Consider the following 55248-nt stretch of genomic DNA (forward strand, 5'->3'; position numbering starts at 1 on the left):
CGGGTTGCGAGGCTCCCCCAGCTACCGCTGGGAGGTGCCCCCTGCACCAGACGCCGCTCGCTGATCCGGCCTGATCCACACGACACCCCCTAGCGCCCGCGGGCCTGGAGCGACGCCAGATAGGCGTTGTACGCCGCGAGTTCCTGATCGCCGTCGCGGTCCGCCGTGCGGTCGTCGCGCCGCGCCTGGCGCTGGTCGGACCGGTACCACTGGTACACCAGCGCCACCAGCACGATCACCGACGGGACCTCGCTGAACGCCCAGGCGATGCCGCCCGCCGCGTTCTGGTCGGCCAGCGCGTCGATCCCCAGCGAGCCGGGCGGATGCTCGAACGTGCCGACCATGGGCGCGCTCGCCATCATCAGCGCGATCCCGAAGAACGCGTGGAACGGCATCCCCGCGAACAGCTCCAGCATCCGCATCACATAGCCCGGCCGGTGCGGACCCGGGTCCACGCCCATGATCGGCCAGAAGAAGACCAGGCCCACCGCGAGGAAGTGGACCATCATCGCGATGTGCCCGGCCTTGGACCCCATCAGGAAGTCGAACAGCGGGGTGAAGTACAGCCCGTACAGGCTCGCGATGAACAGCGGGATCGTGAACACCGGGTGGGTGATGAACCGCATGTAGCGGCTGTGCAGCAGCGCCACCAGCAGCTCCCGCGGCCCCTTGCGGCCCCGCCCGGCCGCCGGCAGGGCGCGCAGGGCCAGCGTCACCGGCGCGCCCAGCAGCAGGAGGATGGGGGAGACCATACTGATGATCATGTGCTGGACCATGTGCACGCTGAACATGACCATGCCGTAGTCGTTCAGCCCGGTGCACATCGCGACCATGATGGTCAGCACACCCGCCACGAACGCCGCCGGCCGACCGAGCGGCCAGCGGTCACCGCGCCGCCACAGCCGCGCGGCGCCCCAGCCGTACAGGGCGAGGGCGAGCACACAGCCGACGAGGAAGAAGGGATCACCGCCGAACTGCAGCCCGCGCGACAGCGTGAACGGCGGCAGATCCATCATCATGCCGTGCCCGCCGTGATCCATTCCCTATCCCCGGCCTTCCCCTTTTCGCGCTCTCAACCGGCGCCGCTCTCGCGGACCTGGTTGCTCGCCGTAGGGGTTGCGCAATTGATGGTCGCGGTACTGGGCTGTAGCCGGTTTGTGTCGTCCCTACAGTACGCACTCGGCCTCGGTGTACCGCTCGGTGGGCACCGTCTTCAGGCGCTCCACGGCGTCCGCGAGGGGCACCAGCACGATGTCCGTGCCGCGCAGCGCCGTGATCTTGCCGAACTCGCCGCGGTGCGCAGCCTCCACGGCGTGCCAGCCGAAGCGGGTGGCCAGGACCCGGTCGTACGCCGTCGGCGTGCCGCCGCGCTGCACATGGCCCAGGATCACCGGCCGGGCCTCCTTCCCCAGCCGCCCCTCCAGCTCGACGGAGAGCAGGCGGGCGATACCGGCGAACCGCTCGTGGCCGTAGACGTCCCGCTCCCCGGCCGTGTACTCCATCGTGCCCTCGCGCGGCTTGGCGCCCTCGGCGGCCACCACGATGGCGAACTTCTTGCCCGCCTCGAACCGTGCCCCGACGGTCGCGGCCAGCTCCTCGATGTCGAAGGGGCGCTCCGGTACGACGATCGCGTGGGCGCCCGCGGCCATGCCCGAGTGGAGCGCGATCCAGCCGGTGTGGCGCCCCATGACCTCGACGATCAGCACCCGCTGGTGGGACTCCGCCGTGGTCTTGAGCCGGTCCAGGGCCTCGGTCGCCACCCCGACCGCGGTGTCGAAGCCGAAGGTCACATCGGTGGAGGCGATGTCGTTGTCGATCGTCTTCGGCACCCCGACGATCGGCAGCCCGGCGTCCGACAGCATCCGGGCCGCCTTCAGCGTGCCCTCCCCGCCGATCGGGATGACCGCGTCCAGGCCCAGCTCCTCGACATGGCCCTTCGCACGCTCCACCCCGTCGCGCAGGTGCGCGGGCTGCACCCGGGTCGAGCCGAGGATGGTGCCGCCGAGGGCCAGGATGCCGCCCACGGCGTCCAGGTCGAGCTTGCGGTAGTCACACTCCAACAGGCCCTTCCAGCCGTCCTGGAAGCCGATCACCTCATCCCCGTGGTCGACGACGGCACGGTGGACGATGGACCTGATGACCGCGTTCAGCCCGGGGCAGTCGCCGCCGGACGTGAGCACACCGATGCGCATGGCGCGTGATTCCTCTGTCTGCGAGAGGCCGACGGCCGGACCGCGCTGTCCGGCGGGACGACCGCCACCCTACAAGCGACCGGGCGGGCCCGCCGGGGACCCGCCCGGAACGGGTCAGGCGGGCTGGGCGGTGGCCGCCGCGATCCGCTCGTTGCGCAGCGCCTCGTACCACTGGTCGTCGACCGGCGGCAGCCCGTTCACATCGAGCGCCAGCTTCAGCAGATGGTCCGCGATGTGCGGGTTGCGGGCCATCACCGGACCGTGCATGTACGTCCCGAAGACGGTGTCCTTGTACGCGCCCTCGTAGCCGTCGCCCGTGCCGTTGCCGTTGCCGAACCGGACGCGCGCGAAGGGGCGCGCGGTCGGGCCCAGGTGGGTGACGCCCTGGTGGTTCTCGAACCCGGTCAGCGGCGGCAGGCCCAGCGGGTCGTCGATGTCGGCCAGCACGTCGCCGACGCAGCGGGCCCCCTCGCCGCGGGTGCTGATCACGTCCAGCAGGCCCAGACCCTGCTGGCGCTGCCCGAGGTCGTTGATGAACTCGTGGCCGAGGATCTGGTACCCGGCGCACACCGAGAAGACGATCGCCCCGTTGGCGACCGCGCGGTTCAGCCCGCCGTCCCGCATCAGCCGCTCGGCGGCCAGCCGCTGCGGGCGGTCCTCACCGCCGCCGATCAGGTAGATGTCCCCGGAGGTGGGGATCTGCTGGTCGGAGCGGACGTCCAGGCGGGAGACGTCCAGCCCGCGCTGGCGCGCCCGGCGCTCCACCACCAGGACGTTGCCCTGGTCGCCGTACGTGCTCAGCAGGTCGGGGTAGACCCAGACCAGACGCAGGCCGTTCTGGCTCGTGCTACGCATCGTCGTGTCTCCTCGTACGGGGGTCAGTTGCCGACCCGGCGGCGCAGGTCCTGGAACGCGGTGTAGTTGGCGATCACCTCGATGCGGCCGGGCGGGGAGATCCGCACCGCCTCGTCCGCGTCGGCGCAGACCCGGAAGTCGAGCCCGGCGACCTCCAGGCGCACCGCGAGGTCCAGCTTGCGGTCGCCGATCACGCAGATCGGGTGCCCGGCGAGCCGGGTGTAGTCCACGTCCCACAGCCAGGAGGTGTCGGTGCCGTCCGCGCCGCGCGCGTTCACCGAGAGGATCACCGGGGTGGGCGGCGGGTCGATCAGCGAGAACGTCTCCAGCCAGCCGGCCGGGTTCTTCGCCAGCAGCAGCCGCAGCTGCCGCTCCTGGAAGGTGACCACGTCATAGCGGCCGGCGACGGCCTGCACCTGGTACATCCGCTCCAGCGCGACCTGCGGGGGCACGCCGAAGGTGGCGGCCACGGCCGCCGAGGTGGCCGCGTTCGCCTTGTTCGCGCGGCCGGGCAGCTGGAGGTGGATCGGCCAGGCCGCGCCGTGCGGGTCCAGCACGTAGTCGCCGTTCAGCGCCCAGCTGGGCACCGGGCGGCGGAAGCCGCACTCGCCGCACACCCAGTCGTCGCCGGGGCGCTGGAGCACCCCGCCGCACGACGGGCAGGACCAGGCGTCGTCCTTCCACTCCTGGCCCGCGGCCACCCACACCACATTGGGGCTGGAGGAGGCGGCCCAGACGATGAGCGGGTCGTCCGCGTTCGCGATCACCGTGGCCTTCGTACCGGCCAGGCCCTCGCGCCACTTCTCGGCGAGCATCCGGGTCTCGGCGGCCCGGTCGAGCTGGTCGCGCGAGAGGTTGAGCAGCGCGATGGCCTTGGGCTCGGTGTCGCGGGCGACCCCGGCGAGGTACTTCTCGTCGACCTCGATCACGCCGTAGCGGGCGTCGGAGCCGCCCGCCAGGGCCGAGGTGATGCCCGCGGGCATATTGGCCCCGAGCGCGTTGGAGACCACCGGGCCCGCGGCCCGCAGCGCCTCGGCGATCAGCCGGGTGGTCGTGGTCTTGCCGTTGGTCGCCGACACCAGGATCACGTCCAGGTGGTTCGCCAGCCTGCTGAGCAGATCGGGGTCGAGGCGCAGGGCCACCTTGCCGCCGATCACCGATCCGCTGCCGCGGCCCGCGGCCTTCGACACCGCCGCCGCGGCCTTGCCCGCCGTCACGGCCAGCTTGGCACGTGGCGACAGCGGCTCTGAGTTGCCTGCCATCGTCTCTCGATCCTCCTCGCATACCGGCGCCGCACCTGCCCCCCGAGGCACCGGTGGTACGCCCCCTCCGCGCCGCATCGCCAGCCGGGAGGCCACGGTCGGGGATCAGCCTATCGAGATCCTGCCGGTGTCCCGAATTCCGTCGGCCCTTCCGGGGGACCGTACGCTTGGCTCCCATGCGAAACGGCGCGATCCCGGGGAGCCGGGGGAGGGTGCGGCCCCTGCGGCTGCTCGGCGATCAGGCGCTGCGCGCGCCCTGCGAGGAGGTCACCGCGTTCGACGGCGCGCTCGCCGGGCTGGTCGAGGACCTGTTCGCCACGATGTACGCGGCGGGCGGGGTGGGCCTCGCCGCGAACCAGATCGGCGTGGGGCTGCGGGTCTTCGTGTACGACTGCCCGGACGACGAGGAGCGGCGTCATCTGGGGCATGTGGTGAACCCCCGCACGGTCACGGCCGACGGGGTGACCGTACGGGGCGCGGAGGGCTGTCTGTCCCTGCCGGGCATCGAGGCGGGCACCCCGCGCTTGGACCGGGCGGTGGTGGAGGGCGTGACGGTGACCGGGGAGCCGGTGCGGGTCGCGGGCAGCGGCTTCTTCGCCCGCTGTCTGCAGCACGAATGCGACCACCTGGACGGCGGGCTGTTCCTGGACCGGCTGGACGGCTTGCGGCGGCGCCGGGTGCTGTGGGCGGCCCGCCGCGCGCCGTGGGCGCGCGAGCGGGCGTAGCTCCGTAGTGCTCAGAACCCCGGGGCGCCGATCCGGTCGTCCACCAGGGCCAGCCTGCCCCACAGCAGATCGGTGAGGTGACGCACCAGCCGCTCGCGCGAACAGGGCCGCTCCCGCAGCCACCAGTCGCCCGCGGCGTGCATCATGCCGACGATCCCGTGGCCCCAGATCCGGGCCACCTCCTCGCCGCCGGGGCCGAGTTCGACCCGGTCGGCGATCACCTTGGCCAGCTCGTCGCCCATGCGGCGCAGCAGCGGGGCGGAGTGGTGGCCCACGTCGAAGCCCTGTTCCTGCTCCTGCTGCTGGCCCTGGTCGGCCGGGTGCATCAGGAAGCGGTAGACCTGGGGCCTGGCCTCTATGGCCGCCAGATAGGTGTCCAGCGTGGCCGCCACCCGTCCGCGGCGGTCGGGCGCGGGGGCGTCCAGGGCGTTGCGCAGCGAGGCGAGCAGGCCGTCGGTGTGGCGTACCGCGAGGGCGCGGTAGAGCCCTCCCTTGTCGCCGAAATGGCGGTACAGAATGGGCTTGGTGATGCCCGCTTCCGCGGCGATCGCGTTCATCGAGGCCTCGGGGCCGTCGCGCAGCACCACCCGGTCGGCGGCCTCCAGCAGCTCCTTGCGGCGCCGCGCGGCGGCCTGCTGCTGGTGGTCCTCGCGCTGGCTGGTCCCGGTCTCCATGACGTGGCCTCCCCGCCCCCTGACGTTTCACGCGTTACACGTATGGGCTCCGCGTATCTGCGCAACGTAACACTCGCCCGGGGCAAGGGGTTCGCGCGGCCGTGGAGTTGACATCTCCTACTGGCCGGTAACAGACTGCTGTTACCGTAGGTAACAGCAGACGTAGCAGGTGGAGGGGCCATGGCGGAGTTCTCGTTCGAACTCAACGAAGATCAGAAGGCAGTGCGCGAGTGGATCCACGGCTTCGCCGCGGACGTCATGCGCCCCGCCGCCGCGGAATGGGACGAGCGCGAGGAAACCCCCTGGCCGATTATCCAGGAGGCCGCCAAGATCGGACTGTATTCCCTGGACTTCTACGCCCAGCAGTACTTCGACCCCACCGGCCTCGGCATCCCCATGGCCATGGAGGAGCTGTTCTGGGGCGACGCGGGCATCGCCCTGTCCATCGTCGGCACCGGCCTGGCCGCCGTCGGGGTGCTCGCCAACGGCACCGAGGAGCAGATCGGCACCTGGATCCCGCAGATGTACGGCGACGCCAATGACGTGAAGGTCGCCGCCTTCTGCTCCTCCGAGCCCGACGCGGGCTCCGACGTCTCCGCCATGCGCACCCGGGCCGTCTACGACGAGGCCAAGGACGAATGGGTCATCAACGGCACCAAGACCTGGGCCACCAACGGCGGCATCGCGGGCGTCCACGTCGTGGTCGCGGCCGTCGACCCGGAGCTCGGCTCCAAGGGCCACGCGTCCTTCATCATCCCGCCCGGCACCCCCGGCCTGTCCCAGGGCCAGAAGTTCAAGAAGCACGGCATCCGCGCCTCCCACACCGCCGAGGTGGTCCTCGACGGCGTACGGGTGCCCGGCAGCTGCCTGCTCGGCGGCAAGGAGAAGCTGGACGAACGCCTCGCCCGCGCCCGCGAGCGGGCCACGGCGGGCGGGGAGCGGCTGAAGAACGCCGCGATGGCCACCTTCGAGGCCTCCCGCCCGGCCGTCGGCGCCATGGCCGTCGGCACCGCCCGCGCCGCGTACGAGGTCGCCCTCGACTACGCCAGGACCCGGCAGCAGTTCGGCCGCCCCGTCATCGACAACCAGGGCGTCGCCTTCCAGCTCGCCGACATGCGCACCCGGATCGACGCCTCCCGCCTGCTGGTGTGGCGCGCCTCGTGGATGGCCGTGAACGGCAAGCCCTTCGACTCGGCCGAGGGCTCCATGTCCAAGCTGTTCGCCAGCGAGACCGCCAAGAAGGTCACCGCCCAGGCGGTCCAGATCCTCGGCGGCAACGGCTTCACCCGCGAGTACCCGGTCGAGCGGATGCACCGCGACGCAGCGATCTACACCATCTTCGAGGGCACCAGCGAGATCCAGCGCCTGGTCATCGCCCGCACCCTCTCCGGCGTCCCCATCCGCTGACCCCCGTGCGTCACCTCGCGCCGAAGCGGCGTTTGCGCCCCGCGAACGCCGCCAGCAGGCCGCGCAGTTCCTCCGCCGTGAAGTCCGGCCACAGCGTGTCCACGAAGAACAGCTCCGCGTAGGCCGCGCGCCACAGCATGAAGTTCGAGATCCGCTGCTCCCCGGACGTCCGCACCAGCATGTCGATGTCCGGGAGGTCGCCGTGCGGCAGGTGCCGGGTGAACAGCGCCTCGTCGATCAGGCCCGGGTCCAGCACCCCGTCGGCCGACGCCCGCGCCAGCGACGTCGCCGCGCGGGCGATCTCCTCCCGCCCGCCGTGGTTGAAGCAGAACGCCAGCGTCATCGCGCGGTTGCCGGCCGTCTCGGCCTCGGCCCGGCGCAGGGCGGCCAGGGTGGCGCGGGGGAGGCGGGCCTCGGAGCCGAGCCAGCGCAGCCGTACGCCGCGCTCGCCGTACGCGCGGAAGACGTCGGCCAGCTGGGCGGTGAGCCGCATGAGGGCGGCCACCTCGCCGCGCGGCCGGTTCCAGTTCTCGGTGGAGAAGAAGAACAGCGACAGATGCTCGACGCCCTCTTCCAGCGCCGTGTCCACCACGCGCGGCAGCGCCAGCACCCCCGCCTCATGGCCCCGGGTGCGGGAGAGGCCGCGTGAGGACGCCCAGCGGCCGTTGCCGTCCATGATGATGGCCAGGTGCCGCGGCCGCGCGGAGCGCTCCTCCCGGGGGCCGCGCTGCCGTACGACGGCGGCCTCGCCGGCGACGGACGCCCGCAAGCGCCGTTTGACCGAGGGCACTCTCCAGGCTCCGACCTCGAACACCCGCGCGTCCCTCCGCCTCGGCTTCCCCGGTGCCGTGTCTGACGACGGGGCGGGGCCGCGGGTTACCTGCCCGGTGGCCGAACCATTCGTTTGGTCGGCACGGCCGGCCGGCTCGGCGACGGCCCTCGTCATGGTTTCCGCGCGACGCCCCCGTGCACATCCGTCGTCTCGACGGGCGTTTCGGACGGTCCGGGCCGCCACAGCGGACACGAGACGATACCGGGTTCGACCAGCTCCAAGCCGTCGTAGAAGCGGCTGATCTCCTCGAGGCCGCGCAGCACGTACGGCACGGCGCCGGTGTCGTCGTAGCCCTGCTGGGCCTCCTTGAGCGCCTGGTCGGTGTCGGTGCTGTCGTAGTGCACGAAGTAGCTGCCGGAGGGCAGGGCCTGCTGTAGCCGGCGGACGATCGACACCGCCGCGTCGTAGTCCTGGATGTGGCCGAGGATGCCCATCAGCATCAGGGCGACGGGCTGGTCGAAGTCCAGCGTCTTCGCCGCCATCTCCAGGATCCGCTCCGGCTCGTGCAGATCGGCGTCGATGTAGTCGGTCACGCCCTCGGGGGTGCTGGTGAGCAGCGCCTGCGCGTGCCGGAGCACCAGCGGGTCGTTGTCGACGTAGACGATCCGGGCCTCGGGCGCCACCCGCTGGGCGACCTGGTGGGTGTTGTCGTAGGTGGGCAGCCCGGTGCCGATGTCCAGGAACTGGCGGATCCCGCACTCGCCCGCCACATGGGTGACGGTGCGGATGAGGTACGCGCGCGAGGCGCGGGCCATGACCTCGATGTTCGGGGCGACCTCCCGGTACTGGTCACCGGCGATCCGGTCGACCTCGTAGTTGTCCTTGCCGCCCATCCAGTAGTTCCAGATCCGGGCCGAGTGCGGGACGGACGTGTCGATCTTCGACCACGCCCGCTGGTCGGGGCCGGGGGCGGACGAACCGTTGGTCATCGGGACTTCTCCTGCCGTGCGTCATGCCTGTGAGAGGCTCCAACTTACCGACTCTGCCCGGGAGTTCAGCGGTTCCCGGCATAGCGGCGGACGGGTGAGCGAATCCGTGGCAGGCGGCGGGCGAAGGAGGCCGTCTGGAGCGTCACCGGAGTCTCGCCCGGGCCCGGCTCCGCGCCCGGACCGGAACCGGGCTCCATCGGCGGTTCCTCGTCGACCGTGACCACCGGGGCGTGCTGGGCGAGGGTGCGGAAGGCGTGGTCGAAGCCGGTCAGCGCGGCGTCGATCTCCGCGAGGTCCGCCGCGCCCGCACCGCGCGCGGCCAGCCGGTCCTCCAGCACCGCCGCGGGCGCGGTCACATGGACGAACGCCCCGTCGCGCTCGGCCACCGCCTCCGCGAAGTCGAACGCCTGGATCCAGGTGACCCGGGAGTGCCCGCGCCGCAGCGGCCCGTAGACCAGCTCGCCGACCAGCCCCGCGTCCACCGCGAGCGCCCCGTCGCGCTGGAGCAGCTCGCGGTAGGGGCGGACCGGGTCCAGGTGCGGGAGGTCGGGGGAGGGGCGGGTGACGGCGAAGCCGTGCCGCTCCGCGAGCCCGGCCAGCAGCCCGTCCCGGCGGACGCCGTCACACCCCTCGACGATCAGTGTGCGCCGCTGTGGATACGCGTGCTGGAGCTTCATCCCGTCTTCCCGTCGTTCCGGAGCGATCCGGACTGGATGGAGGGACGACACCGCCGCCCGCCACGGCGCCTTCAGTGTGCGTGGCGGGGCGGCGGGGGCGGGAGTGCGCTACAGGGTTGTGCGGTTGTGCGCCCGTAGTGGTTTTCGCGTCATGGCCCGTCAGGGGGTACGCCCGGCGCGCCTTGGGGGCGGCCGCCGGGGGCCTGCGCGAGTCCTGCGCCATGCTGACGCGGGGGCCTACGCGATGAGGAAGTCGGCCTCGCCCGCCTTGGCGGCCTCCAGGAAGGAGGCGACCTCGGAGCGGGTGTAGATCAGGGCGGGGCCGCCCGGGTCGGTGGACTGGCGGAGGGCCACCCGGCCGTCCGCCAGCCGCTTGGCCTCGATGCAGGTGCCTCCGTTGGACCCGCTCCAGGGCTTTTCCCAGCCCTCCGTACCCAGGTCCGTGGCCGGCATCCCGGTGTAGACGGGGTCTGTCATCACAGCTCCTTACGCAGTTCGGCCAGGATGGTGCTGGTATCGCCGATCGGGTCCGCCTGGACCGCCATCCGGTCCAGGACCTCCAGATAGGCCCCGACCTCCTTCGGCCGGTCCACGTAGACCGCGCCGGTGAGGTTCTCGGTGTAGACGACGTCGGGCAGTTCGGAGAACCCGAAGCGGAAGTAGTGGAAGGGGCCGAAGGCCCCGGGGTGCGGCCCGGACGCGAAGCGCATGATCTGCAGCCGGACCTTGGGCATCGACAGCGTCTCGATGATGTGGTCGATCTGGCGCCGCATCACCTCGCTGGGGCCGACGGGGCGGCGCAGCACGGTTTCGTCGAGGATGGCCCACATGATCGGCGCGTCCGGCTTGGTGAGCAGGCTCTGCCGCTGGAGCCGCAGGGCGATCCGGCGCTCCAGCTCTTCCTCGGTGTCGTTGGGGAAGCCGATGCGGAGCACCGCCCGGGCGTAGTCCTCGGTCTGCAGCAGCCCGGGGACGTAGTGCGGCTCATACGCACGGATGACGGTGGCCTCGCTCTCCAGGCTGACATACGCACTGAACCAGTCGGGCAGTACGTCCCGGAACTGATGCCACCAGCCGGGCTGGTTGGCCTCCCGGGCGAGGGCGAGGAAGCTCTCGACCTCCGGCCCCCGGACGCCGTAATTCCGCAGCAGTTCCTTGACGTACGGGATCTTGAGGCCGACTTCCGCCTTCTCCATCCGGCGCACCGTCAGCGGGGTCACCTCGATGGCCTGAGCTGCCTCTTCGAAGGAAACCCGGGCCTTCTCCCGCAAGTGCCGCAACCGCTTGCCGAGGACCTTGCGTAAGACGGTGGGGGCGGCGCCGCTCGGCCGTGCCTCGCTCACGTCCCGCCTCCCGGAGTGGCTGTCATATGCCTGCACAGTGTGCCTGGACAGTGTGCCACGAGCCCGACGACACAGACAGAGCTATGCGGATCGTTCTGAAATTATCAGAACGAAGGTTGCGGGGTGAGCGACCCACCACGCATAGTGAGCGGGTGACCCATCTCACCCTCCACGGCGGGGGCTCCCAACCTCCTTTGTCCACAACGTCGTTGACACAGCCGTCGCGTACGGCGCCGTGCGGCGGGGATCCCGAAACCTTCCGTGGCGCGTGCCGGGGAGGGTTACGGTGATGCCGGGCGCACAGCCGGGAAGCGGGCGCCAGAGCGCCCCCGCCAACGCCGCGTTGGCCGCGGCCCTCAAGGAATCCGGTTGCTCCTACGCCTCGTTGGCGCACCGGGTCAACGAACTGGGCCGCAGGCAAGGACACGAGTCGAACTACGACAAGGCGTCCGTCACCCGCTGGCTGCAGGGCGGCCAGCCGCGCGGCAACACGCCCGAACTGATCGCCGCCGTGCTCTCCAACCGGCTCGGCCGGCCGCTGGCGCCCGCCGAGCTCGGCTTCATCGCCGACCGTCAGCGCCCCGTCGTCGCCAGAGCGCTGGCCTACCGGGAGGACGTAGCAGAGACCTTGCACACGCTCGCCGAACTCGGCTCCACCGATATCTCCCGCCGCAGCCTGCTGGGCGCGGTGCCCTTCGTCGCCGGAGCCCTGGTGACCCCGCAGCGCGAATGGCTGCTGTGGCTGGTCGAGAACCAGGACACCCCCCGGCTCTCCTCCGCGGCCGATGGCGGCCGTGTCGAGCAGGTCCACGCGGCCATCAGCATGTTCGACGAGATGGACAACCGCTTCGGCGGCGGCCAGGTCCGCGCCAGCATCGTGCTCTATCTGTCGACCGAGGTCGTGCCGATGCTCCAGCAGCGCGGTGCGCCGCCGCACGAGCGGCGCCAGTTGTTCACCGCGGCCGCCAAGCTGGCCGCGATGGCCGGCTGGAGTTCCTACGACAACGCCGAATACGGCCTGGCCCAGCGCTATATGACCCAGGCGCTGCGGCTGTGCGCCGAGGGCGGTGACCGGGTGCTCGGCGGCCAGATCCTGGCCGGCCTGTCCCATCTGGCCACCAACCTCGGCCAGGCGGAGTCGGGCGTCGAACTGGCCCGGGTCGGCGTCGCCACCGCGAAGAACGCGGGCAGTCCGCTCGGCCTGATGCGGCTGCACGCCATGGCCGCCCGCGGCCATGCGGCGCTCGACCAGCCCCGGGAGGCCTCCAAGGCGCTGCGCGCCGCCGAGGCCCAGCTGGAGGCGAGCCGGGGCGCCCAGCAGGAGTCGCCCTGGGTGCGCTTCCTGGACCACCACTATCTGGCGGCCGAGGCGGCCCTGTGCTTCCGGGACCTGGGCAACGCGACGGAGGCCGAGAACGCGGCCACCGAGTCGGTGCGCGCCAACGCCGACCGGCGCCGCCGCCAGGCCATCAGCCGCTCCGTCCTCGCCACGGCCTACCTCCAGCAGAACCGGCTGGACGAGGCCATCGGCACCGCGGGCGAGGCGCTGGACACCCTCAGCGGGGTGCACAGCGAGCGCTCGATCCAGGCGCTGCGCGACTTCCGCAGCCGGCTGCGGCCCCGGCGGGGCGAGCCCATGGTGCGCGAGTTCGAGCATCGCTCCCGGGCGGTGCTCGGGTCCGCGGCCTGACCGCGGTGCGCGGCGGGCTCCCGGAGCGGGGGACCGGGGGGCTGCCGCGCGGATGGACGTACGGGAGTGCGGGTCTACGGGCGCGGAGGGTGCCACCCGATCGGGTGGCACCCCACCCCTCGTCGCCGATGGGTGTCAGTAGCCGTTCGGGGTGGGGGCGTTCTGGGCCCGGTCCACGGGCACGTGCGCGCCCGAGACCCCGCTGGAGGCGTCGGAGAGCAGAAACGCCACGACCCGGGCGACCTCCAGCGGTGTGACCAGCCGGCCGGCCGGAACCTCGGCCGTGAACCGGGCGTAGCTCGCCGGCTCCTCGGTGCGCATCCGGTCCCAGCGCTTGCCGGGGATGAGCATCGAGCCGGGCGAGACGGCGTTCACCCGGATGTGGTCCGGGCCCAGTTCGCGGGCGAGTGAGGCCGCCAGATGGATCTGGGCGGCCTTGGCCGCCCCGTACTGCGCCTGTGGTCCCGGTTTCCAGCCGGAGATGGAGGCGACCACCACCACCGAGCCGCCGCCGCTGTGCCGCAGATGCGGTACAGCGGCCTTGACCAGCCGCGCCGTATGGCCGACGTTCAGCTCCCAGGTCGCCGACCAGTCCCGGGCGTCCGCCTCCTCCAGCCCGCGTCCCCGTGCGCCACCCGCGCACGCCACGACGCCGTCCAACCCGCCGAAACGTTCCGACGATGCCTGGACGAATGCCTCCAGCCGGTCCGGCGCGGTGAGATCGAGGGCCTCGGTGAACAGCGCCCCCGACGGGCTCGTATCCGACTCAGCGGGCAGCGACGCCTCGAGGGCCCGCAAGTCCTCGGCCGTCCGCGCACAGGTGGCCACCCGCGCGCCGGTGGCGGCCAGCAGCCGCACGATCTGTTCGCCGAGCCCCCGGGTGCCCCCGGTGACCAGCACGCGCTTGCCGTCCAGGCGGAACACACCGGGCAGGCCGGGCGCCGCGACCGGGGCGGATTCCCCGCCGCGGTCCCCGCTCACGCCTGCCCCGCCAGGGCCGTGCGGCCCGAACCACTACGCCCGTACAACCGGACAACCCCCATGCCCTCTCGCCCACCGGTCGGTTCAACCGTTTTTCTACATGACGGTGACCGATGACGCTCCGAGCTGCCGTCGAAGGAGGAACCATGCCGGTATCCGGCATCCATCGCGACCGCGTCGACTCCGTCCGTGGCAGCCGGTCCAGGCGGGTCGGACGGGGGGCGCGCACCAACCGCCACCGGCTCAGACGCAGCGCTGTCAGTCGCCAGCAAGCGCCTACCCGCGTAACCGAATGTCAACCACCCCATGTGCCTGTATGTCATGAGAGCCCACAGACCGACGAGGACGGACACCGTGAGCCGATCCCTCCCAGGACTGCCGCAGCGGCCGGCACCGGCCGATGACGAGGACCTGGGGCGCGATCGCCCGGCCCTCGCGGTGTCCGTCAACCGCCACTGCATCCGGATCACCGGGCCCGAGCCGCGCGGGGAGGGGCCGATGAGCGCCCTGGCCACCCGCCGCCTCTTCCGGGCCGAATTCCCCGCCCTTCCCGACCGTGCCGCCGCGGTGCGGCGCATGGTCACAGGCCATCTGAACGACTGGCGGCTCGGCGCGCTCGTCGACGGTGCCGTCCTCGCCACCAACGAACTGTTCGCCAACGCGGTCGAGCACGGCAGCTCCGGCCCCGCCGACACCGTGACCATCACCGTCTCCCTGGAGGCCGCCGGATGCTTCGGTCATCAGCTGCGGGTCGAGGTGGCCGACGGCTCGCCCGTCATTCCCGTCTTCCGCCGCGCCTCGCCGACCGAGGAGTGCGGCCGCGGTCTCGCCATCGTCGACTGCCTCGCCAGCGACTGGGGCACCGAGCCGCCGGACCCCGGGGGTGAGGGGAAGAAGGTGTGGTTCACCCTGCCGCTCGAGCGCGCCTCATGAGCCCTGTGGGCGGCACCGTGGAGACCGACGCGGCCGACTGGCTGCTCTCCGCCAGCGACGACCCCGGGCGGGTGCGGCTCCAGTGGGCCAGCGGCGACGGCCTCGCCGATCTGCCGGTGGGCACCGTCTTCGACCTGGTCCGGATGGCCGACGACATCGGCACGGCGGTGATCCAGGCCCTCCAGCGGCGCGACGCCGCGACGGGGCCCGTGATGCTGGCGACCACCAGCCATGTGCTGACCTTCCTCGTCCCGCCCGGCTCCGCGGCCGAGTGGAAGCGCTGGCTGGCCGGGACCCCGTACGCCCGCCGCCGCACGGTCGCGGCGGCCGGGGCGGGCCGGGTGCTGCGATGCCCCCGCCCGGGCTGCGTGCGGCGCGGTCACGTCTGGCTGACCCGGCCCGGCGACGGCCTCACCGACAGCCGTACGCTGCGGGCGGCCCTGGAGGAGGCGGCGGGCCATTAGCGGGCTCGGCGCCACCCCGCCGTGTCCGCGCAGGTGGGGACGTAGCATCGTGTCGTGGCATGAACACCATCGCCCTCTGGGAACTGGCCGCGCTCGCCGGTGCGGCCCTGCTCGTCGGCTTCTCGAAGACCGCCGTCAGCGGGGCCAACACGGTCAGCCTCGCCATCTTCGCGGCCGTACTGCCCGCCCGTGAGTCGACGGGGGTGCTGCTGCCGCTGCTCATCGTCGGCGATGTGCTCGCCGTGGTCACCTACCGGCGGCACGCCCACTGGGCCACCCTGTGGCGGCTGCTCCCCGCGGTCGCGGTCGGGGTGGTGGCGGGCTGGGCGTTCATGCTGTGGGCCGACGACGCGGCGGTGCGCGTGTCGATCGGCGCGATCCTGCTGTTCATGGCCGCCGTCACGGTGTGGCGACGGCGTACGGGGGCGGACGGGGCGGCGGCCGGCCCGGCCCCCGGCGGCGCCGGGGGCCGGGTCAAGGCCGGTTCGTACGGCGCCCTCGGCGGGTTCACCACCATGGTCGCCAACGCGGGCGGCCCGGTGATGTCCCTCTACCTGATCTCCTCCGGCTTCCGGAAGCTCGGCTTCCTGGGCACCTCGGCCTGGTTCTTCTTCATCGTGAACGTGTGCAAGGTGCCCTTCAGCGTCGGTCTCGGCCTGATCGACGGCGACTCCCTGAAGCTGGACGCGGGCCTCGCCCTTTTCGTGATACCCGGCGCCATCCTCGGAAAGCTGTGCGTCGACCGCATCGACCAGCTGCTCTTCGAGCGGCTGGTGATCGCGGCGACCGTGGTGGGCGGACTGCAACTCCTGCTGCGCTGACCGGCCCGCGCGCTGACGGTGGCGCACTGCCGCGGGGCCAAAGAGAGCGATAGCGTACGGAACGAGGTGGATTACACCACCGAAGCGTTAACCGAATAAGGGGGTTGTTCCGGTATGAAAGCGCCCAGACTCAGTGGCTTACGTGGAACCTTCGCCGTGCTCATCGCCGCGTTCACCGTCGTCCTCGGCCTGGCCGCGCAGGCCGGGACGGCCCGGGCGGACGACGGACCGGGGCTGACCGGGCTGAGCTTCACGTCGGTCAACAGCGGCCGCAACCTGGACGTGCAGAACGGCAACACCGGGGACGGCGTCTTCATCGTCACCAACTCCGCGCCGGGCCACCACCAGAAGTGGCACGCCAACACGCAGGCCGACGGGGCGTTCACCCTCGTCAACGACGACACCGGCAAATGCGTCGAAGCCGGCTACCCGCTCAGGCAGCAGTCCTGTTCCGCGTCCTCCGGGCAGCGCTGGTACTTCCAGCCCGTGAGCGGCGCCGGCGACACGTTCATGATCCGCAACGCCGGTGACAACAAGTGCATCGACGTCGTCCTGGCCGCCCAGTACGACGACGCGTGGACCCAGACCTACGGCTGCAACGGCAGCAAGGCGCAGCAGTGGAGGATCCCCTCGTCGGCGACCGGCGCCGCGCTCCGGGCCGCGGTGGACCACGCGTCCAAGCGCTGCCAGAAGGACGCGGCGACCTGCTCGTGGACGAAGGGTTCCCAGGCCCCGGCCGAGCCGTTGCCGAAGCAATGCGTCTCTCCCGTCTGGTACAACGGCACCGAGGCGCCGGTCCCGTGGACGTTCTCGCTGAAGACCAGCACCGGCTGGGCGAGCAAGCTCGGGGTGTCCTTCACCGGGCAGATCGGCGCGGGAAGCGCGAGCCCCGTACAGACCAGCGTCAGCCTCACCATCTCCGGCGAGGTCAGCTACAGCCTGAGTGAGGAGCTGGGCAACAGCCTGACGATCAGCGTGCCGTCTCATCAGTACGGATGGGTGGCGCTGTCGGAGCTGGCGACGAAGGTGACCGGCGAGTGGACCTTCGACGCGAACGGTTTCCCGTGGAAGGCGCAGGACACCGTCACGGTCCCGCTGCGCAGCGACGACCAGGGCCGGTCCAGCATCTATCTGGCGCAGACCAGCCCGGACTTCACGTCCTGCAACAGCTGAGCCGGAAGGTGGGTCCGCGCGGCCGTGCGGACCACCCCCTACTCCCAAGCTGCCCGGTGGGCGATGGCGAAGTCCCGGAACGACCGGGGCTCGCGGCCGGTGATCCGCAGGACCGTATCCGTCGTACGGTCCTCCGCGCCGCCCCGGATGTCCTCGTCCAGGGCCGCCAGCACCGCCGCGAACTCGTGCGGTATCCCCGCGTCCGCCAGCCTCTCCCGCAGCGCCCCGGGCGTCACCGTGACATGGTCGACCCGGCGCCCGGAGACCTCGGCCACGACGCGCGCCGCGTCGGCGTAGCTGAGTGCCTGCGGGCCGGTGATGACATGGTCCGTGTCGTGCGGGCGGTCGTCCAGCAGGGCCCGGACACCGACGGCGGCGATGTCGTCCGCGTCGACGAAGGCGACCCGGCCGTCACCGGTGGCGGTGACGATCCAGCCGTCGCCGCGGATGGCATGGGCCACCGCGTGGTCGCCGGTGAAGTTCTGCATGAACCATGACGGCCGCAGCACCGCCCACTCCGGCACCGTGTCCCGCACGAGCCGGTGCAGGGCGCCCAGTCCGGGGGCGTCGGCGGGGACCGCGGAGGAGCTGAGCAGCACCACCCGCCGTACGCCCCGGCCGAGCGCGGCGGCGAGGAACGGTTCGACGAGGGGCACCGGGTCGGCCTCGCCGACGGGGGCGACCAGATAGATCCGCTCCACCCCGCTCAGCGCGGCGGCGTGGGTGGCCGGGTCGTACCAGTCGAAGCGCACCCCCTCCGCACCCGCGCCCGCCTCGGGTCCGGGCCGCCGGGCCGCCGCCCGGACCGGTACCCCGCGCTCCCGCAGGCGCCGTACGACGCGCGAGCCGGTGTTCCCGGTCGCGCCGGTGACCAGCACGGTGGGTTCAGCCATCGGTCCGGCCCCCCTCGGCGGCGAACGTCAGCCCGTCGTCCAGCACGAGCGGATTCCAGTAGTCCCGGTAGGAGGCGATCTCGCCGTCCCGGACGGTGATGACGGCCACGTAGTCGATGCGGTGCGCGCGGCCGGTGGCGACGGCGACGGCGTCCACCGCGAACTCCACGATCAGCACGCCCGGGTCCGCGGTCCGGTGGACGACCTCGTGGACGACGGCCCGCAGGTCGATGTGGTCGGTGTAGTCGCGCACGTACTCCCGCACCGCCTCGCGGCCCTCCAGCCTGCGCGGCCATCCGGGCGGGGCGAACGGGAACTCCATGGTGCCGTCCTCGGCCCACAGATCCGCGAACCCCCGCATGTCGTGGGCGAGCAGAAGTTCCCTGGCCCGCTCGTACACCCTGACGCGTTCGTCCATGACGGGTTTCTCCTTCGATGGATGGACGGAAATGTTTGGACGGGACGGTACCGTCCCGTTCGCACTCTAAACAGAACGGTACCGTCTCGTCCATCTGCTAGAGTCGGCCCATGCCGGATCCCTCCCACCCCGCCTCACCCGCCCGGCGCGCCCCGAGCGGCGCCGCCACACTGCGCCCCCACAAGACCGAGGCCATCCGCGCCGCCGTGCTCGACGAACTCGCCGAGCAGGGCTATGCGCGGCTGTCGATGGAGGCGGTCGCCAAGCGGGCCGGGGTCGGCAAGAGCGCGCTGTACCGGCGGTGGGCCTCCAAGCAGCAGATGGTCATCGACATCGCGTCCGAACTGAGCGTCGCGATGGTCGACCTGCCCGACTCCGGGTCGCTGCGCGGCGATGTGCTCGCCGCGCTGCGCGCGGTCGCCGACTGGCTGACCCATCCGCGGTTCAGCCGCATCATCCCGGACCTGATCGCCGAGGCACGCCGGGACGAGGCGCTGTCGCGGGCGCTCGCCGACAGCATCGGCGAGCCGCGCCGCGCCCGCGCGGTCGCGCTGCTGGACCGCGCGATCGCGCGCGGTGACCTGCCGCCGGACACCGACCGCGAACTGGCGCTCGATCTGCTCGCCGCGCCCGTCTACTGGCGCGTCGCGGTGCGGGGCGTGCCGCCGGAGCCCGGTTATCTGGAGTGCGCCGCCGACCTCGTCGTGCACGCCCTGTCGGCCCGGGGCGCGCGAGCCCGGCATGACCCGGAGGACACTCCCTAGTGCCGCATCAGGCAACATTTGCCCTGTTGACTACCTCGCGGAACCGTTCGTCGGCGGCGTGCTCGTTCCGCCAGATGATGTAGCGGCGGATCATGCTTCCCTGCTCCTTGTGGCTGACGTGGCCCGTGCCATCCAGTGCGACGTAGCGCAGGGCGGTGAACTGGGCCTCGATGCGGTTCAGCCAGGAGCTGTCGGTCGGGGTGTAGGCGAACTCGACGTTGTTCGCTGCGGCCCAGTCGCCGACACGGGTGTCCCTCTTTGTGGTCAGGTGCGGGGAGAAGTTGTCGAGCACGATCGCGATGCGGACCTTGGGCGGGTAGAGGCTGCGCAGGCAGCGGCAGAACTCCAGAAATCTCGTCCGGTTCTTCTTCGGCTTGATGTGGCCGTAGAGCTTGTCCTTGCCGAGGTCGTAGGCGGCGAACAAGTGCCTGACCCCGTGCGGGCGGGTATAGGTCGCACGCCGCCGGGGCCGGGGCTCCCGGTCGGGGTCCTTGTGCCGTCCGCCGCGCTCGGCCCATTGCCGTCCGGGGTGGGGCTGGAGGTTGAGCGGGCCGAACTCGTCCAGGCATAAGACGACTTCGGGCTCGCCGTCCTCGGGTATGACCTCGCCGTCGGCGATCGCGTAGAGGTGCTCGACGCGGGCCTTCTTGGCGGCGGGCTCGCGGGAGGTCTTCCAGGTCTTTATGCGTTGAAGCCGTACTGAGCCCGCATGTTCCGCGGCCGACCGGCGGGCTCGCGGACTTCGGCAGCGAGCTGGCCGGCCTGCGCACGGCGGACCCGGAGCTGGTCCAGCTGGAGTTCGCCATCCCGCTGCTTTCGCCGTGGCGGGGCGGCGGCGGAGGCAGGGATCCACACGCGCTGTGGGAACCGGACGTACGCGGCCTGCTACGGGAGCGTGTCACACGTGAGAGCGGCTAAGCGATGGCCGCGATGCTCCTCGACGGCCCCCGCGCACCCCTCGAAAGTTTCCTGAGCATGCTGGAACGCTACTGGCGGGAGGTGTTCGAGGGGGAACGGGCGCGGATCGAACCGGAACCAGCCGCCGGGGAGGACTGGGCCGAACAGCACACCAGCGACTACGCCCACCACCGACGCACCCACACCACCGACCCGAATCCCTGAAAAGGCAGGCTCGGTGTGCACACGTCACCATGCTTCCGCCGTATGAGCGAGCGCCCTGACCAGCATGAACTGCATGCAAAGCTCGGGGCTCGACTCGCCGTCGATGACGGTAGATGCGCAACGGCTTCTGACCCTGCTGATCGCTGTCGACGCGGGATCGTCGCCGTCACCCCGGTCTCCGTGCTCCAGTACGAGTACTCGCTCTTCGAGCGGGAGGTGGAGGAGAAGATCCTTCCCGTTCTGCGGGAACTCGGCATCGACCTGGTGCCTACCCCCCGCTCGGCCGCGGCTTCCTCGCCGGCCAGGTCAAGCCCGCCAGCGAATACGGGGTGCCGGTAAGAACTCTGTCACCAGCCGCAAACGGCGGTGATCAGTCCTCGGACCTGGTGGGTTGGGGCAGTTCCGGCGTGCTCGTCGCCTTAGCGAGTGCAAGGCGACCGCCCTTCAGCTCGGGCACGTAGTTGTAGATCGTGTTCCTGGAGACGCCGAGGAGCTTCGCGATCGAGGTGACGGTGTTCTCTGGGCGGGCGAGCAGGTCGCGGGCGTGACGTACCTGCTCCTCCGTCATCGCTGGCGGGCGGCCGAGTCGGGTGCCGCGGGCGCGAGCGGCGTCCAGGCCCTCATGGGTGCCCTGCACGATCAGTTCCCGGATGAACTCGGCGAGGGCCGCGAACACGTGGAAGACCAGGCGTCCACCGGGCGTGGTCGTGTCGAGCGCCTCGTGCAGCGAGGTGAAGCCGACGCCACGCTTGCGCAGGCCGGACACGATGGCGATGAGGTCCTGGATAGAACGGCCGAGCCGGTCCAGAGACGGGACGACGAGGGTGTCACCCTCGCGCAGGTAGTCGAGGGCCCTCCACAGTTCCTCGCGTTCGGCGTTCTTGCCGGACTTCTTGTCGGCGAAGATCCGGATGCACCCTGCCTCGGTGAGTGCGTGAATCTGTCGATCGAGCAACTGCCCCTTGGTGGACACGCGGGCGTATCCCATGAGGCCGCCGGTCCGCAGGGCCGGAACGGGGGCGAGGAGATCCGCGATGTCGTCGTCCTGGGGTGGCTGCACCCGCCAGATCGTACAGAAAACGGTGTCCCTCAAGTTCTTGAGCACATCCATTTCCTGACACCGTTTTATGGACATGATCCGATGCCGTTCCGGCCGCGCGTCGCCACTTGGCGATCTTGCTCATTAATCGGTCGATAAATGAGCAGGCCGGCCCGAGGTCGATAACAACAACTCTTTCGAAAGAGTTGTTGTAGGTCTACTCTCGGCGCATGGCTGTTTCCCCTGCCGCCTCACCCAACTGGGCCTCGGGGCCGGACATCGAACTAGACACCGCCGCTTTGCGCGTGCTGGCCCACCCCATGCGGATCAACGTGCTCGCGCTGTTGCGCCAGTGCGGACCGTCGACCGCGACCAGGGTCGCCGGGGAGCTAGGCATCAATCCCGGGGCTGCGAGCTATCACCTGCGTCGTCTGGAAGCGGGCGGGCTCATCGTGGAGGAGCCGGGCCGCGGCACTGGACGCGAACGGTGGTGGAAAGCCGCCCATCGCCAGTCGATCCACGATCCGGCGTCCGGGGCTCCTGAGCAGCGGGAGGCCGGACGCGCGTACGCCCATGCCGTAGCCCTCGCCTGCGTGGAGCGTTTGCGCACGGCGGCCCAGGAGGTGCCGCTGCTGCCTGAGGAGTGGTTCGACGTCAGCACCTTCGGCGACTTCGTCCTGCGGCTGAGCCCGAAGGAGGTGGCCTTGGTGCGCGACGAGATCTTCGCAGTGATCTCCCGGTACCGGCAGGCACAGGGCGAGGACTCGGAGGGACTCGCACCAGTGGCGGTCCAGGTACAGATGTTCCCGGTGCCCGGCACCATCGCGCCGCGAACCGTCGGCTCATGACAGGACCGTCCATAGCCGCCGTGCGGCCGGCATACCGGGATGGCAACGTGCTGCGCTGGCTCGCCGCGTACACTGCGTCGGTCACCGGCGATGTGGTCTACTTCCTGGCGCTGTCCTGGTCCGCCACCCGCACGGCTGGTCCGTCGCAGGCGGGCCTGGTGGTCGCGGCCGGAGCCCTCCCCCGTGCGGTGTTCATGCTCGTCGGGGGTGTGGTGGCCGACCGGTTCGGCCCTCGGCGGGTCGCCGCGGCCAGTGACGCTACCCGCTGCCTGGTCATCCTGGCCTCGGCTGCCGTTCTGGTGCTGGCCGCGCCGGGGATATGGCTGCTGGTACCGCTCGCCTTGCTCTTCGGCGCGGTGGATGCAGTGTTCATGCCCGCCGTGGGCGCCCTCCCGCCCCGGATCACAACGCGGGAGCAGCTCGCCCGGGTCCAGGGCATGCGGGGACTGTCGATTCGGTTGAGCAACGCCGTCGGCCCTGCTGTGGGGGGCATCGTGCTGGCCGCCGGCGGGGCGGCCGGCGCCTTCACGGCCACGGGAGTCCTCTTCGCCGTATCACTCGTCCTCCTCCTCACCGTGCACGTCGCCCCCGCCCCTGCCCCGGCAGCCCCCGCCCGCCCCGCCCTCCGGCGAGAGCTGGGCGACGGTCTGCGGTACGTCCGCCGTCACCGGATGCTCGCCCCGCTCGCGGGGGTGATCGGGCTGAGCGAGATGTGCTTTAGCGGACCGGTCGCCCTGGGCCTGGTACTGCTGGCGGATGAACGAGGCTGGGGCGCCGCGGGGACGGGGTGGATGGCGAGCGCCTTCAGCGTCGGGGCGGCAGCCGCAGCCTTATGGATCACTGTTCTTCCCCGGATTCCCCAGGCTGGGCCAGGCGTCATCGCCGCGTTGCTGGTCACCGCCGCGGCCACGACAGCCCTGGGGCGCGTACCGTCGCTGCTGACCGCCACCGCTCTCGCCGTCCTGATCGGCCTGGCCAGTGGCACCACAGTGACGCTCACCAGTGCCCTGGTCCAAGCAGAGGCCGATCCTCAGTACCTCGGCCGGGTCACCTCACTGACGACACTTTGCACACTGGGCCTGGCACCTGCCCTCTTCCCCGTCGCGGGCGTCACGGCGCAAATATGGGGAGCGGCCATCTTCTTCACCGGGTGCGGCGTGATCAATCTGCTGGCCGCCGCGCTAGCCGTCGCGGTCCCGGCCCTGCGGCACGCCCGACTCCAAGACACAGGCGCCCAGACATGACCGTGCCAGGACTCCTCCGCAGGCAGTGAGCACGATGCGTTCTCTTTCGACCGTCTCCCTCGACGGTACGATGCGATCACCTTCGAGACTCTGCACTGTTGTCGGCGGCCGCTGGTGTTCGAGGGCCGGGCACCGTGACCGCAGTGAGGTTGAGCCGGGAGCCCATGTCGAGGTTGACCTCCCCGTACGGGCGCACGTGGGACCAGAAGAGCGGGGTCAGGCCCCGCCGGTCGGCGGGCGTGAGGAGGTCGGCCCACTCCGGTTCGCCAAGGATGTCCTGGAGCATCAGGGTGTTCACGAAGACCAGGGCTGACTGAAGGATGCGCAGGCACAGGACGAACATCTCCTGCTCGTCGCGCCGGTTCGAGGCGATCTCCCCGCCCTTGCCATAGGCGATCACAGAGTTGGCGCCGTTGGAGGACTCCATCACGTTCAGGCCCTCCTCGATCTCCCGCTGGAGGTCCCGCAGCCGCAAGTCGGGCCACGAAGACGGTCTTCTGTGCACGGCCGACCTCCAGCATGGCCGCGTAGGTGGGGTGGGAGGCGTTGCGGGTGAAGCGGCGCAGGATCGCCTCGGTGGACGCGGTACGGGTCCGGATCGCGGTGGCGTACTTGATCATCTGGTCGTACTGCTGGGCGATGAGTTCCCAGCGGATCGGCCGGGTCAGCGCCGGGGTCAGTTGCGGGTAGGCGTCCGGTTCGCCGACCGCCGGCCGGTATAGCTTGACCTTGTTGATCCGCTTGATGCGCGGCAGCAGGTCGAAGTTCAGCAACCGGGTGATGCCGAACCCGATCTCCGACTGGCCATGGCTGTCTGTGTAGTTGGCCTCGACGTCCATGGTGGTGCCGTGCCGCATGGCGCCCTCGACCATCGCGGCGACTTCGGAGGCGGTGCAGTTGATCAGCTGGGAGTGGATGGCCAGGGACTTCTTCTCCACGTGCCAGTAGATGAGGACCCCGCGGCCTCCGTAGCGCGAGTGCCACTCGGTGAACAGGTTCTGGTCGTAGGCGCGTACGTGGGTGGAGTCGGAGGCGACCGCGGTCGAGCCCTGGCCCCACAGTTCGGTGCTGCGGGCGGCGAAGGTGGCGTTCGCTATCTGGATGGCGATGGCGCGGGCGGCCTCCGCCGAGAGGTAGCGGCGGCGGACGTAGCGCAGTTCGTCCTCGGTGTGGCCGTGGCCGCCGGAGGCGACGGCCTTGATCCCGGTGTTCGTGCCGTAGGCGTAGATCACCAGGAGCAGGCGCTCGGCCAGGACCTCCGCCGAGAGGGAGCCGCCGCCGGAGACCGAGGTGACCGTGTCCAGGCAACCCGTGCGCAGGACGGCCTCTTTGAGCATGTCGATGAGCGGCACGATGCCCCACCGGCGCTGTACCTCGCTCTTGACCCTGCGCAGGTTCTTCGGCTCGGGCTGGGCCTCGGCCGGGGTCAGCCGGATCGCCCCGGACTTCCGCTCGGCGATGTCCAGCCAGCTCAAGCGCGGCATCCCATCGTTGAGCAACGTCAGCTCGGTGATCATCTGCTCGCGCAGCTCGTCGACGAAGTCGGCCGCGTCCAGCGGCTTGCGCAGCTCGCGGTAGTTCTCCTCGCGCCGCTCGGCGAAGTCCTGGGGCAGGTCCTCGTCGGGGTTGCGCCACTTGTCGGCGCCGACCACCCAGATCTCCTTGCACCTGAGATGGTCGCGCAGGGCCTGGAAGGCGACGACCTCGTAGACCATCCGCACCACCCGGCGTCGGCCGCGCTTGTCGGTGCGGTGGACGACCTCGGCCCAGTCCCCGCCCATCGCCTTGTGCACCGCCACGGTCTCGCCCAGCGGGTAGTACGTGGTGTTGCCCGCCGCCGCGTACCGAGCCACCAGCGCCAACGCCTCGATCACCGGCCGGTGCGTGTGGTTGGACGAGCGGAACTCCAGTACGTCCAGCAGCTTGATCAGCCCGCGCCGGTAGTGGTTGGTGTACGACGCCTTCAAGGTGGTCTGCACCGTGCGCCGATAGACCGGGCCGCGGGTCTTGAACTCGTGCACCAGCTCCCCCAGCGTCTGCTCGCCCCCGGAGACCGCCGGGTAGACGATCTCGCGGACCGTGCCCTCCGGCTCCCCGATCGACGCCTCGGCTAGCTTGAAGAGGATGTTCTCCTTGCCCGACACCTTCTTGAACGCGTTGACCAGCTGCTCGGTGACCTTCTTCTCCGCCCGCGCCCCGATGCGGTGCACCGTGGAGATCAGCAGCTCGACCAGCGTGTCCGTGATCTCCCGCTCCCGCTCGTGCAGCAGCGCGGCCAGCAGCGTCACCCGCAAGGGCAGCGGGTGAGTGCGCAGGTGTGAGGGAGATTCCACCGCGGCCCGCGCCCGCCACCCGGCCACCACCTTCGGCGCGATATCGGCGAACAGATCCGCCGGCAGCCCGACCGCCCTCACCGCAAGCAGCTTGTCGATCTCGGTCAGCATCGTCTCCAGGCTCACATTGCCCGGAGCCTCCTTGATCTTCCCCAGGACCGGCGGCCCGTCCTCGCCCTCACCGGCACCGGCTTCAGCGGGTACGGCGTCGTCCTTCTGGTCGGCGCCGGCGACCGGGGCGACGATCCTCTCCGTGCTCTCGACCGTGAGGCTCGCCGAGATCCTCGCCGTCAGCGTCTCCTCGGCCACTCGCAGCGCGGCGCCCACGATCCGGTCGCACCGCCCCGGAGTCGGCGGCTCGATGCTCTCCGTGCGGCAGCGGGCCAGCAGTTCCACGCGTACCTGCTCCGGCCGCCTCTCCTTGCACGCGACGTGCTCGGCGAGCCAAGCGGTCAGCTTGTCCGCGTCCGCAACGCTGCACTCACGAAAGCCCAGGTGCCCGCGGATCTGCGCGCGGTGGTACTCGACCGTCCGGCCGCTCCACTCGTACGCGTCCAGCTCGGAGGCGGGTACCTGTACCTGCCGGGCGACGAACTCCACCGCCTCGCCCGGCAACTCGAACCAGCCTCGGGGAAACCGGCCGTACTGCGTGTAGAACTTCAGCAACACGGCGAAGCCCAGGCGCGTCGCACCGCGCTTGCCGGACACGAGCCCTTGCTCGTCCTTCAACAGCGTCCAGTGTTCGACCAGGTCGTCCAGGTCCAAAGGGGTACGGGCCACGGTCGTCGATCGTCCTCTTAGGGCTTCACCCCGCGCAGCTGCACGACCCCGGACTCACCCACACGGGTGACGCCCTCGCAAGATCACCGCCGTTTGCGGCTGGTGACAGCGTTCTTACCGGCACCCCAATACCCCGCGGACGACATGCGCAGCTGGGACGAGCGTTGGCGGGGCGAGAGCTACACGTACAACGTGCACGCCATCGAACAGCTCAAGAATCTGGCCGACACCAAGGGCATCACTACCGCCCAGCTCGCGCCGGCCTGGCTGCTCGCCCAGGGCGAGGACATCGCGCCCATTCCCGGCACCCGCAGCACCAAGCGCCTTGAGGAGAACGCCGGCGCCACCGACGTCCAGCTCTCGGCCGCCGATCTGGCCCGCATCACTGAGATCCTTCCCCACGGATCGGCAGGCAGCCGCTACCCCGCTGCGATGCTGTCCAGCTTCACCACAGACTGACCGCCTGCACACACGCATGCAACGCCGGTCCCGCCGGCCGAAGGCGGCACACCGGCGAGTTGAGATGGCATCGGAGAGCACGCGCTGGTCATTTCGCCTGGACATCACAGACAGGGCCGAATGGCCGTCGGCCCTGGCAGTGGTCGGAGGCGTCAGGGCCACACCGTCACATCTGCGCCGTAAGGCCCTCGCGCGCTCGCTGACTCCGCGATCAGCGGGGTGTTGTCGCACGCCTCGGGCAGGTCGGCGAACAGGTCCCCCATCTGAGCGGCGGTCTTGAGGTAGTAGCCGGTGCCGTGGAACCTTAACCGGTTCGGGTCGTCCCTGTTCTTGCCACCCGGATGCACAGCAGGTTGTCGTGGGAGTCCGCGTGCTCTTGAAGGACGTAGTGGGCATCGTTCGTCGTTCCCGACTCGGGCAAGCACCGACCGCTACTCATGCTCGGACAAGCGGATCTCGCTACTCCGAGGCGTCTGCCCGGTCGACGGAGGGCTCTGGTCCACGCTGGAAGGCACGGCCGAAGTGTTGGCCGGAGCTGCCGACGGGCAGGAGGTCCGGGCGTTTGGCCACGCGACCGTCTCCGGAGGAACGCCCACGCGCGCGCCTGCCGATCCACGGACCGAGGAATCCGGCGACCCAGCGCACCTCGGCTGACGCGGCACGCAAGAATCGTGCCCGACCGACAGGCAGGACGGGCAACGGGTGCGTCCAGGAGTCGTCGGTGTCCGGCAGGTTGAGCGAGTGAGCGAGCGCCGCCGCGATCCGCTGGTGGCCGAGTGGGCTCGAGTGGAGGCGGTCCTGACTCCACAGGCGTGGATCCGTGGCCACCGGATGCGGGGTGACGTCGGCGACGACGACACCATGCCGGTGTGCCGCCGCGCGAACACGGTGGTTCAGCGCCTCAAGACGCGGCCGGAGCGGACGGGCCAGTGGAGTGACGCGCGCGATGTCGGGAATGGTGAGCGTCGCCACGCGCGCCCCCTGGCCGGTGAGCGCGGCGAACATCGCCTCCAGATGCGCGGCCACCTCATCCGGATCGAAGCGGGGGCGCAGCATGTCGTTGACTCCGGCCACGACCGTCGCGAAGTCCGGCCGCAGCGCAAGCGCCGCGGGCAACTGCTCCGCGTGGACCTGCCCGGCCAGACGGCCCCGTACTGCGAGATTGGCGTACCGAAGCTGCGGGCTGTGCCGAGCCAGGTGCTCGGCGAGCCGGTCGGCCCACCCGCGCAGGCCTGTCACATCGTCGCCGTCGCCGACCCCTTCGGTGTGACTGTCACCCAGGGCCACGAAGCGCAGATAGCGGGTCTCAGTGCCTGACATGAGCGGCTGGCTCCTTATTGCGATCACCGGAAGAGCCCCCACTCTAGTCAATTTTTTGAGTAATAGTCTTGGCGCGCTGGTCGAGCCTGCGCAACGCCATGTCGCCCCACTGGAGGTTCTCCCGCTCGAACGACATCCCGCGCAGCAGAGTGAGGTACGGGCCGATACGCTCGGCCTCGGCGAAGTACGCCTCCTCTGAGCGGCCGCCCAGCAGTCGTTGCCGGATTCTCTCGTAGCGGGCCAGCTTGGCCGTGGCCCATTCCATGCGTTCGAGGACGGCGGCGCGCACCGCCTCGACGTCGCCGGCGTCCGCGCACTGCACCTTGACCAGCAGCTCGTCCCTGATGACCGCGGGCCGACCCGGCGGCTCGGCCGTGTAGGCGCGCACCGCGTCCCGCCCAGCCTCCGTCAGGGAAAACAGCCGTTTGTTGGGACGACGCCGCTGCTCGACGAGGCGAGCCGTGACCAGCCCCTCGGCCTCCATGCGCTCCAGCTCCCGATAGAGCTGCTGAGGCGTCGCCGTCCAGAAGTTCGCGACCGTCGCGTCGAAGCCTTTTGCGAGGTCGTAACCGGACGCCTCGCCCTCCAGCAGCGCGGCCATCACCGCGTTCCGCAATGCCATGGGAGCAAGGTACGGCCCAGCGAGTGTTCAGTGATGAGCACTCTCGAAGCGCCGCCCCCTCGACAAGCGACCGGAGTCGACCCTACCCTCCTCCACACATATGCAACTTGTTGAGTATTGAGGTCGATCATGCACCCCTTCCGCAAGGCCGTCGAGAACGGTGACCTGGACGCCGTGGCCGCCCTTCTGGCCGACGATGTCGTCTTCACCAGCCCGGTCGCCTTCAAGCCGTACCCGGGCAAGGCGATCACCACCGCGATCCTGCGCGCTGTGACACAGGTCTTCGAGAACTTCACCTACGTCCGGGAGATCGCGAACCCCGACGGCCGCGACCACGCGTTCGTCTTCACCGCGAGCGTCGCCGGAAAGAAGCTCCAGGGCTGCGACTTCCTGCACTTCGACGAGGACGGCAAGATCGACGACTTCACGGTGATGGTGCGCCCGCTGTCGGCCGCCCACGCGCTGTCCGAGGCCATGGGCGCCCAGTTCGAGAAGATCGCCCGAGAGGCCGCCGAGCAGTGAGCCCGACGACCGACGCCGTGGTCATCGGCGCGGGAACGCCTGACTGACCGCCGCCACCCTCCAGCATGCGGGACGACGCACCTCCTGGTGAGGCGTCACGACATCCCCGGCGGCTGTGCCACGTCCTTCGGCGCGGGCGCTTCGAGGTCGAGACGGCGCTGCACCAGTTGTCCGTAATCGAGCCGTCCTGCACACGCTCACGGCATCGGGGCAGGCCGAAGACCTGGTTCCCCGTATGGGCCCGGAAAACAGGGCGGAGCGGTACGCGCCGCCGCATCATCCTGGGGAGGGCGAGCCATCGCCCGCGGGGCGGCCGCGCCGCGCACCTGCCGACGACCGCGACCCGAGGAGGCCCCATGGCCACCGGTCTCTCTGTCCACATCGGACTCAACCAGGTCGATCCCGTGGCGTACGACGGCTGGAACGGCGAGCTGAGCGCCGGCGAGCAGGACGCGGCCGACATGGCCCGGCTCGCCGGCGCGGCGGGCTTCGAGGTCGCCGGCCCGCTGCTGACCGGCGCCGCCACCGCCGAGGCGGTCACCTCCGCGCTGGAGACCGCGGCCGGCCGGCTGGCCGCGGGCGACATCCTCTTCCTCACCTACTCCGGCCACGGCGGCCAGGTGCCCGACCTCAACCACGAGGAGACCGGCGACCGGCTGGACGGGACCTGGGCGCTGTACGACCGTCAGCTGGTCGACGACGAGCTGTTCGGGCTGTTCGGCAAGTTCGCCAAGGGCGTGCGGATCTGGATGCTCTCCGACAGCTGCCACAGCGGTACGGCCGCCCTGCGGCTGCCCGAGCTGCTCAGCCCGGGCGAACTCGGCCGGCGCTTCGCCACCGACGACCCCCGCGAGGTCGGCAGGAGGCTGCGGGCCATGCCCCAGCCCGTGCAGTCCGCGCTCTACGCACGGGACCGCGACCTCTACGACCGGATCCAGAAGACCCACACCGCCAAGGACCTCGCGAAGATCGACGCCGACGTGCTGCACATCTCCGGCTGCCAGGACAACCAGACCTCCGCCGACGGCGTCGTCAACGGACTGTTCACCGGCACCCTGCTGGAGGTCTGGCGGGGCGGGGCGTTCCCCGGCAGCTACCGCGCACTGCACCGGGAGATCGTCAGGAGGATGCCGCCGGACCAGACCCCCCATCTGTCGCTGGCCGGATCCGCGCGCCCCGCCTTCGCCCGGCAGCGCCCGTTCACCATCTGACCGTGACCGCATCCCCCATCGGTGGTGCGGCGGTGCGCCGGGCGAGGTATGACAGAGGGAGGGCACGGCGAGCCGGTGAGGTGCCGGTATGACGACGCATGACCGTCTTGACCAGGACAGCGAGGCGGACCGGACGGGCGGGGACGACCTGACCACCGTCGCGGGCGGGGTGCTGGACCTCCTGCGGGTCGCCGCCGTGGTGCTGGACGCCGACGGCCGTATCACCCTGTGGAGCCCCGAGGCGGAACTGCTGTTCGGTTACCGCGCGGCCGAGGCCCTGGGCCGCCGCGCGGACCGGCTGCTGGTCCGCCCCGAGGACCGGCGGGCGGCCGTGGAGCTGTTCGCCCGGGTCCGGGCGGGCGACACCTGGGCGGGCGTCTTCCCCGTCCGGCGCCGGGACGGCGCCACCGTGCGCGTGGAGTTCCACACCATGGGCCTCCACGACGTGCACGACGACGCGTACGCCCTCGGTCTGGCCGCCGACGAGGAGACCGTACGGCGGGTCGAGACCGACCTGGCCGTATCGGGCCTGCTGATCGAGCAGTCGCCCGTCGGCCTCGCGGTCTTCGACACCGAGCTGCGGTGGCTGCGCGCCAACCCCTCGCTGCAGCGCATGAACGGCATGGCCGAACCCCTGGTGCGCGGCCGCCGGATCAGCGAGATGCTGCCCGGGCTCGACACCGAGGCCATCGAGACCGCCATGCGGCGCGTTCTGGCCACCGGGGAACCGATCCTGGACCAGCAGACCATCGGTCGGACCCCCGCCGACCCCGACCACGACCACGCCTGGTCGGAGTCGTACTACCGGCTGGAGGACTCCGGCGGCCGGGTCCTGGGCATCGCCGTCTCGATCATCGACGTGTCCGCACGCCACCGGGCGGCCAGCGAGGTCGCCGAGGCGCGCGAGCGACTGGCCGTCGTCGCCGACGCGGGCGTCCGCATCGGCACCACCCTGGACCTGCGGCAGACCGCCCAGGAACTCGCCGACGTGGCGGTGCCCCGGCTCGCCGACCTCGCGGCCGTCGACGTCCTCGACGCGGTGGTGCACCGCGAACCCGTGGCCCGGGTCCGCGGCGACGGCCCCGTCCGCTTCCGGGCGCTCGCCGTCGCCGCGGGCTACCCCACCGACGCCGTCCACGCCGCCGACCCGGTCGGCGAGATCGCCCGCTACGGCCCGAGCCGCCTGATCACCCAGTGCGTGCGCGGCGGCAGGCCGATCCTGCTGTCGCACACCTCCGAGCAGGACATACGCCGTATCGCGCGCGATGAGGACGCCGCCGAGGTGCTGCGGCGCGAGGGCGTCCACTCCTCCATCGCGGCCCCGCTCATCGCCCGCGGCAGCGTGCTCGGCACCCTCAGCCTGCACCGCACGGTCAACGCCAGGCCCTTCGACGAGGACGACCTCACCCTCGCCTGTGAGCTGGCCCTCCGCGCCGCCCTGGCCATCGACAACGCCCGGCTGTACGGGCGTGAACGGGACGCCGCGCTCACCCTCCAGCGCAGCCTGCTGTCCCTGCCGCCGCGCGAACTCGACGGCCTGGAGACCGCCTCCCGCTATCTGCCCGCGGTCAGCGCCGCGGGCGGCGACTGGTTCGATGTGCTGCCGCTGCGGGACGGCAGGGTCGGCCTGGTCGTCGGGGACGTCATGGGCAAGGGCATCCACGCCGCCGCGATCATGGGGCAGCTGCGCACCGCGACCCGCGCCTTCTCCAGGCTCGACGTGCCGCCCGTCGAACTGCTGCGCCACCTCGACGAGATCACCCGGACCCTGGGGGACTCCATCGCCACCTGCCTGTACGCGGTCTGCGACCCGCGCACCGGGTACTGCGAGCTGTCCACCGCGGGCCATCTGCCGCCGGTCCTGGTCCACCCGGGCGGCGACGCCGAGCTGATCGACGCCCCCAGTGGCGCACCGCTGGGCGTCGGCGGCGTTCCCTTCGCCGCGGTCGAGTGCGAACTGGCCGAGGGCGCGGTGCTGGCCCTGTTCACCGACGGTCTGGTGGAGAAGCGGCACGAGTCGCTGGACGTCGGACTGCGCACCCTGGTCCAGCTGCTGCGCCGCCACCACCACGGCCCGCTGGACCGGATCTGCGACCAGGTGCTGGCCGCGCTGCACGGGGCGCCGGACGACGATGTCGCGCTGCTGCTGGCCCGGCTGTGCGGGCGCTCGCCCTCCGCCGGGGAACGTGGTTACGGTGGATAGTCCGTATATGGCCGTGAAAACCGCATTGGGTGGTATCCCATGCACCGCATCGCCCGCGGTTCCGCCGTCCTGATCACCCTGGTCGCCGTCGGCCTCGGCACCCCGGCCGCGGCCCTCGCCGCCGCCGGACGGACGCCGGTGCCCCGGCACGGACCCGAGCCGCAGGTCGCCGTCATCGGCACCGGAGGCACCATCGCGGGCGTGAGCAAGAGCCGGGTGTCCTTCCAGAACTACGCGTCCGGACAACTCCCGGTGTCCCGGCTGGTCGATGACCTCAGACCCGAGGTCAACCGGCTCGCCGACGTCACGACCCGGCAGTTCGGCAACAAGGACTCCAACGACTACTCCCTCCCCGAGTACCGGAAGCTCACCGCCGCGGTCGACGACGCGCTGCGCACCAATGACGCGGTCGTCGTCACCACCGGCACGGACACCATGGAGGAGTTCGCGTACTGGCTGGACCTCACCGTCCGCAGCGACAAGCCCGTGGTGCTCACCGGCGCGCTGCGCCCCTGGACGGTCATCGGCTCCGACGGCCCCGCCAACCTCTACAACGCGATCCGCCTCGCCGCGAGCGGCCGCACCACCTGCTTCGGCACCGTCGTCATGCTCAACGACCAGATCCAGGCCGCCCGCGAGGTCCGCAAGGCCGACGCGCTGCGGCTCAACGCCTTCACCAGCGGCAGCAGCGGTGAGCTGGGCGTCGTCGACCAGAACCACATCCGCATCGACCGTGCCCCGGCGCGCGTCCAGGAATGCGGCAAGCCGGGCTGGAAGACCCCCTTCGACCTGGACCGCATCGCCCGGCGGCCGCTGCCGAAGGTCGAGATCGCCTACAGCTACCAGGGCGCCGGACCCGAGGCCATCAAGGCGTTCGCCGACGCGGGCGCCGCCGGCGTCGTCACCGCGGGCACCGGTGCGGGCGGCCTCTCCCCGGCCATGACGGAGGCCCGCGCCGACGCGGTGAAGAACGGTGTGGTCTTCGCGTCGGCCTCCCGCACCGGTTCGGGGGCGGTGTACGACCCCCACGTACGCGGAGTCGTCGGCGCCGAGGACCTGACCCCGCAGAAGGCCCGGCTGCTGCTGACGCTGTCGCTGGCGAGGACCCACAACGAGGACCGCATCCAGCACTGGTTCGCCACCCTGGGCGCCGAGCCGCTGGTGTCACCCCGGCGGTAGGGATCCCCCACGGAACGTGCGGCGGTACGCGCTCGGGGAGACGCCCAGCGCGTCGCGCAGATGCATCCGCAGCGACGCCGCCGTGCCGAAGCCCGCCTCCGCCGCCACCTGGTCCACCGGCAGATCCGTCTCCTCCAGGAGCCGGCACGCCCGCTCCACCCGGCGCTGGGTCAGCCACCGCACGGGCGTCATCCCGACCTCCTCCCGGAACCGGCGCGAGAACGTCCGCACGCTCATCGACTCGCGCGCGGCCAGCTCCGCGAGCGTCAGCGGGCGGTCGAGGCGGGTCAGGGCCCAGGCCCGCGCCTGCGTCGTGGAGGAGCCGCGCGGCGCGGGGACGGGACGGCGGATGAACTGGGCCTGGCCGCCGTCGCGGTGCGGCGCCACCACCGCGCCCCGCGCGACCTCACCGGCCACCGCGGAGCCGTGGTCGAGCCGGATCAGATGCAGCAGCAGGTCGATGCCGGAGGCGTCCCCGGCGGAGGTGAGGACGTCGCCCTCGTCCGTGTACAGGACGTCGGGGTCCAGCTCGACCGACGGGAACAGCGCCCGGAACTGGTCCGCGGCCTGCCAGTGCGTCGTCGCCCGGCGCCCGTCCAGCAGCCCGGCCGCCGCCAGGACGAAGGCGCCGGTGCAGATGGACGCCACACGGGTGCCGGGCCGCCGGATACGGGCGAAGGCCCCGGCCAGCGCCGGGCCGAGGCGGCCCTCGGTCTGCGGCTCGTCCTTCTCGTTGGCGGCCGGGACGATCACCGTGTCGGCCTCGGCCAGCGCCTCCGGGCCGTGGGCGACGTTCACGCTGACATCGGAGTCCGTACGCACCTCACCGGGCACCAGCGCACACGTCACCACCTCGTACAGCGGCTCACCGGACGCCGAGACGGCCCGCCCGAACAGGCGGTGCGCCATGCCCAGCTCGAACGGCAGCATCCCGTGCCGCACCAGCACGGCCACCCGGTGCCGGTCCGGGTGCGCGAAGACGGAGGCCATGGCCGTGATTGTCGCACCCTCAGTGCTTGGCGCGGCTCGGCTGGACCCGCTTCGGCTCGCCCTTCATCTTGGGGTGCTCGGGCGGATACGGAAGGTCGCCGAGACCGTGCTCCCGCTCGTCCCGGTCGGCCAGTTCCAGCGCGGCCTCCAGCCGGTACGCGTGTTCGTCCATGTCCGCGTGCACATCGCCCACCTCCCGGTAGCGCACCGGCATGGTCGCCAGGTCGAAGTCGCGCGGCCGGGCGTCGGGCACCTCCTCCCAGCGCAGCGGCGCGGAGACCGGGGCGTGCGGCTGGGGGCGTACGGAATAGGCGCTGGCGATGGTGCGGTCCCGCGCGGTCTGGTTGTAGTCCACGAAGATCTTCTCGCCGCGCTCCTCCTTCCACCACGCCGTGGTGATCCGCTCCGGCGCCCGCCGCTCCAGCTCCCGCGCGACCGCGATCGCCGAGCGCCGCACCTGGGTGAAGGTCCACTCCGGCGCGATGGGCACGAAGACGTGCAGCCCCCGCCCGCCCGAGGTCTTGGGCCAGCCGCGCAGCCCCAGCTCGTCCAGCACCTCGCGCAGCTCGCCCGCGGCCCGCACCGCGTCCTGGTAGTCCGTGCCCGGCTGCGGGTCGAGGTCGATGCGCAGCTCATCGGGGTGCTCGGTGTCGGGGCGCCGCACCGGCCACGGATGGAAGGTCAGACACCCCAGGTTCGCGGCCCACACCACGGCCGCCACCTCGGTGGGACACATCTCGTCCGCGTACCGCCCGCTGGGGAAGGAGATGCGGCCGGTCGGGGTCCAGTCGGGCAGGTTCTTCGGCGCCCGCTTCTGGAAGAACGATTCCCCCGTCACCCCGTCGGGGTAGCGCTCCAGCGTCGTCGGCCGGTCCCGCAGCGCCCGCAGCGCGCCGTCGCCGACGGCGAGGTAGTAGCGGGCGAGGTCGAGCTTGGTGAAGCCCCGCTCCGGGAAGTACACCTTTCCGGGGTTGGACAGCCGCACCGTGCGCCCACCGACGTCAAGCTCCACCGTCTCTGCCATACCCCAACGCTAGGTCCACTCCGCCCGCTCCACCTCCCGGCGGGCGCGCGGGTCCCGGCGGCCGCACAATCGAAGACACCATGGACCTTCCGGTGATGCCCCCGGTGGCACCGATGCTGGCCAAGTCGGTGGCCACGATCCCGCCCGGGATGCGGTACGAGGCGAAGTGGGACGGCTTCCGGGCCATCGTGTTCCGCGACGGGGACGAGATCGAGATCGGCAGCCGGACGGCCAAGCCGCTCACCCGCTACTTCCCCGAACTCGTCGACGCCTTCCGCACCCATCTGCCGCGGCGCTGCGTCCTGGACGGCGAGATCGTCATCGCGCGCGGAGGCCGCCTGGACTTCGACGCCCTCCTGGAGCGCATCCACCCCGCCGACTCCCGGGTGCGGATGCTGGCCCGGACCACCCCGGCGGGCTTCGTCGCCTTCGACCTCCTCGCCCTCGGCGACACCTCGTATCTGGACGCGCCCCTCGGTGAACGCCGTGACGCCCTGACCGAGGCGCTGCGCGAGGCCGGCGACCCCGTGTTCACCGCCCCCTGGACCGACGACCTCGACGTGGCGCGGCAGTGGTTCGAGCACTACGAGGGCGCCGGGCTCGACGGCATCGTCGCCAAGCGCCCCGACCTCGGCTACCGGCCCGGCGAACGCGTCATGGTCAAGGTCAAGCACGAGCGGACCGCCGACTGCGTGGTGGCGGGCCTGCGGCTGCACAAGTCCGGTCCGGTCGTCGGCTCCCTGCTGCTCGGCCTGCACGACGCCACCGGCCGCCTCCAGCACGTCGGCGTCTGCGCCGCCTTCCCGATGCGCCGCCGCCAGGAGCTGATGACCGAGCTGGAGCCGCTGCGCATGGAGTCGGCCGAGGGCCACCCGTGGGCGGACTGGGCGCGCGAGGAGGCGCACACCCGGAGCCGGATGCCGGGCGCGCCCAGCCGCTGGACCGGCGTCAAGGACCTGTCGTGGCTGCCGCTGCGCCCGGAGCGGGTGTGCGAGGTCGCGTACGACCACATGCAGGGCGACCGCTTCCGGCACACCGCCCGCTTCCGGCGCTGGCGGCCCGACCGCGAGCCGGAGAGCTGCACCTACGCGCAGCTGGAGGAGCCCGTCTCGTACGACCTGCGCGAGGTGCTGGGCGGCTAGCCCCCCTGGCAGCACACCCCCTTGGTAGCGCTACCGCCTCGCGCCGCGCTTCTGCGTCATCCGCAGGAACCAGTCGCGCGCCGCCCCGGCGGCCTGCTCCAAGGCCCCCGGTTCCTCGAAGAGATGGGTCGCCCCGGGCACCACATGGACCTCGTGCGGCGCGGCCAGCATCGCGGCGGCCTGTTCGTTCAGCCGCAGCACCTCGTGGTCGTCACCCCCCACGATCAGCAGCACCGGCGGATTCACCCGGTTCAGCACCCCGCCCGCGAGGTCCGGGCGGCCGCCCCGGGAGACCACGGCCCGCACCCGCTCCGGCCGCTCGGCGGCGGCGGTCAGGGCGGCCGCCGCGCCCGTACTGGCGCCGAACAGGCCGACCGGCAGCCCGGCGGTGCCGGGGTGGTGGCCGAGCCATTCGACCGCCGCCGCCAGCCGCCGCCCCAGCAGCGGGATGTCGAAGCGGTGCTCAGCGGTGATCGCGTCGACTCGCTCCTCGGCCTCGGTGAGCAGGTCGAACAGCAGCGTCGCCAGCCCTGCCTCCTGCAGCACCCGGGCCACCGCCCGGTTGCGCGGACTGTGCCGGGAGCTGCCGCTGCCGTGGGCGAAGGCCACCACGCCGGAGGGGTTGTCGGGAAGGGCCAGATCGCCCACGAGCAGGACGTCGTCCGCGGCGATACGGGCGGTCTCGGAGCGCATCGGCACCTCCTGCCGTAGCGGGTCACGCGTGGGCCAGCAGCCCTTGGCGCAGCTCGCTGTAGAGCCGGGACAGCCGGCGGGATATGTGCATCTGCGAGAAGCCGAGGATCTCGCCGATCTGGCTCTGCGAAAGCCCGGCGAAGAACCGCAGGTAGAGCACGTAGCGGTCCTGTTCGGAGAGGTTCGCGATGAGCACCCGCAGCGACTCCCGGTTGACGACCCGTTCGATCGCGGCGTCGTCCGCGCCGACCGTCTCGGCGAGCAGCCGCTCCTCGGCGCCCTGTACGGCGGCGTTGAGGGACAGCGGGGTGCAGGAGGCGCTGGCCTCCAGACCGGCGCGCACGTCGTCCTGCGGCATACCGGTACGGGTGCTAATCTCCCCGACGGTCGGGGTGCGGCCGCCCAGCTCCTGCTCCAGCGCGTCGCGCGCCGAGCGGGTGCGGGAGCGGACCTCCTGGATGTTGCGCGGAATGTGCAGCGTCCACAGATAGTCGCGGAAGTGCCGCTTCAGCTCACCGGTGATGACGGGGATCGCGTACGAGGGGAAGGCGTGGCCGAGGTCCGGGTTGTAGCGGTCGACGGCCTTCACCAGGGCCAGCGAGGCGACCTGGGTGAGGTCTTCGATGTTCTCGCCCTTGTTGCGGAAGCGCAGCGCCAGACGCTTGGCGACCGGCAGCCACTCGCAGATGATCGCCTCGCGCAGCGCGTCGCGTTCGGGCCCGGAGGGCAGCCGGGACAGTCGCAGGAAGGCGCCGCCGGTGTCGGGCGTGTCGTCATGGCGTCGGCGGCGAGTCGCGGTTGCTGGCATGGTCACTCGCCTCCGTGGTCCGATGTCACGGCCTGCCCGCGGCACAGCGGTGATGCGGTGAGGCCCCGCTCTGGGAGGGGGCGATCGGTTTCACGGTCGGTTCTGCGGTCGCCACCAGGCTCGCATGCACCCCAAGATCGTGCAATTCGGCCAAATCGCCCCGCCTTTCCTGCGTCTTTGGGGGGAATCGTGACGCTGGGTGATTCGCTGCCGGAGCGTTGGGTATCCGCCGGTGATGGACGCCACCCTTCGTCTCGCCCAGCAACCCGAGGCCGACGCCCTGCTCGCGCGCAGCCCCCTCGCCCTCCTGACCGGCATGCTGCTCGATCAGCAGGTGCCCATGGAATGGGCGTTCACCGGCCCGTACACCATCGCGCGGCGGATGGGCGCCGACGACCTGGACGCCCATGAGATCGCCGCGTACGACCCCGAGCGGTTCTCGGAGCTGCTGTCGGAGAAGCCGGCCGTGCACCGCTACCCCGGATCGATGGCCAAGCGGATCCAGCAGCTGTGCCAGTACCTGGTCGAGACTTACGACGGTGACGCGGCGGCTCTGTGGCGCGATGCCCCCACCGGCGCCGAACTCCTCCGGCGGCTGAACGCCCTGCCCGGCTACGGCAAGCAGAAGGCGCAGATCTTCGCCGCCCTGCTCGGCAAGCGGTTCGCGGTGCGGCCCGAGGGCTGGCGCGAGGCGGCGGGGGCGTACGGCGAGGAGGGCTCGTACCGCTCGGTGGCCGACATCACCGGACCGGAGTCACTGGACAAGGTGCGCGCCCACAAGCAGCAGATGAAGCGGCAGGCCAAGGCGGGCGGCGCCGGGGGCTGAGAACCCTGAGGGCGCGCCCGGGTCAGGCCGTGCCCAGTGCGCCGCGCAGGGTGTCCACAGCGAGGGTGAGCGCGGCCCGTGCCGCATGGGTGTCGCGCAGCGCGTCGAGCATCAGGAAGTCATGGATGATGCCCTGCATCCGCAGCGCGGTCACCGGCACCCCGGCGTCGCGGAGCTTGTTCGCGTACGCCTCGCCCTCGTCCCGCAGCACATCGGCCTCGCCGGTGATGACCAGCGCGGGCGGCAGCCCCTTGAGCTGGTCGGTGTCCGCGCGCAGCGGGGAGGCGGTGATCTCGGCACGCTGTGCGGGGTCGGTCGTGTACTGGTCCCAGAACCACTTCATGCCCTCGCGGGTCAGGAAGTAGCCCTCGGCGAACTGCTCGTACGAGCCGGTGTCGAAGCTCGCGTCGGTCACCGGGTAGAACAGCACCTGCTGGACGAAGGTGACATCGCCGCGCTCCTTGGCCATCAGCGTCAGCGCGGCGGTCATGTTGCCGCCCACCGAGTCCCCGGCCACCGCGAGCCGGTCCGCGTCGAGCCCGGCGCCCTCGCCGTGCGCCACGACCCACTGCCCGACCGCGTAACACTGCTCCAGGGCCACCGGGTAGCGGGCCTCGGGGGAGAGGTCGTACTCGGGGAACACCACGGCCGCGCCGACCCCGACAGCCAGCTCCCGGGCCAGCCGGTCATGCGTGTGCGCGTTGCCGAACACCCAGCCCGCGCCGTGCACATAGAGGATCACCGGGAGCGTCCCGGAGACATTCGGCGGACGGAGGACCCGTGCCCGCACCCCACCGGCCGGAATGCCGGTGACGCCGATCCACTCCTCGTCCACCTCGGGCTTGGGAACCTCCCCGGACTGCACCGCGTCGACCGTCCTGCGGCCCTCCGCGGGCGACATCTCGTACAGAAACGGCGGCCGCGCGGTGGCCTCGGCGAACGCGGCGGCTGCGGGCTCCAGAACGGGTCGGTGCGGTGCGGTGCGCGGCATCTGCGGCTCCTTGGCGGTCCGGGATTCCGACCCTCTCACCGCACGCGCGACCGCACCCATCCGCTTACGCCGCCAGGGCTACGGGTCGCCCCGGGCCCCCGGGGGCGACCCGGACCGGACCGGGCCGGATCAGGTCAGCGGGCCCGGCGCCGGGGAGGGGTCGGGGACCGGATCGGGGCCCGGGGGATGGGGCACCGGATCGGGGGACGGGCCCGGAGGCGGCCCCGGCGTGGGGCTCGGCGGCTCCGGCGGAGGCGATGGCACCGGGTCCGGCGGCGGCCCCGGAGGCGGTCCGGGCACGGGCCCCGGCGCGGGTCCCGGCTCGGGCCCGCCCGGCCCCGGCGACGGGGTCGGGCTCGGCGGCACGGGGTCGTCGGGCCGCGTCGGGTCGGCGGTGGAAAACGGATCGGTCTGCCGTGCCACGATGTCCTCCAAGAACTCATGAGACGGTGGCCACGTCATCTGCGGGTCGGGTGCCCGATCGCCCCCTGTTCACGCATGACTACCGCGGAATTCATCCGGGAGTCCCGTCGTCCACGACAGTGACCTCGACGCCCCCGGCGCGCAGCGCCCGGAGCTCCTCCTGGTCGGAGCCGCTGTCGGTCACCAGGGTCCAGCCGGGTGGCAGCCGTACCCAGGTGTGGAACGGGCGCCGGCCCACCTTGGCCGAGTGCGCCAGCACGTACACCTTCTCGGCGCGCCGGGCCATCAGCTCCTTGAGCCGGGTCTGCCGCAGGTCCGCCTCGCAGATGCCGTGTTCGGCCGTCACCCCGTCGGCGCCCAGGAAGACCCGGTCGAACGTCATGCGCTCCAGCGCCGCCTCGGCGAGCGGGCCCAGGAAGCTCTGGCTCAGCGGCCGGAGCGTACCGCCCAGGCACTCGACCCGGACGGACTCCACGTCGGCCAGCTCCTGGAGTGCGGTGAGCCCGGTCGTGGCCACCGTCAGCCCCTCGGCCGTGCGCAGCTCATGGGCGAGGGCGCCGACGGTCGAGCCCGCGTCCAGGAGCACCGTCTCGCCGGTGCGGACGGTGGACGCCGCCCAGCGGGCGATGGCCCGCTTCGCCTCGAACGCCTCGCCGGTGCGCTGGCGCAGCGACGCCTCGGGATGGGCGACCAGGGCCATCGCCCCGCCGTACGTCCGCGCCAGCCGGCCGTCGGCGGTCAGCTGGGCGAGGTCGCGGCGGATGGTGGAGGCGGTGACCCCGAAGGCGCGGGACAGCTCCTCCACGCTGGCGAGGCCCGTGGTCGTCGCGAGGTGGACGATCTGGTCGCGCCGGGCCCGTGCTCCCTGTACCGGCAATGTCACGCGTCCTTCTCGGTCCGTCGGTGGTGGGCTTCAGCGGGTGGGCGAGGGCGACATGTCGGCGGCCTGCCGCAGCGCCTCGATCATGCTACCGGCGTCGGCCTTGCCGGTACCGGCGATGTCGAACGCGGTGCCGTGGTCGACGGAGGTACGGATGACCGGGAGGCCGACGGTGAGGTTGACCCCGGCCTCCAGGCCCAGCACCTTGACCGGGCCGTGCCCCTGGTCGTGGTACATGGCCACGATCAGGTCGTAGTCGCCGCGCCCGGCCAGGAAGAAGGCGGTGTCGGCGGGGAGCGGCCCGCGGGCGTCGATGCCGTCGCGCCGCAGCACCTCCAGCGCGGGCACGATCTTCTCCTCCTCCTCGCCGTAGCCGAACAGCCCGTTCTCCCCGGCGTGCGGATTGATGCCGCACACCCCGATCACCGGCTGCGGGGTACCGGCCCGGACCATCGCGTCGTGGCCGCGGCGCACGGTGCGTTCGACCAGGCCCGGCTCGATCTTGTTGACGGCGTCGATGAGCCCGATGTGGGTGGTGACGTGGATGACCTTCACCGTCGGGGTGGCCAGCATCATCGACACCTCCTCGACACCGGTGAGATGGGCCAGCAGTTCGGTGTGGCCGGGGAAGACGTGCCCGCCCGCGTGCAGGGCCTCCTTGTTCAGCGGCGCCGTGCAGATGCCCTGCACCTCGCCGTCCATGGCGAGCCGGGCGGCCGCCCGTACGTACTGGTACGCGGCGTCCCCGGCGACCGGGGACAGCTCGCCCCAGGGCAGGTCGGCGGGGAGCAGCCCGAGGTCGATGACGTTGATGCGGTCCGGGGTGAACGCGGCCTCGGCGGGCGCGCCGACCGTGACGATCTCGCACGCGATGCCGCGCAGCCGGGCCGCCTGCCGCAGCCGCTCCGCGTCCCCGATGACCACCGGGCGGCAGCGCCGCAGGGTCTCCGGGGCGAGCAGGGCGGGGACGATCACCTCGGGCCCGATGCCCGCGCCGTCGCCCATCGTCACCGCGATGAGCGGGAGCGGGCCGGCGGCGTCGAGGTTGGTGGGTGCGTTCATGAGGTGACCTTCCGTTCGGTCGAGTGGGGGCGCAGCGCCCGGACGATGTGACGCAGGGAATCGGGATCGCCGAAGCTGCCCGGGCGGGTCACGACGGACCGCCCGTCGGGAGTGCGGAGGTGTACGGCGCCGTGGTGCACCTGCCCGACGGGGTCGAGCCGGGTGATCGCGAGCGCGTCCAGGACCCGGCGTGCGGTTTCCCCGCCGGTCAGGACGAGGTCGACGGCGCCGCCGTGGGTGGTGAGGGTGCCGGCGACGGTACGGGCCAGCCCGTGCACGAGCCGCCGGGCCGGGACCGGCCCCGGCCCGGCGGGCCGCGCGGGGGCCGGTACGGGGCCGGCGATGGTCAGGACGGTGACCGGGGCCGTCAGCGGCGGCGTGGCCACGGGCGTTTCGGACAGCAGGCCGTCCAGGGGGAGCGGGAGGTGGACCGCGCCGTCGGCCACCAGCCGGCGCACCTGCTCGACGGCTCCCGGTTCGGCCGTACCGACGACGACCAGCACGGGCCGGTCCGCCGCCGCGACCGTCTCCGCGGGCGTGGCGAGCGCGCCGTCGGCCAGCTGGCGGCCGAGGGCGACCGCCAGGCCGCCGGTGCCGACCAGGTGCGGCCGCGGGTCCCCGGCGAGGCAGGCCCCGACGATCGCGTCCAGGTCGGCGTCCGTCTCGGCGTCGCAGACCGCGACCCGTCCCGCCGCCACCGCGGCCCGCAGGGCGGCCAGGAGGGTGTGCCGCGAGGCGCGTACGGTCGCGAGGGGGACGAGCGCGGTGGGCAGTCCGCCCAGCGCGTCGGCCACCGAGGACGGCGGGGCCGTGGCCTCGGCGCGCCAGGCCTCGCTCTCGTGCAGCGGCACCCCGCCGATGTGCACCACACCCGCGCGCACCACGCGCCCGGCGACCGGCAGGGCGGGGGCGACGACCACGCCCGCCCCGTCCCCGGCCAGCGCGGCGACCTCGGCGGCGACATTGCCGCGCAGCAGTGAGTCGATCTTCTTCAGGACCAGGGTGCCGCCCGTGGCGGTCCGCCGCAGCGCGCCGCGGACCGCGTCGGCCGCGTCCTCGGCCGGGCACTGCCGCGAGTCGAGGTCCAGCACGGTCACGGTGTGCGCGTCCGCCGCGGACATCTGCTCGGGACACGTGCCATCGGGGCCAAGAAGCAGCACACGACTGCGCGTTGTGCGCGAACTCAGCCCGGCGGCCGTCTCGGCGGCACCGGACAGGTCGTCCGCGACGGCCAGCACGCTCCGGACGGGCGGCAACTCCACCGGTACCTCCTTGAATGGCCATGACAGGGGGAGTGATCAGACGTGATCGGATGCGATCAGACGACGGACACGCTGTCTCCGTGGTCTCGATGATGACACACGTTGCGCGAACCGCGCGAGAGGTATTGCGTAAAGCGCGCAGCCATGTCACGGTGACCGCCGCGACACCTTGACCCGTCAGGACCTCGGTCCGAGCGGGTCGAGCGAGCCGGTCGCTCGCCTCAGAACCGCCGAGAGGTCACCGATGACCCGTATCCCCCAAGACCCGGCCAGCAGTGGTCCGGACGTCCGCGGTCCGGACATCAGCCGCCGGGCCATGCTCCGCCTCGGAGCGGGCACCTCCGCAGGTCTCGCCCTCGCCCCGCTCGCCGGGTGCGCGGGCCCCACCGGTGGCCCCGGCCCCGGTGCCATCAGCCTGGGGCTGAACCGTTCCCTGGTCAGCCTCGACAACAAGCTCAACCAATTCGACGCCGCCGTCACGGTGCAGCGCGCGGTCCGCCAGGGCCTGACCCGGATGGGCAAGGGGCTCCTGCCGGAGCTGGTGCTCGCCGACCGGTTCGAGATGACCGAGCCCACCCGCTGGACGGTGCGGCTGCGGGACGGGGTGCGCTACTCCGACGGCAGCCCGGTCACCGTCAAGGACGTGGCGACCGCGCTGAAGATGTACTGGGGCGTCAACGGCTCGTTCATCGTCGGGCTCTTCCCCGAGCGGCCCGCCCTCGAACCGGTGGACGAGCGCACCTTCTATCTGCACACCAAGCGCCCGGTCCCCATCCTCGACCAGCTGATGGCCAACATCCTCATCAGCCCGGCGGCCAAGAACCGGCCCGAGGAGCTGTCCGGCGGCGCCGGCTCCGGCCCGTACGTGGTCACCTCGGCGAACTCCGGTACCGGCGAATACGCGCTCGCCGCCAACCGGCACTACTGGGGGCGCCGCCCCGCCACCCCACAGGTGCGGGTCCGCTTCGTCCCCGAGGAGTCCAGCCGCGTGGTCGCCCTCCGCAGCGGCGAGCTGGACGTCATCGACACCATCACCCCCGACTCGGCCGAGCAGTTGCGCGGACTGCCCGGGGTGCGTCTGGACCGCACCACCGGTACCCGCGTCAACCAGCTGTTCTTCAACTTCCGTAAACCCCGCGGCCATCCGCTCGCCGATCCGCGGGTGCGCGAGGCGCTGAGCTACGCCATCGACGGCACGTCCCTGGTCGACGACGTGCTCACCGGCTCCGCCCAGCAGGCAGAGGGCGTGGTCCCGCTCGCGCTCAAGGGCGCGATACGCACCGGCGGCTACGTCCACGACCCCGGCAAGGCGCGCAAGCAGCTCGCCGCGCTCGGCCACCGCGACCTCAAGGTGAAGATCATCTGGGAGTCCGGGGAGTTCCCCGGCGACACCTCGGTGATGGAAGCCGTCCTGGAGATGCTGCGCTCCGTCGGAGTCCGCGCGACCCTCCAGCAGTTCGAGCCCGGCGGCGACATCCAGCAGTGGCGGCAGGGCCGCCGCGGCGACTGGGACGTCCTCGGCAACGGCTTCTCCGTCCCCACCGGACACGCCAGCACCAGCCTCCAGGGCATGTACGGCGGCACCCCGGAGAAGGAGAAGACCCGCGACACCTACCAGGGCTACGTCTTCCCGGAGATCGCCGGCCGGCTGGCCGACGCCTCCGCCGAAACCGACGAGAAGACCCGGAACGCCAAGCTCGCCGCCGTCCAGAAGGAGATCTGGAACACCCGCCCCTGCCTGTGGGCCTTCGTCCCCGATGTGGTGCTGGCCCGCCGCTCCCGGGTCCGGGACGTACACCTCCTGCAGCTCAACTCCTACGACCTCGCCGCCGTGCGCCTGGAGGGCTGAGCCGTGCCGCGCTATCTGATACGCCGCCTTGGCCAGAGCGTCCTGACCATCTTCCTGACCCTCTCCACCGTCTTCGTCCTGGTGCGCATGGCACCCGGCGACCCGGCCGCCGCCCTGGCCGGGCCCAACCCCAGCAGCGCGGACCTCGCCCGGATCCGTGAACAGTTCGGGCTGGATCAGAGCCTGCTCACCCAGTACGGCGTCTTCCTGCGCGATCTGTTCACCGGCGACCTCGGGACCAGCTACTCCTTCCACGCCCCCGCCTTCGACGTGGTGTTCGACCGGGTCCCCTACACCATCACCCTCGCCCTCTCCGCGATCCTGCTCACCACCGTCGTCGCCGTGCCGCTGGGCGTGTGGATGGCCCGCCGCGCCGACACCAAGCGCGAGATCGGCGCCAATGTGCTGACCATCGCCGGACAGTCCATGCCGGACTTCTGGATCGGGGTCATGCTGCTGACCGTCTTCGCCGTGCTGATGCCGGTGATGCCCGCCTCCGGCTTCACCACCTGGAGCGGCCTGGTGCTGCCCACCGTCACCGTGGCGACCCTGCAGATGGCGCTCATCTCCCGGCTGGTGCGGCGCGAGATGGTCGCGGCCCTCAGCTCGCCGTACGTCACCACCGCACGCTCCCGCGGTGTCTCCGAGCGCGCCCTGACCTGGCGTTACGCCATGGGCAACTCCGCCATCCCGGTGCTCACCGCGCTCGGCACCCGGTTCGCCGCGATGCTCAACGGCGTCGTGGTGGTCGAGGTGGTCTTCGGCTGGCCCGGCGTCGGCTCGCTGGTCGTCCGCGCCCTGGAGACCCGCGACTACCCGCTGATCCAGGCGACCGTGCTGGTCACCGCCGCGCTGGCGGTCCTCGTCCAACTCCTCATCGACCTGGCCTACCCGCTGCTCGACCCGCGGGTACGCCTGGGAAAGGCGGCCTGAGAGATGAAAGGCGCTCTCGAACCCCCGGCCCCCACCGGCCCCCCGGCCACCGGCTCCCCGGCCACCGCCGAGGCCACGCCCGCGCCCCGCCCCAGCCGGGTCACCGCCCGCGACCTGTCCCGCGCGGCCGCCACCCGGCGCCACCGCAGCGCGAGCCTCAAGCTGTGGGCGGGCGCGGTGTGCACCCTGCTGGTGGTGGTGCCCGTCGCCCTCGCGCAGGTGCTGCCGCTGTCCGGCGCGAACGACCAGGACCTGTCCCGGCGCCGGCTCCCCCCGCTGACCGACGGCCATCTCTTCGGCACCGACCAGCTCGGCCGCGACCTGCTCTCCCGGGTGCTGCACGGCGGGCAGGTGTCCCTGTCGATCGGTGTGCTCGCCGTCCTCGTCTCCGGCCTCATCGGCATCGTCGCGGGCGCGGCCGCCGGATACTTCGGCCGCTGGGTGGACGCCATCGTCTCCCGGCTGCTGGAGGCGCAGATGTCGCTGCCGCTGCTGATGATGCTGCTGCTCGTCGTCGCCCTGTTCGGCCCGTCCGTCACCGTCATCACCTGCGTGATCGCCATCGCCCAATGGCCCGAGGTGGCCCGGCTGACCCGCTCGCTGGTGCTGGTCGAACGCGAGAAACCGTACGTGGCCGCCGCGCGGGTGCTGGGGCTGCGCCAGATCGCCATCCTGGCCCGCCACATCATCCCCAACATCGTGCGCCAGGCGTCCCTCGTCGTCCTGCTGCTGCTCGCCCAGGCCGTCCTGCTGGAGAGCGCGCTCAGCTACCTCGGCGCCGGACCCCAGCGGCCGTTCGCCACCTGGGGACGCATCATCTCCGACGGCCAGGACTACATCACCACCTCCTGGTGGCTGGTGACCCTGCCCGGCCTCGTCATCGCCCTGCTGGTGGTCGGGGTCAATCTGCTGGGCGACGGGCTGCGCGACCGTACCCGCCGACGTACGACGGAGGGCTCCTGATGAGCGACCGACAAGCCCCGCTGCTGGAGGTCGAGGACCTGCAGATCGAGCTGATCACCGACCGTGGCGTGGTCCGCGCGGTCGACGGCGTCGGCTTCACCCTCGCCGCGGGCGAGACCGTGACCCTCATCGGCGAGTCCGGCTCCGGCAAGTCCACCACCGCGATGGGTCTGCTGCGGCTGCTGCCCGAGGGGCTGGCCGTGCTCTCCGGCACCGCCCGCGTCCGGGGCGTCGACGTCATCGCCGACCCCCGGGCGGCCCGCCGGATCCGCGGCCGCGGCGTCTCCCTCATCCCGCAGGACCCGATGACCGCGCTCAGCCCGGTGCACACCATCGGCCGCCAGCTCGGCGAGGCGCTGCGGATCCGCCACCCGGAGCTGTCCCGCGCCGACGCCCGCGCCAAGGGCATCGAACTGCTCGGCCGGGTACGGATCCCCCGCCCCGAGACCCGGTGGGGCGCCTACCCCCACCAGTTCTCCGGCGGCATGCTGCAGCGCGTCCTCATCGCCATCGCGCTCGCCGCCGAACCCGAGCTGCTGGTCGCCGACGAACCGACCTCGGCGCTCGACGTCACCGTCCAGGCCAGCGTCCTGGACCTGCTGATGGAGCTCCAGGAACGCACCGGCATCGGCATCCTCATGATCACCCACGACCTGGGCGTCGCCCGGCTGGTCTCCGACCGCATCCACGTCATGCGCGGCGGCCGGTTCGTGGAATCCGGCCCCGTCGAACAGATCGTGGAACACCCCGCCGAGCAGTACACCCGCGATCTGCTCGCCGCCGTCCCCACCCTCGGCCCCTGGGACGAGACCCCCGCCCTCCCCGCCGCCGTCCCCGAGGAGGCGCTGTGACCACACCCCTGCTGGCCGTCGAGGACCTGGTGGTCGAATACCCGGTCCCGGGCGGCGTGTTCCGCGCCGTGGACGGCGTCGGCTTCACCGTCGCGCCCGGCGGCGCGCTCGCCATCGTCGGCGAGTCCGGCTGCGGCAAGTCCACCATCGCCCGCTCCCTGGTCCGGCTGCTGCGCCCCACCGAAGGGCGCATCCTGCTCGACGGCACCGACATCGCGTCGCTGCCCGAGCGGCGGCTGCGGCCGCTGCGGCGCCGGGTGCAGATGGTCTTCCAGGACCCGTACGGCTCACTGGACCCGCATCTGACCGCCGAGGAGATCGTGGCCGAGCCGCTGCGGCTGGCGGGCACGCGGTCCGCCGCCGAGCGCGGCCGCCGGGCCGCCCAGCTGATCGACCAGGTGGGCCTGCCCTCCAGCGCCCTCCAGCGGCGCCCCGCCGAGTTCTCCGGCGGCCAGCGCCAGCGGATCGGCATCGCCCGCGCCCTGGCCAGCGGGCCCGAGCTGCTGGTCTGCGACGAGGCCACGTCCGCGCTGGACGTCTCCGTACAGGCCCAGGTGCTCCAGCTGCTGCGCGAGCTCCAGGCCGAACAGAACCTCGCCTACATCGTCATCTCCCACAACCTCGGAGTGGTCCGCGAGATCAGCTCCGAGGTGGTGGTGATGCGTGGCGGGCGGATCGTCGAATCGGGACCGACCGCGGACGTGCTCGCCGCGCCCACCCAGCCGTACACCAGGGCGCTGCGGCGCGCGGCGCTCGACCCGGCGACGATGCGGGGACGCAAACCGCGGGCCCTGGTGTCCGCGATCGCCACCGACCGCGATCATGATCGTGACCAGGACCTCCACCAGGAATCAGGAGCACCGCAGTGAACGCGCACGCGCAGACCGACACCACCTCCCAGGCGTCGCCCGGCGGGGTGACCCTGCCCGGGGCCCCGGTGCCGCTGTCCCGGCTGGTGCTGGGCACCATGACCTTCGGCGACACGGTGGACCGGGAGGGCGCCGCGGCGATGCTGGACGCCGCGCTCGACGCCGGGGTGACGGGCGTGGACACCGCCAACGCCTACGTCGGGGGCGTCACCGAGACCATCCTCGCCGAGCTGCTGCCCGGCCGCCGCGACCGGATCGTCCTCGCCACCAAGGCCGGGATGCCGCACGCCGACGCCGGTGGGCACTCCCCGCTGTCCGCGCGCGGCATGCGCGCGGCCCTCGAGGGCAGCCTCCGCCGCCTCGGCACCGACCACGTCGACCTGTTCTACCTCCACCAGCCCGACCGCGCGGCGCCGCTGGAGGAGACGCTGAGCACGGTCGCCGAGTTCGTCGCCGAGGGCAAGATCCGCGCACTCGGCGTCTCCAACTACGCCGCCTGGCAGATCGCCGAGCTGACCCACACCGCCGACCGGGTCGGCGCCCCGCGCCCGGTGGTGGCGCAGCAGCTGTACAACCTGCTGGCCCGGCGCATCGAGGAGGAGTACCGGGAGTACGCGGCCACCAGCGGTCTGCGCACGATGGTCTACAACCCGCTCGGCGGCGGCTTGCTGACGGGGCGTCATGTCTTCGAGGAGACCCCCGAGTCCGGCCGCTTCGGCGACTCCAAGCTCGCCGCGATGTACCGGCAGCGCTACTGGGATCCCCGGCTCTTCGAGGCGGTCCGCGACCTGGGGCGGATCGCGGATGAGGCGTCCCTCCCGCTGACGGACCTGTCGCTGCGCTGGCTGCTGGGCCGCGACGGGGTGGACGCCCTGCTGCTGGGCGGCTCCCGGATCGAGCACCTGCGGGCCAACCTGGCGGCCGCCGCCGAGGGGCCGCTGCCGTCGGACGTGGTGGCGGCGTGCGACGAGGTGGGCGCCCGGCTGAGGGGCCCGATGCCCCCGTACAACCGCTGACCACCGCCGACCGTTGACCGCCGCCGACCGCTGACCACCGCGTTCGAGCCGAAGACCCGCGTACCACCGCACACCCTGAGGAGCCCGGCGCCATGACCGCCGACCATGACACCGCGACACCGCTGACGGACGGGCGGCTCCGGCCGCGGCCGGGCGACCCGGCGCGCCAGGAGGCGTTCCTGCCCGCACCCGCCGTCCAGAACCACGCCGCCAACCTGACCGTGCTGCCCGGCGGTGACCTCGGCTGCGTATGGTTCGGCGGCACCCAGGAGGGCGTGCCGGACATCTCCGTGTGGTTTTCCCGGCTGGCGCCCGGCTCGGACACCTGGTCGGAGCCGGTGCGGCTCTCCGACGACCCGGAGCGCTCCGAGCAGAACCCGCTGCTGTTCCCCACCCCGGCCGGTGAGCTGTGGCTGCTCTACACCGCCCAGCGGGCGGGCAACCAGGACACCGCGGAGGTCCGGGTGCGGGTGTCGGACGACAACGGGCAGACCTGGGGCGCGCCGCGCACCCTCTTCCCGGCCACCGCCGGGGGCGGGGTGTTCATCCGCCAGCCGATCGCGGTCCTGGACGGCGGGCGGTGGCTGCTGCCGGTGTTCCACTGCGTGTCCACGCCCGGCGCCACATGGGTGGGCGACCATGACACCAGCGCGGTGATGATCAGCGACGATCAGGGCCGCACCTGGCGGGAGCGGCCGGTGCCGGGCTCCACGGGGTGTGTGCACATGAACGTCCACCCGCTGTCCGACGGCACCCTGCTGGCGCTGTTCCGCAGCCGCTGGGCCGACGCGGTGTACCGCTCGCACAGCACGGACGGCGGGGAGAACTGGAGCGAGCCGGAGCCGACCGAGCTGCCCAACAACAACTCCTCCGTGCAGTACGTCCCGCTCGGCGACGGACGGCTGGCGCTGGTGTACAACCACAGCAGCCGCGCGGACGCCACGGCCCGCCGGGTGTCGCTCTACGACGAGATCGACGACGACGGGCAGGCGGGCGACTCCCCGGCCGCCGCCGCACCCTCGCCGCCCGCCCGGCCGGAGGACGCCCCCGGCGCCTTCTGGGGCGCGCCCCGGGCGCCGATGACCCTCGCGCTCTCCACCGACGGCGGACGCACCTGGCCGGTACGGCGCGATCTGGACGTCGGCGACGGACACTGCCTGACCAACAACTCACGCGACCGGCTCAACCGGGAGCTGTCGTACCCCACCATCCGGCAGAGCCCGGACGGGACGCTGCACATCGCGTACACCTATCACCGCCAGGCCATCAAGTACGTCCGCATCAGCCCGGACTGGGCCGCGGATGGCTGAGCCCCGCCACCGCCACGCGGTGGTCACCGGCGTCAGCTCCGGTATCGGCGCCGCCATCGCCACCCGGCTGCTGGACGAGGGGTGGCGGATCACCGGCATCAGCCGTACGGCGCCACCCCATGGGCACGAGCGGCTGCGCTGGCTCCCGGCCGACCTGGCCCGGCCGGAGGAACTGCCGGCGGCGCTCACCCCGATGGCCGAGGACGGCCCGCTGGACGCCCTCGTCCACGCGGCCGGCGTCCAGCGCTCCGCCCGGCTGGGCGAACTGCGGCCCGAGGACGGGTCCCTCATGTGGCGCGTCCACGTCCAGGCGGCCACCGTCCTGGCGGACGCGCTGGTGGACCGGGTCCGGGACGGCGGCCGGCTGGTGCTGGTGGGCAGCCGGACCATGACGGGCGCGCCGGGCAAGAGCCAGTACGCGGCCACCAAGGCGGCGCTGGCGGGCCTGGCCCGGTCGTGGGCGGCCGAACTGGCGCCGCGCGGGGTCACCGTGAACGTGGTGGCGCCGGGGCCGACGGACACCCCGATGCTGCGGGACCCGGGCCGCAGCCGTACCTCGCCCGTCGTCCCGCCGCTCGGCCGGCTCGTGCGGCCCGAGGAGGTGGCCGGGCTGACGTCGTTCCTGCTGGGCCCGGAGGGCGGTGCGGTGACCGGCCAGACGCTGGTGATGTGCGGGGGCGCCTCGCTGTGACGACCGTGGTCAGGGCCCTGGCGTGGTCATGGCCCTGACACGGAATCTCTTCGTGATGTTCACCATTGGACGATCCTGTGTCTGACACGCTTTCGGGGATCGAACAACGGTCGTAAATCGGGGAGAGGACACCACACATGACCCGTGTGACCCGCTGGAAATCCCTGGCGCTGCTGGCCGGCGTCGTGACGGTCGCCGTCACGGCGCAGACCCCGGCCACCGCGGAGCCCGCCGCCACGGCGTACGACGACACGTACTACGAGGACGCGATGGGCAAGACGGGGGAGCCGCTGAAGGACGCCCTGCACCAGATCGTCAGCAGGGACGTCAGCAAGCTGTCGTACGACGAGGTCTGGGACGCCCTCAAGAAGACCGACGAGGACCCGGACAACGCCGCCAACGTCATCCTGCTCTACACCGGCCGCTCCCAGAGCAAGGACTCGAACGGCGGAAACGCCGACGACTGGAACCGCGAACACGTCTGGGCGAAGTCGCACGGCGACTTCGGCACCGCCACCGGACCCGGCACGGACATCCACCATCTGCGCCCGGCCGATGTCTCGGTCAACAGCACCCGTGGCAACAAGGACTTCGACGAGGGCGGCTCGGAGGTGGGGGAGGCGCCGGGCAACCGCACCGACGACGACTCCTTCGAGCCCCGTGACCAGGTCAAGGGCGATGTGGCCCGGATGATCCTGTACATGTCGGTCCGCTACGAGGGTGGCGAGGGCTTCCCCGACCTGGAGCCCAACGACAAGGTCGACAACGGCAGCCGGCCCTTCATGGGGCGGCTCCCGGTGCTGAAGAAGTGGAACGAGGCGGACCCGCCGGACGCCTTCGAGAAGAAGCGCAACCAGGTCATCTACGACGACTTCCAGCACAACCGCAACCCGTTCATCGACCACCCGGAGTGGGTGGCCGAGATCTGGAAATAGCCCGGCCACGCGCTCCGCGCGCCGGTCAGGCGCCCCGGGCCGCCGCCAGCAGTTCGGCGGTGGGGCCGGGGTGTCCGGGGCGGGCCTGCAGCGAGGGCAGCAGCAGGGTCCACAGTTCGGCCAGATGGTCCTCGACGAGCCGCCGCCCGTCGAGGGCCTCGGATACCGTGTGCAGGCCGAAGAAGGCGCACACGATGGTCCGGGCGGCGGGCAGCGGCTCGACATGGGCGGCCAGCTCGCCCTCGCCGTGGGCCCGTTCCAGCATGGCCCCGACGGCGTCGATCCAGCCGATGAACGGGGGCGGGAAGGGCGCCGCGATCAGGGAGCGCTCGGCCCACAGCCGGGCCCCGGCCCGTACCACGATGTCATCGCGGAAGGCGCGGGCCACCGCGAAGCTGAGCCGGACGAGCTGCTCCAGGGCGGGCACCCGCAGCCCGGTGTGCCGCTGGATCAGGGGTGGCCAGGTGGCGAAGTGTTCCTGCACCACGGCGAGCGCGAGTCTTTCCTTGCTGGTGTAGTGGAAGTAAATGGCGCCGCTGGTGTGACCCGACCGGGCGGTGATGTCGCTGATGCTCGTTCCGGCGTATCCGCGTTCGTCGAAAAGGGATGCGGCCGCTTCCAGAAGAGACCGGCGTGTTTGTTCGGCCCGCTCTTGCACGTGTTCGTCGTCCTTCATAAGCCCGGTCCGGTGTGACGGAGTGAACTTAGCGGACTTTCGGCCGCAGAGGGTGATGAGGACAGACAGGTCAAACATTATTAGTATTTTATGGTGATCGTTCGTGAGGCTCGCGGCCTTTCGGAGCCGACCGGTCCCACCGGTCGGCCGCTCAGTTGGTCCCGCACGGTGGCGCGTGAGGCCGTGCACCGGGTGTCGGTGGCCGAGGTGCTGCTCACCGACGTCCGTACGCTGGGTGACGGCCGGTTCGAGGCGGCCGCCCAGTGGCCCCGGTCCCATCCGACGTTCCCGCACGGCGGGGACGGCCGTCACCATCCGCTGATGATCGCCGAAACCCTGCGCGAACTGGGGATCTACATCCCGACCCGGTATTACGCCGTGCCCGCGGGCGCGCACTTCCTGATCCGGGACCTGTTCTTCCGGCTCGACCCGGAGGCCGAGCCGCGCGCCCCGTACGGGGCGACCGACATCACCTGCCGGATCGCGGTGACGGACGTCCGCACCGCGGCACCCTCCGGGCGGTTCGTGTCCGGGATGCGGCTCGACGTCGGTCTGTGGGCGGGTGGCCGGATCTTCGCCCGGGCCGGGGGCACCGCCCGCTTCCTCGACGGCACGGCGTACGCGGAGACCCGCTCCGCCCGCTCGGGCCAGACCGCCAGGCGCCGGCTGCGTGCCGCCGTACGGCCCTCACCAGGGCAGTTGGGCGTCACCGCGCCCCGGGACGTGCTGGTGGTACGGGACGGGGGAGTGGTGTACCTGGACCCCGCGGACACCCGTCACCCGTTCTTCTTCGACCACTGGAGCGACCATGTGCCGGGGCTGGTGCTGCTGGAGGGCGCCCGGCAAGCCGCGGCGCTGGCCAGTGGGGGCCTGCTGATCCGCCCCCTCGCCTGCCGGATGAAGGCGATCCGCTTCACCGAGTCCCATCCGCCCGCCGTCGTCGAGTGCGTCTCCCACGGCAGAACGTGTGTCTTCCGGCTGCGCCAGGCGGACATCCGCACGGCGGTCGGTGTGCTCCAGTACGGCTGACCGCACACCAGAACGACGAACCTCCTGAACGACGAACGCCCTGAGCCGCGAACATGCTGAGCGACGAACAAATCGCCGACGCTGAGTGACCCCTTGCCTACTCCGAGTCA

Annotated in this window: 53 protein-coding genes and 5 pseudogenes; 29 read left to right on the top strand and 29 right to left on the bottom strand. The window is 71.8% G+C overall.

Annotated elements, in window-relative coordinates; translation table 11 throughout:
* Nucleotides 1-89: 89 nt before the first annotated feature.
* The 4 genes from ABZ562_RS26845 to ABZ562_RS26860 form a co-directional block, all read right to left on the bottom strand.
* A complete protein-coding gene (locus tag ABZ562_RS26845) occupies nt 90-1040 on the bottom strand; it encodes a cytochrome c oxidase assembly protein (RefSeq protein ID WP_361484373.1) in 951 nt (316 codons plus the stop codon).
* Between the two features lie 126 nt (nt 1041-1166).
* A complete protein-coding gene (locus ABZ562_RS26850; RefSeq protein ID WP_361484375.1) occupies nt 1167-2192 on the bottom strand; it encodes a 6-phosphofructokinase in 1026 nt (341 codons plus the stop codon).
* 114 nt (nt 2193-2306) lie between these two features.
* Nucleotides 2307-3047 (bottom strand): glutamine amidotransferase, encoded by a 741-nt coding sequence (locus ABZ562_RS26855; protein ID WP_361484376.1) that lies wholly within the window; start codon nt 3045-3047, stop codon nt 2307-2309.
* A gap of 23 nt (nt 3048-3070) precedes the next feature.
* A complete protein-coding gene (locus ABZ562_RS26860) occupies nt 3071-4309 on the bottom strand; it encodes a MurT ligase domain-containing protein (protein ID WP_361484378.1) in 1239 nt (412 codons plus the stop codon).
* Between the two features lie 176 nt (nt 4310-4485).
* Between ABZ562_RS26860 and def the strand changes: the two genes are divergently transcribed.
* Nucleotides 4486-5034 carry a peptide deformylase gene (gene def, locus ABZ562_RS26865; protein ID WP_361484380.1) on the top strand — a complete coding sequence of 183 codons (549 nt, stop codon included), beginning with the start codon at nt 4486-4488 and terminating at the stop codon, nt 5032-5034.
* An 11-nt stretch (nt 5035-5045) separates the two neighbouring features.
* Here the strand turns inward: def and ABZ562_RS26870 are convergent, their stop codons facing one another.
* A complete protein-coding gene (locus tag ABZ562_RS26870; protein ID WP_055551506.1) occupies nt 5046-5708 on the bottom strand; it encodes a TetR family transcriptional regulator in 663 nt (220 codons plus the stop codon).
* 180 nt (nt 5709-5888) lie between these two features.
* Here ABZ562_RS26870 and ABZ562_RS26875 point away from each other — a divergent pair, with 180 nt between their 5' ends.
* Entirely contained in the window at nt 5889-7115 is a 1227-nt protein-coding gene (locus ABZ562_RS26875; protein ID WP_361484382.1) for an acyl-CoA dehydrogenase family protein, read from the top strand.
* A gap of 10 nt (nt 7116-7125) precedes the next feature.
* On the opposite strand, the gene uppS is transcribed toward ABZ562_RS26875, so the two are convergent.
* From uppS to ABZ562_RS26900, 5 genes are all read right to left on the bottom strand, one after another.
* Complete coding sequence (gene uppS / locus ABZ562_RS26880; protein WP_361484384.1) at nt 7126-7929, bottom strand: polyprenyl diphosphate synthase; 804 nt, start codon at nt 7927-7929, stop codon at nt 7126-7128.
* Between the two features lie 128 nt (nt 7930-8057).
* Complete coding sequence (locus ABZ562_RS26885; protein ID WP_361484386.1) at nt 8058-8876, bottom strand: SAM-dependent methyltransferase; 819 nt, start codon at nt 8874-8876, stop codon at nt 8058-8060.
* Nucleotides 8877-8941: 65 nt separating this feature from the next.
* Nucleotides 8942-9553 carry a hypothetical protein gene (locus ABZ562_RS26890; RefSeq protein WP_361484388.1) on the bottom strand — a complete coding sequence of 204 codons (612 nt, stop codon included), beginning with the start codon at nt 9551-9553 and terminating at the stop codon, nt 8942-8944.
* 237 nt (nt 9554-9790) lie between these two features.
* Nucleotides 9791-10030: a DUF397 domain-containing protein gene (locus tag ABZ562_RS26895; RefSeq protein ID WP_361484390.1), complete on the bottom strand. Its 240-nt coding sequence runs from the start codon at nt 10028-10030 to the stop codon at nt 9791-9793.
* Entirely contained in the window at nt 10030-10896 is an 867-nt protein-coding gene (locus ABZ562_RS26900) for a helix-turn-helix transcriptional regulator (RefSeq protein WP_361484392.1), read from the bottom strand. The genes ABZ562_RS26895 and ABZ562_RS26900 overlap by 1 nt, the downstream gene beginning before the upstream one ends.
* 289 nt (nt 10897-11185) lie before the next feature.
* On the opposite strand from ABZ562_RS26900, the gene ABZ562_RS26905 reads away from it, so the two are divergent.
* Nucleotides 11186-12586, top strand: a complete 1401-nt coding sequence (locus ABZ562_RS26905; protein ID WP_361484394.1) for a hypothetical protein — start codon at nt 11186-11188, stop codon at nt 12584-12586.
* A gap of 135 nt (nt 12587-12721) precedes the next feature.
* Here ABZ562_RS26905 and ABZ562_RS26910 read toward each other — a convergent pair whose 3' ends face one another.
* The gene (locus ABZ562_RS26910) at nt 12722-13567 is read right to left on the bottom strand and encodes an SDR family NAD(P)-dependent oxidoreductase (protein ID WP_361484396.1); all 846 of its coding nucleotides are present in this window, start codon (nt 13565-13567) and stop codon (nt 12722-12724) included.
* Nucleotides 13568-13921: 354 nt separating this feature from the next.
* Here ABZ562_RS26910 and ABZ562_RS26915 point away from each other — a divergent pair, with 354 nt between their 5' ends.
* The 4 genes from ABZ562_RS26915 to ABZ562_RS26930 all read left to right on the top strand — a co-directional run bounded on the left by ABZ562_RS26915 (nt 13922) and on the right by ABZ562_RS26930 (nt 16958).
* The gene (locus ABZ562_RS26915; RefSeq protein ID WP_361484398.1) at nt 13922-14500 is read left to right on the top strand and encodes an ATP-binding protein; all 579 of its coding nucleotides are present in this window, start codon (nt 13922-13924) and stop codon (nt 14498-14500) included.
* The gene (locus ABZ562_RS26920) at nt 14497-14964 is read left to right on the top strand and encodes a hypothetical protein (protein WP_361484400.1); all 468 of its coding nucleotides are present in this window, start codon (nt 14497-14499) and stop codon (nt 14962-14964) included. The genes ABZ562_RS26915 and ABZ562_RS26920 overlap by 4 nt, the downstream gene beginning before the upstream one ends.
* Nucleotides 14965-15023: 59 nt before the next feature.
* A complete protein-coding gene (locus tag ABZ562_RS26925; protein ID WP_361484402.1) occupies nt 15024-15785 on the top strand; it encodes a sulfite exporter TauE/SafE family protein in 762 nt (253 codons plus the stop codon).
* 156 nt (nt 15786-15941) lie between these two features.
* Entirely contained in the window at nt 15942-16958 is a 1017-nt protein-coding gene (locus ABZ562_RS26930) for an RICIN domain-containing protein (RefSeq protein WP_361484404.1), read from the top strand.
* A gap of 38 nt (nt 16959-16996) precedes the next feature.
* Here the strand turns inward: ABZ562_RS26930 and ABZ562_RS26935 are convergent, their stop codons facing one another.
* Nucleotides 16997-17851 carry an NAD(P)H-binding protein gene (locus tag ABZ562_RS26935; RefSeq protein ID WP_361484405.1) on the bottom strand — a complete coding sequence of 285 codons (855 nt, stop codon included), beginning with the start codon at nt 17849-17851 and terminating at the stop codon, nt 16997-16999.
* Entirely contained in the window at nt 17844-18269 is a 426-nt protein-coding gene (locus ABZ562_RS26940) for a nuclear transport factor 2 family protein (RefSeq protein WP_361484407.1), read from the bottom strand. Before ABZ562_RS26940 ends, ABZ562_RS26935 begins: the two co-directional genes overlap by 8 nt.
* Nucleotides 18270-18379: 110 nt before the next feature.
* Here ABZ562_RS26940 and ABZ562_RS26945 point away from each other — a divergent pair, with 110 nt between their 5' ends.
* Nucleotides 18380-19033 (top strand): TetR/AcrR family transcriptional regulator, encoded by a 654-nt coding sequence (locus ABZ562_RS26945; RefSeq protein ID WP_361484409.1) that lies wholly within the window; start codon nt 18380-18382, stop codon nt 19031-19033.
* Between the two features lie 7 nt (nt 19034-19040).
* Here the strand turns inward: ABZ562_RS26945 and ABZ562_RS26950 are convergent.
* Nucleotides 19041-19724 (bottom strand): annotated as a pseudogene (locus ABZ562_RS26950) (transposase); the annotation flags it as partial.
* 284 nt (nt 19725-20008) lie between these two features.
* On the opposite strand from ABZ562_RS26950, the gene ABZ562_RS26955 reads away from it, so the two are divergent.
* Together ABZ562_RS26955 and ABZ562_RS26960 are read left to right on the top strand one after the other, a co-directional pair.
* Nucleotides 20009-20155 carry a hypothetical protein gene (locus ABZ562_RS26955; protein WP_361484411.1) on the top strand — a complete coding sequence of 49 codons (147 nt, stop codon included), beginning with the start codon at nt 20009-20011 and terminating at the stop codon, nt 20153-20155.
* A gap of 162 nt (nt 20156-20317) precedes the next feature.
* Nucleotides 20318-20481: pseudogene (locus ABZ562_RS26960) on the top strand (aldo/keto reductase); the annotation flags it as partial.
* A 44-nt stretch (nt 20482-20525) separates the two neighbouring features.
* Here ABZ562_RS26960 and ABZ562_RS26965 read toward each other — a convergent pair.
* Nucleotides 20526-21143 carry a recombinase family protein gene (locus ABZ562_RS26965; protein ID WP_361484578.1) on the bottom strand — a complete coding sequence of 206 codons (618 nt, stop codon included), beginning with the start codon at nt 21141-21143 and terminating at the stop codon, nt 20526-20528.
* 281 nt (nt 21144-21424) lie between these two features.
* On the opposite strand from ABZ562_RS26965, the gene ABZ562_RS26970 reads away from it, so the two are divergent.
* Both ABZ562_RS26970 and ABZ562_RS26975 read left to right on the top strand, forming a co-directional pair.
* Entirely contained in the window at nt 21425-22042 is a 618-nt protein-coding gene (locus tag ABZ562_RS26970) for a winged helix-turn-helix domain-containing protein (RefSeq protein ID WP_361484413.1), read from the top strand.
* Complete coding sequence (locus ABZ562_RS26975; protein ID WP_361484415.1) at nt 22039-23286, top strand: MFS transporter; 1248 nt, start codon at nt 22039-22041, stop codon at nt 23284-23286. The genes ABZ562_RS26970 and ABZ562_RS26975 overlap by 4 nt, the downstream gene beginning before the upstream one ends.
* 76 nt (nt 23287-23362) lie before the next feature.
* Here ABZ562_RS26975 and ABZ562_RS26980 read toward each other — a convergent pair whose 3' ends face one another.
* Nucleotides 23363-23713 (bottom strand): Tn3 family transposase, encoded by a 351-nt coding sequence (locus ABZ562_RS26980; protein ID WP_361484580.1) that lies wholly within the window; start codon nt 23711-23713, stop codon nt 23363-23365.
* A gap of 61 nt (nt 23714-23774) precedes the next feature.
* Nucleotides 23775-26399: pseudogene (locus ABZ562_RS26985) on the bottom strand (Tn3 family transposase); the annotation flags it as partial.
* A 117-nt stretch (nt 26400-26516) separates the two neighbouring features.
* Between ABZ562_RS26985 and ABZ562_RS26990 the strand changes: the two are divergent.
* Nucleotides 26517-26858, top strand: a pseudogene (locus ABZ562_RS26990) (aldo/keto reductase); the annotation flags it as partial.
* 203 nt (nt 26859-27061) lie between these two features.
* Here ABZ562_RS26990 and ABZ562_RS26995 read toward each other — a convergent pair.
* The 3 genes and pseudogenes from ABZ562_RS26995 to ABZ562_RS27005 all read right to left on the bottom strand — a co-directional run.
* Nucleotides 27062-27261, bottom strand: a pseudogene (locus ABZ562_RS26995) (hypothetical protein); the annotation flags it as partial.
* Between the two features lie 56 nt (nt 27262-27317).
* Nucleotides 27318-28178 (bottom strand): SGNH/GDSL hydrolase family protein, encoded by an 861-nt coding sequence (locus ABZ562_RS27000; RefSeq protein ID WP_361484416.1) that lies wholly within the window; start codon nt 28176-28178, stop codon nt 27318-27320.
* A gap of 43 nt (nt 28179-28221) precedes the next feature.
* The gene (locus ABZ562_RS27005) at nt 28222-28800 is read right to left on the bottom strand and encodes a PadR family transcriptional regulator (protein ID WP_361484418.1); all 579 of its coding nucleotides are present in this window, start codon (nt 28798-28800) and stop codon (nt 28222-28224) included.
* Between the two features lie 129 nt (nt 28801-28929).
* On the opposite strand from ABZ562_RS27005, the gene ABZ562_RS27010 reads away from it, so the two are divergent.
* The 4 genes from ABZ562_RS27010 (at nt 28930) to ABZ562_RS27025 (ending at nt 33915) form a co-directional block, all read left to right on the top strand.
* Nucleotides 28930-29322 (top strand): nuclear transport factor 2 family protein, encoded by a 393-nt coding sequence (locus tag ABZ562_RS27010; protein WP_067271159.1) that lies wholly within the window; start codon nt 28930-28932, stop codon nt 29320-29322.
* Between the two features lie 356 nt (nt 29323-29678).
* The gene (locus tag ABZ562_RS27015; protein WP_361484421.1) at nt 29679-30533 is read left to right on the top strand and encodes a caspase family protein; all 855 of its coding nucleotides are present in this window, start codon (nt 29679-29681) and stop codon (nt 30531-30533) included.
* Between the two features lie 88 nt (nt 30534-30621).
* Nucleotides 30622-32736 carry a SpoIIE family protein phosphatase gene (locus tag ABZ562_RS27020; protein ID WP_361484423.1) on the top strand — a complete coding sequence of 705 codons (2115 nt, stop codon included), beginning with the start codon at nt 30622-30624 and terminating at the stop codon, nt 32734-32736.
* Between the two features lie 39 nt (nt 32737-32775).
* Nucleotides 32776-33915, top strand: a complete 1140-nt coding sequence (locus tag ABZ562_RS27025) for an asparaginase (protein WP_361484425.1) — start codon at nt 32776-32778, stop codon at nt 33913-33915.
* Here the strand turns inward: ABZ562_RS27025 and ABZ562_RS27030 are convergent.
* The gene (locus ABZ562_RS27030) at nt 33901-34905 is read right to left on the bottom strand and encodes a helix-turn-helix domain-containing protein (protein ID WP_361484427.1); all 1005 of its coding nucleotides are present in this window, start codon (nt 34903-34905) and stop codon (nt 33901-33903) included. The two genes, ABZ562_RS27025 and ABZ562_RS27030, sit on opposite strands and share 15 nt — an antisense overlap.
* A gap of 19 nt (nt 34906-34924) precedes the next feature.
* Nucleotides 34925-35929, bottom strand: a complete 1005-nt coding sequence (gene ligD, locus ABZ562_RS27035; protein ID WP_361484429.1) for a non-homologous end-joining DNA ligase — start codon at nt 35927-35929, stop codon at nt 34925-34927.
* A gap of 80 nt (nt 35930-36009) precedes the next feature.
* Between ligD and ABZ562_RS27040 the strand changes: the two genes are divergently transcribed.
* Nucleotides 36010-37071 (top strand): ATP-dependent DNA ligase, encoded by a 1062-nt coding sequence (locus tag ABZ562_RS27040; RefSeq protein ID WP_361484431.1) that lies wholly within the window; start codon nt 36010-36012, stop codon nt 37069-37071.
* Between the two features lie 30 nt (nt 37072-37101).
* Here ABZ562_RS27040 and ABZ562_RS27045 read toward each other — a convergent pair whose 3' ends face one another.
* Nucleotides 37102-37764, bottom strand: a complete 663-nt coding sequence (locus ABZ562_RS27045; RefSeq protein WP_361484433.1) for a dienelactone hydrolase family protein — start codon at nt 37762-37764, stop codon at nt 37102-37104.
* A 22-nt stretch (nt 37765-37786) separates the two neighbouring features.
* Nucleotides 37787-38572, bottom strand: a complete 786-nt coding sequence (locus tag ABZ562_RS27050; RefSeq protein ID WP_361484435.1) for a sigma-70 family RNA polymerase sigma factor — start codon at nt 38570-38572, stop codon at nt 37787-37789.
* Nucleotides 38573-38807: 235 nt separating this feature from the next.
* Here ABZ562_RS27050 and ABZ562_RS27055 point away from each other — a divergent pair, with 235 nt between their 5' ends.
* A complete protein-coding gene (locus tag ABZ562_RS27055) occupies nt 38808-39398 on the top strand; it encodes an HhH-GPD-type base excision DNA repair protein (protein ID WP_361484437.1) in 591 nt (196 codons plus the stop codon).
* 22 nt (nt 39399-39420) lie between these two features.
* Here ABZ562_RS27055 and ABZ562_RS27060 read toward each other — a convergent pair whose 3' ends face one another.
* From ABZ562_RS27060 to ABZ562_RS27075, 4 genes are all read right to left on the bottom strand, one after another.
* Nucleotides 39421-40389 (bottom strand): alpha/beta hydrolase, encoded by a 969-nt coding sequence (locus ABZ562_RS27060; RefSeq protein WP_361484439.1) that lies wholly within the window; start codon nt 40387-40389, stop codon nt 39421-39423.
* 514 nt (nt 40390-40903) lie between these two features.
* A complete protein-coding gene (locus ABZ562_RS27065; RefSeq protein WP_361484441.1) occupies nt 40904-41695 on the bottom strand; it encodes a DeoR/GlpR family DNA-binding transcription regulator in 792 nt (263 codons plus the stop codon).
* A gap of 30 nt (nt 41696-41725) precedes the next feature.
* Nucleotides 41726-42754: a 4-hydroxythreonine-4-phosphate dehydrogenase PdxA gene (gene pdxA, locus ABZ562_RS27070; protein ID WP_361484443.1), complete on the bottom strand. Its 1029-nt coding sequence runs from the start codon at nt 42752-42754 to the stop codon at nt 41726-41728.
* Nucleotides 42751-44016: a four-carbon acid sugar kinase family protein gene (locus ABZ562_RS27075; protein WP_361484445.1), complete on the bottom strand. Its 1266-nt coding sequence runs from the start codon at nt 44014-44016 to the stop codon at nt 42751-42753. Before ABZ562_RS27075 ends, pdxA begins: the two co-directional genes overlap by 4 nt.
* A gap of 244 nt (nt 44017-44260) precedes the next feature.
* Between ABZ562_RS27075 and ABZ562_RS27080 the strand changes: the two genes are divergently transcribed.
* From ABZ562_RS27080 to ABZ562_RS27120, 9 genes are all read left to right on the top strand, one after another.
* Entirely contained in the window at nt 44261-45865 is a 1605-nt protein-coding gene (locus ABZ562_RS27080) for an ABC transporter substrate-binding protein (RefSeq protein WP_361484447.1), read from the top strand.
* A gap of 3 nt (nt 45866-45868) precedes the next feature.
* Nucleotides 45869-46798 carry an ABC transporter permease gene (locus ABZ562_RS27085; protein ID WP_361484449.1) on the top strand — a complete coding sequence of 310 codons (930 nt, stop codon included), beginning with the start codon at nt 45869-45871 and terminating at the stop codon, nt 46796-46798.
* Nucleotides 46799-46801: 3 nt separating this feature from the next.
* Nucleotides 46802-47761 carry an ABC transporter permease gene (locus ABZ562_RS27090; RefSeq protein ID WP_361484450.1) on the top strand — a complete coding sequence of 320 codons (960 nt, stop codon included), beginning with the start codon at nt 46802-46804 and terminating at the stop codon, nt 47759-47761.
* Nucleotides 47761-48612: an ABC transporter ATP-binding protein gene (locus ABZ562_RS27095; RefSeq protein WP_361484452.1), complete on the top strand. Its 852-nt coding sequence runs from the start codon at nt 47761-47763 to the stop codon at nt 48610-48612. Before ABZ562_RS27090 ends, ABZ562_RS27095 begins: the two co-directional genes overlap by 1 nt.
* Nucleotides 48609-49481 (top strand): ATP-binding cassette domain-containing protein, encoded by an 873-nt coding sequence (locus tag ABZ562_RS27100; RefSeq protein ID WP_361484454.1) that lies wholly within the window; start codon nt 48609-48611, stop codon nt 49479-49481. Before ABZ562_RS27095 ends, ABZ562_RS27100 begins: the two co-directional genes overlap by 4 nt.
* Nucleotides 49478-50497, top strand: coding sequence for an aldo/keto reductase (locus ABZ562_RS27105; RefSeq protein WP_361484456.1), 1020 nt, complete (start codon nt 49478-49480; stop codon nt 50495-50497). Before ABZ562_RS27100 ends, ABZ562_RS27105 begins: the two co-directional genes overlap by 4 nt.
* 92 nt (nt 50498-50589) lie before the next feature.
* Nucleotides 50590-51807, top strand: coding sequence for an exo-alpha-sialidase (locus ABZ562_RS27110; protein WP_361484458.1), 1218 nt, complete (start codon nt 50590-50592; stop codon nt 51805-51807).
* Complete coding sequence (locus tag ABZ562_RS27115; RefSeq protein WP_361484460.1) at nt 51800-52498, top strand: SDR family oxidoreductase; 699 nt, start codon at nt 51800-51802, stop codon at nt 52496-52498. The genes ABZ562_RS27110 and ABZ562_RS27115 overlap by 8 nt, the downstream gene beginning before the upstream one ends.
* Before the next feature lie 137 nt (nt 52499-52635).
* On the top strand, nt 52636-53433 hold the full coding sequence (locus tag ABZ562_RS27120) for an endonuclease (protein ID WP_361484462.1): 798 nt from the start codon (nt 52636-52638) through the stop codon (nt 53431-53433).
* 25 nt (nt 53434-53458) lie between these two features.
* On the opposite strand, the gene ABZ562_RS27125 is transcribed toward ABZ562_RS27120, so the two are convergent.
* Entirely contained in the window at nt 53459-54091 is a 633-nt protein-coding gene (locus ABZ562_RS27125) for a ScbR family autoregulator-binding transcription factor (protein ID WP_361484464.1), read from the bottom strand.
* A 186-nt stretch (nt 54092-54277) separates the two neighbouring features.
* On the opposite strand from ABZ562_RS27125, the gene ABZ562_RS27130 reads away from it, so the two are divergent.
* On the top strand, nt 54278-55138 hold the full coding sequence (locus ABZ562_RS27130; RefSeq protein ID WP_361484466.1) for a ScbA/BarX family gamma-butyrolactone biosynthesis protein: 861 nt from the start codon (nt 54278-54280) through the stop codon (nt 55136-55138).
* The last annotated feature ends 110 nt before the right edge of the window (nt 55139-55248 follow it).

The sequence above is a fragment of the Streptomyces sp. NPDC019937 genome, assembly GCF_040631655.1.
In the GTDB taxonomy this organism is placed as follows: domain Bacteria; phylum Actinomycetota; class Actinomycetes; order Streptomycetales; family Streptomycetaceae; genus Streptomyces.

Bases quoted from the DNA above. Each gene is read 5' to 3' on its own strand.
- pdxA (WP_361484443.1), bottom strand. From the start codon at position 42,754: ATGAACGCACCCACCAACCTCGACGCCGCCGGCCCGCTCCCGCTCATC.
- ABZ562_RS27115 (WP_361484460.1), top strand. From the start codon at position 51,800: ATGGCTGAGCCCCGCCACCGCCACGCGGTGGTCACCGGCGTCAGCTCC.
- ABZ562_RS26955 (WP_361484411.1), top strand. From the start codon at position 20,009: ATGCTGGAACGCTACTGGCGGGAGGTGTTCGAGGGGGAACGGGCGCGG.
- ABZ562_RS26935 (WP_361484405.1), bottom strand. From the start codon at position 17,851: ATGGCTGAACCCACCGTGCTGGTCACCGGCGCGACCGGGAACACCGGC.
- ABZ562_RS27010 (WP_067271159.1), top strand. From the start codon at position 28,930: ATGCACCCCTTCCGCAAGGCCGTCGAGAACGGTGACCTGGACGCCGTG.
- ABZ562_RS27045 (WP_361484433.1), bottom strand. From the start codon at position 37,764: ATGCGCTCCGAGACCGCCCGTATCGCCGCGGACGACGTCCTGCTCGTG.
- ABZ562_RS26895 (WP_361484390.1), bottom strand. From the start codon at position 10,030: ATGACAGACCCCGTCTACACCGGGATGCCGGCCACGGACCTGGGTACG.
- ABZ562_RS26890 (WP_361484388.1), bottom strand. From the start codon at position 9,553: ATGAAGCTCCAGCACGCGTATCCACAGCGGCGCACACTGATCGTCGAG.
- ABZ562_RS26860 (WP_361484378.1), bottom strand. From the start codon at position 4,309: ATGGCAGGCAACTCAGAGCCGCTGTCGCCACGTGCCAAGCTGGCCGTG.
- ABZ562_RS26845 (WP_361484373.1), bottom strand. From the start codon at position 1,040: ATGGATCACGGCGGGCACGGCATGATGATGGATCTGCCGCCGTTCACG.
- ABZ562_RS26975 (WP_361484415.1), top strand. From the start codon at position 22,039: ATGACAGGACCGTCCATAGCCGCCGTGCGGCCGGCATACCGGGATGGC.
- ABZ562_RS27110 (WP_361484458.1), top strand. From the start codon at position 50,590: ATGACCGCCGACCATGACACCGCGACACCGCTGACGGACGGGCGGCTC.
- ABZ562_RS27095 (WP_361484452.1), top strand. From the start codon at position 47,761: ATGAGCGACCGACAAGCCCCGCTGCTGGAGGTCGAGGACCTGCAGATC.
- ABZ562_RS27020 (WP_361484423.1), top strand. From the start codon at position 30,622: ATGACGACGCATGACCGTCTTGACCAGGACAGCGAGGCGGACCGGACG.
- def (WP_361484380.1), top strand. From the start codon at position 4,486: ATGCGAAACGGCGCGATCCCGGGGAGCCGGGGGAGGGTGCGGCCCCTG.
- ABZ562_RS27055 (WP_361484437.1), top strand. From the start codon at position 38,808: ATGGACGCCACCCTTCGTCTCGCCCAGCAACCCGAGGCCGACGCCCTG.
- ABZ562_RS26850 (WP_361484375.1), bottom strand. From the start codon at position 2,192: ATGCGCATCGGTGTGCTCACGTCCGGCGGCGACTGCCCCGGGCTGAAC.
- ABZ562_RS26920 (WP_361484400.1), top strand. From the start codon at position 14,497: ATGAGCCCTGTGGGCGGCACCGTGGAGACCGACGCGGCCGACTGGCTG.
- ABZ562_RS27025 (WP_361484425.1), top strand. From the start codon at position 32,776: ATGCACCGCATCGCCCGCGGTTCCGCCGTCCTGATCACCCTGGTCGCC.
- ABZ562_RS26855 (WP_361484376.1), bottom strand. From the start codon at position 3,047: ATGCGTAGCACGAGCCAGAACGGCCTGCGTCTGGTCTGGGTCTACCCC.
- ABZ562_RS26925 (WP_361484402.1), top strand. From the start codon at position 15,024: ATGAACACCATCGCCCTCTGGGAACTGGCCGCGCTCGCCGGTGCGGCC.
- ligD (WP_361484429.1), bottom strand. From the start codon at position 35,929: ATGGCAGAGACGGTGGAGCTTGACGTCGGTGGGCGCACGGTGCGGCTG.
- ABZ562_RS26870 (WP_055551506.1), bottom strand. From the start codon at position 5,708: ATGGAGACCGGGACCAGCCAGCGCGAGGACCACCAGCAGCAGGCCGCC.
- ABZ562_RS26875 (WP_361484382.1), top strand. From the start codon at position 5,889: ATGGCGGAGTTCTCGTTCGAACTCAACGAAGATCAGAAGGCAGTGCGC.
- ABZ562_RS27000 (WP_361484416.1), bottom strand. From the start codon at position 28,178: ATGTCAGGCACTGAGACCCGCTATCTGCGCTTCGTGGCCCTGGGTGAC.
- ABZ562_RS26885 (WP_361484386.1), bottom strand. From the start codon at position 8,876: ATGACCAACGGTTCGTCCGCCCCCGGCCCCGACCAGCGGGCGTGGTCG.
- ABZ562_RS27040 (WP_361484431.1), top strand. From the start codon at position 36,010: ATGGACCTTCCGGTGATGCCCCCGGTGGCACCGATGCTGGCCAAGTCG.
- ABZ562_RS27015 (WP_361484421.1), top strand. From the start codon at position 29,679: ATGGCCACCGGTCTCTCTGTCCACATCGGACTCAACCAGGTCGATCCC.
- ABZ562_RS27080 (WP_361484447.1), top strand. From the start codon at position 44,261: ATGACCCGTATCCCCCAAGACCCGGCCAGCAGTGGTCCGGACGTCCGC.
- ABZ562_RS27030 (WP_361484427.1), bottom strand. From the start codon at position 34,905: ATGGCCTCCGTCTTCGCGCACCCGGACCGGCACCGGGTGGCCGTGCTG.
- ABZ562_RS27005 (WP_361484418.1), bottom strand. From the start codon at position 28,800: ATGGCATTGCGGAACGCGGTGATGGCCGCGCTGCTGGAGGGCGAGGCG.
- ABZ562_RS27050 (WP_361484435.1), bottom strand. From the start codon at position 38,572: ATGCCAGCAACCGCGACTCGCCGCCGACGCCATGACGACACGCCCGAC.
- ABZ562_RS27090 (WP_361484450.1), top strand. From the start codon at position 46,802: ATGAAAGGCGCTCTCGAACCCCCGGCCCCCACCGGCCCCCCGGCCACC.
- ABZ562_RS26905 (WP_361484394.1), top strand. From the start codon at position 11,186: ATGCCGGGCGCACAGCCGGGAAGCGGGCGCCAGAGCGCCCCCGCCAAC.
- ABZ562_RS26965 (WP_361484578.1), bottom strand. From the start codon at position 21,143: ATGGGATACGCCCGCGTGTCCACCAAGGGGCAGTTGCTCGATCGACAG.
- ABZ562_RS27060 (WP_361484439.1), bottom strand. From the start codon at position 40,389: ATGCCGCGCACCGCACCGCACCGACCCGTTCTGGAGCCCGCAGCCGCC.
- ABZ562_RS26980 (WP_361484580.1), bottom strand. From the start codon at position 23,713: ATGGAGTCCTCCAACGGCGCCAACTCTGTGATCGCCTATGGCAAGGGC.
- ABZ562_RS26940 (WP_361484407.1), bottom strand. From the start codon at position 18,269: ATGGACGAACGCGTCAGGGTGTACGAGCGGGCCAGGGAACTTCTGCTC.
- ABZ562_RS27120 (WP_361484462.1), top strand. From the start codon at position 52,636: ATGACCCGTGTGACCCGCTGGAAATCCCTGGCGCTGCTGGCCGGCGTC.
- ABZ562_RS26945 (WP_361484409.1), top strand. From the start codon at position 18,380: ATGCCGGATCCCTCCCACCCCGCCTCACCCGCCCGGCGCGCCCCGAGC.
- ABZ562_RS26970 (WP_361484413.1), top strand. From the start codon at position 21,425: ATGGCTGTTTCCCCTGCCGCCTCACCCAACTGGGCCTCGGGGCCGGAC.